This is a genomic window from Rhizobium sp. 01T417 (assembly GCF_056398905.1).
Genome location: NZ_JBFTQH010000017.1, coordinates 1 through 55,688, shown reverse-complemented (window position 1 = coordinate 55,688; position 55,688 = coordinate 1). Strand labels below are relative to the sequence as shown.

Annotated in this window: 55 protein-coding genes, 1 tRNA gene and 2 pseudogenes (1 of these 58 running past the window's edge); 27 read left to right on the top strand and 31 right to left on the bottom strand. The window is 60.7% G+C overall.

What is annotated here, in order from left to right; all coding sequences use genetic code 11:
* The 7 genes from AC1DPR_RS17835 to AC1DPR_RS17805 all read right to left on the bottom strand — a co-directional run.
* Positions 1 to 290: the start of an LLM class flavin-dependent oxidoreductase gene (locus AC1DPR_RS17835; RefSeq protein WP_192305295.1), read on the bottom strand. The gene continues 772 nt to the left of window position 1, outside the view; 290 of the gene's 1,062 nt are visible here — the first part of the coding sequence; the start codon lies at positions 288 to 290; the stop codon falls past the left edge of the window.
* Between the two features lie 153 nt (positions 291 to 443).
* The gene (locus AC1DPR_RS17830; protein ID WP_018857545.1) at positions 444 to 860 is read right to left on the bottom strand and encodes a DoxX family protein; all 417 of its coding nucleotides are present in this window, start codon (positions 858 to 860) and stop codon (positions 444 to 446) included.
* A 29-nt stretch (positions 861 to 889) separates the two neighbouring features.
* Positions 890 to 1,357, bottom strand: coding sequence for an SRPBCC family protein (locus tag AC1DPR_RS17825; RefSeq protein ID WP_018857544.1), 468 nt, complete (start codon positions 1,355 to 1,357; stop codon positions 890 to 892).
* Between the two features lie 102 nt (positions 1,358 to 1,459).
* Positions 1,460 to 2,719, bottom strand: coding sequence for an RNA polymerase sigma factor (locus tag AC1DPR_RS17820; protein WP_192305299.1), 1,260 nt, complete (start codon positions 2,717 to 2,719; stop codon positions 1,460 to 1,462).
* Positions 2,716 to 3,090, bottom strand: a complete 375-nt coding sequence (locus AC1DPR_RS17815) for a YciI family protein (RefSeq protein WP_018857542.1) — start codon at positions 3,088 to 3,090, stop codon at positions 2,716 to 2,718. Before AC1DPR_RS17815 ends, AC1DPR_RS17820 begins: the two co-directional genes overlap by 4 nt.
* Positions 3,091 to 3,297: 207 nt before the next feature.
* A complete protein-coding gene (locus AC1DPR_RS17810) occupies positions 3,298 to 4,224 on the bottom strand; it encodes an MYG1 family protein (RefSeq protein WP_025660439.1) in 927 nt (308 codons plus the stop codon).
* A gap of 125 nt (positions 4,225 to 4,349) precedes the next feature.
* Positions 4,350 to 4,757, bottom strand: coding sequence for an OsmC family protein (locus AC1DPR_RS17805; protein WP_018857540.1), 408 nt, complete (start codon positions 4,755 to 4,757; stop codon positions 4,350 to 4,352).
* A 72-nt stretch (positions 4,758 to 4,829) separates the two neighbouring features.
* Here AC1DPR_RS17805 and AC1DPR_RS17800 point away from each other — a divergent pair, with 72 nt between their 5' ends.
* Positions 4,830 to 5,912 (top strand): hypothetical protein, encoded by a 1,083-nt coding sequence (locus AC1DPR_RS17800; protein WP_018857539.1) that lies wholly within the window; start codon positions 4,830 to 4,832, stop codon positions 5,910 to 5,912.
* A gap of 39 nt (positions 5,913 to 5,951) precedes the next feature.
* On the opposite strand, the gene glpK is transcribed toward AC1DPR_RS17800, so the two are convergent.
* On the bottom strand, positions 5,952 to 7,445 hold the full coding sequence (gene glpK, locus AC1DPR_RS17795; protein WP_113471108.1) for a glycerol kinase GlpK: 1,494 nt from the start codon (positions 7,443 to 7,445) through the stop codon (positions 5,952 to 5,954).
* Between the two features lie 178 nt (positions 7,446 to 7,623).
* On the opposite strand from glpK, the gene AC1DPR_RS17790 reads away from it, so the two are divergent.
* From AC1DPR_RS17790 to xdhB, 3 genes are read left to right on the top strand one after another with little or no spacing between them, the layout of a single operon-like run.
* Positions 7,624 to 8,400: a 3-hydroxybutyrate dehydrogenase gene (locus AC1DPR_RS17790; RefSeq protein WP_192305301.1), complete on the top strand. Its 777-nt coding sequence runs from the start codon at positions 7,624 to 7,626 to the stop codon at positions 8,398 to 8,400.
* Between the two features lie 34 nt (positions 8,401 to 8,434).
* Complete coding sequence (gene xdhA / locus AC1DPR_RS17785) at positions 8,435 to 9,901, top strand: xanthine dehydrogenase small subunit (protein WP_018857536.1); 1,467 nt, start codon at positions 8,435 to 8,437, stop codon at positions 9,899 to 9,901.
* Positions 9,901 to 12,240, top strand: coding sequence for a xanthine dehydrogenase molybdopterin binding subunit (gene xdhB / locus AC1DPR_RS17780; RefSeq protein ID WP_192305303.1), 2,340 nt, complete (start codon positions 9,901 to 9,903; stop codon positions 12,238 to 12,240). Before xdhA ends, xdhB begins: the two co-directional genes overlap by 1 nt.
* Before the next feature lie 48 nt (positions 12,241 to 12,288).
* Here xdhB and AC1DPR_RS17775 read toward each other — a convergent pair whose 3' ends face one another.
* Positions 12,289 to 12,492: a hypothetical protein gene (locus AC1DPR_RS17775; RefSeq protein ID WP_018857534.1), complete on the bottom strand. Its 204-nt coding sequence runs from the start codon at positions 12,490 to 12,492 to the stop codon at positions 12,289 to 12,291.
* Positions 12,493 to 12,593: 101 nt separating this feature from the next.
* On the opposite strand from AC1DPR_RS17775, the gene AC1DPR_RS17770 reads away from it, so the two are divergent.
* Positions 12,594 to 13,499 carry a LysR substrate-binding domain-containing protein gene (locus AC1DPR_RS17770; protein WP_113471110.1) on the top strand — a complete coding sequence of 302 codons (906 nt, stop codon included), beginning with the start codon at positions 12,594 to 12,596 and terminating at the stop codon, positions 13,497 to 13,499.
* Here AC1DPR_RS17770 and AC1DPR_RS17765 read toward each other — a convergent pair.
* Entirely contained in the window at positions 13,496 to 13,828 is a 333-nt protein-coding gene (locus tag AC1DPR_RS17765; RefSeq protein WP_018857532.1) for a hypothetical protein, read from the bottom strand. The two genes, AC1DPR_RS17770 and AC1DPR_RS17765, sit on opposite strands and share 4 nt — an antisense overlap.
* 409 nt (positions 13,829 to 14,237) lie before the next feature.
* Positions 14,238 to 14,408, bottom strand: coding sequence for a hypothetical protein (locus AC1DPR_RS17760; RefSeq protein ID WP_192305305.1), 171 nt, complete (start codon positions 14,406 to 14,408; stop codon positions 14,238 to 14,240).
* 199 nt (positions 14,409 to 14,607) lie between these two features.
* On the opposite strand from AC1DPR_RS17760, the gene AC1DPR_RS17755 reads away from it, so the two are divergent.
* Genes AC1DPR_RS17755 through guaD form a run of 3 tightly spaced genes read left to right on the top strand, consistent with a single transcriptional unit; the run spans position 14,608 to position 17,626 of the window.
* Positions 14,608 to 15,846, top strand: coding sequence for a urate hydroxylase PuuD (locus tag AC1DPR_RS17755; protein ID WP_477816815.1), 1,239 nt, complete (start codon positions 14,608 to 14,610; stop codon positions 15,844 to 15,846).
* Positions 15,843 to 16,274, top strand: coding sequence for a COG3650 family protein (locus tag AC1DPR_RS17750; RefSeq protein WP_192305308.1), 432 nt, complete (start codon positions 15,843 to 15,845; stop codon positions 16,272 to 16,274). The genes AC1DPR_RS17755 and AC1DPR_RS17750 overlap by 4 nt, the downstream gene beginning before the upstream one ends.
* A 44-nt stretch (positions 16,275 to 16,318) precedes the next feature.
* Entirely contained in the window at positions 16,319 to 17,626 is a 1,308-nt protein-coding gene (gene guaD, locus AC1DPR_RS17745; RefSeq protein ID WP_018857527.1) for a guanine deaminase, read from the top strand.
* A gap of 56 nt (positions 17,627 to 17,682) precedes the next feature.
* Here guaD and AC1DPR_RS17740 read toward each other — a convergent pair whose 3' ends face one another.
* A complete protein-coding gene (locus AC1DPR_RS17740; RefSeq protein ID WP_025660448.1) occupies positions 17,683 to 18,576 on the bottom strand; it encodes a LysR family transcriptional regulator in 894 nt (297 codons plus the stop codon).
* A 123-nt stretch (positions 18,577 to 18,699) separates the two neighbouring features.
* On the opposite strand from AC1DPR_RS17740, the gene AC1DPR_RS17735 reads away from it, so the two are divergent.
* From AC1DPR_RS17735 to AC1DPR_RS17725, 3 genes and pseudogenes are all read left to right on the top strand, one after another.
* Entirely contained in the window at positions 18,700 to 19,095 is a 396-nt protein-coding gene (locus tag AC1DPR_RS17735) for a (R)-mandelonitrile lyase (RefSeq protein ID WP_018857525.1), read from the top strand.
* A gap of 14 nt (positions 19,096 to 19,109) precedes the next feature.
* Positions 19,110 to 20,099: an aldo/keto reductase gene (locus tag AC1DPR_RS17730; protein WP_018857524.1), complete on the top strand. Its 990-nt coding sequence runs from the start codon at positions 19,110 to 19,112 to the stop codon at positions 20,097 to 20,099.
* Between the two features lie 24 nt (positions 20,100 to 20,123).
* Positions 20,124 to 20,866, top strand: a pseudogene (locus AC1DPR_RS17725) (SDR family oxidoreductase).
* A gap of 74 nt (positions 20,867 to 20,940) precedes the next feature.
* Here the strand turns inward: AC1DPR_RS17725 and AC1DPR_RS17720 are convergent.
* Positions 20,941 to 21,792, bottom strand: coding sequence for a LysR family transcriptional regulator (locus tag AC1DPR_RS17720; protein ID WP_192305310.1), 852 nt, complete (start codon positions 21,790 to 21,792; stop codon positions 20,941 to 20,943).
* A 97-nt stretch (positions 21,793 to 21,889) separates the two neighbouring features.
* On the opposite strand from AC1DPR_RS17720, the gene AC1DPR_RS17715 reads away from it, so the two are divergent.
* Both AC1DPR_RS17715 and AC1DPR_RS17710 read left to right on the top strand, forming a co-directional pair.
* The gene (locus AC1DPR_RS17715) at positions 21,890 to 22,858 is read left to right on the top strand and encodes a quinone oxidoreductase family protein (protein ID WP_113471113.1); all 969 of its coding nucleotides are present in this window, start codon (positions 21,890 to 21,892) and stop codon (positions 22,856 to 22,858) included.
* Positions 22,859 to 22,934: 76 nt separating this feature from the next.
* Entirely contained in the window at positions 22,935 to 24,077 is a 1,143-nt protein-coding gene (locus AC1DPR_RS17710; protein WP_018857521.1) for an alpha-hydroxy acid oxidase, read from the top strand.
* Positions 24,078 to 24,086: 9 nt separating this feature from the next.
* Here AC1DPR_RS17710 and AC1DPR_RS17705 read toward each other — a convergent pair whose 3' ends face one another.
* From AC1DPR_RS17705 to AC1DPR_RS17665, 9 genes are all read right to left on the bottom strand, one after another.
* Positions 24,087 to 24,827 (bottom strand): metallophosphoesterase family protein, encoded by a 741-nt coding sequence (locus AC1DPR_RS17705; RefSeq protein WP_026371823.1) that lies wholly within the window; start codon positions 24,825 to 24,827, stop codon positions 24,087 to 24,089.
* Between the two features lie 3 nt (positions 24,828 to 24,830).
* On the bottom strand, positions 24,831 to 25,187 hold the full coding sequence (gene uraH / locus AC1DPR_RS17700; RefSeq protein ID WP_018857519.1) for a hydroxyisourate hydrolase: 357 nt from the start codon (positions 25,185 to 25,187) through the stop codon (positions 24,831 to 24,833).
* Positions 25,184 to 25,684 carry an ureidoglycolate lyase gene (locus tag AC1DPR_RS17695; RefSeq protein ID WP_192305312.1) on the bottom strand — a complete coding sequence of 167 codons (501 nt, stop codon included), beginning with the start codon at positions 25,682 to 25,684 and terminating at the stop codon, positions 25,184 to 25,186. The genes uraH and AC1DPR_RS17695 overlap by 4 nt, the downstream gene beginning before the upstream one ends.
* A gap of 4 nt (positions 25,685 to 25,688) precedes the next feature.
* Positions 25,689 to 26,051, bottom strand: a complete 363-nt coding sequence (locus AC1DPR_RS17690; protein ID WP_018857517.1) for a HepT-like ribonuclease domain-containing protein — start codon at positions 26,049 to 26,051, stop codon at positions 25,689 to 25,691.
* Complete coding sequence (locus tag AC1DPR_RS17685; protein ID WP_025660454.1) at positions 26,048 to 26,341, bottom strand: nucleotidyltransferase family protein; 294 nt, start codon at positions 26,339 to 26,341, stop codon at positions 26,048 to 26,050. Before AC1DPR_RS17685 ends, AC1DPR_RS17690 begins: the two co-directional genes overlap by 4 nt.
* A gap of 55 nt (positions 26,342 to 26,396) precedes the next feature.
* Positions 26,397 to 26,894, bottom strand: a complete 498-nt coding sequence (uraD, locus tag AC1DPR_RS17680; RefSeq protein ID WP_477816814.1) for a 2-oxo-4-hydroxy-4-carboxy-5-ureidoimidazoline decarboxylase — start codon at positions 26,892 to 26,894, stop codon at positions 26,397 to 26,399.
* Positions 26,894 to 27,817 (bottom strand): allantoinase PuuE, encoded by a 924-nt coding sequence (puuE, locus tag AC1DPR_RS17675; RefSeq protein ID WP_192305314.1) that lies wholly within the window; start codon positions 27,815 to 27,817, stop codon positions 26,894 to 26,896. Before puuE ends, uraD begins: the two co-directional genes overlap by 1 nt.
* A 99-nt stretch (positions 27,818 to 27,916) precedes the next feature.
* Positions 27,917 to 28,639, bottom strand: coding sequence for a DUF1045 domain-containing protein (locus tag AC1DPR_RS17670; RefSeq protein ID WP_018857513.1), 723 nt, complete (start codon positions 28,637 to 28,639; stop codon positions 27,917 to 27,919).
* 113 nt (positions 28,640 to 28,752) lie between these two features.
* The gene (locus AC1DPR_RS17665; RefSeq protein ID WP_113471115.1) at positions 28,753 to 29,931 is read right to left on the bottom strand and encodes an NAD(P)/FAD-dependent oxidoreductase; all 1,179 of its coding nucleotides are present in this window, start codon (positions 29,929 to 29,931) and stop codon (positions 28,753 to 28,755) included.
* Here AC1DPR_RS17665 and mnmC2 point away from each other — a divergent pair.
* Positions 29,930 to 30,646: a tRNA (5-methylaminomethyl-2-thiouridine)(34)-methyltransferase MnmC2 gene (gene mnmC2, locus AC1DPR_RS17660; protein WP_477816813.1), complete on the top strand. Its 717-nt coding sequence runs from the start codon at positions 29,930 to 29,932 to the stop codon at positions 30,644 to 30,646. The genes AC1DPR_RS17665 and mnmC2 overlap by 2 nt on opposite strands.
* Here mnmC2 and AC1DPR_RS17655 read toward each other — a convergent pair.
* Positions 30,636 to 33,482, bottom strand: a complete 2,847-nt coding sequence (locus AC1DPR_RS17655; protein WP_113471117.1) for a response regulator — start codon at positions 33,480 to 33,482, stop codon at positions 30,636 to 30,638. The genes mnmC2 and AC1DPR_RS17655 overlap by 11 nt on opposite strands.
* A 283-nt stretch (positions 33,483 to 33,765) precedes the next feature.
* Here AC1DPR_RS17655 and AC1DPR_RS17650 point away from each other — a divergent pair, with 283 nt between their 5' ends.
* The 6 genes from AC1DPR_RS17650 (at position 33,766) to AC1DPR_RS17625 (ending at position 40,500) form a co-directional block, all read left to right on the top strand.
* Entirely contained in the window at positions 33,766 to 34,152 is a 387-nt protein-coding gene (locus AC1DPR_RS17650) for a hypothetical protein (RefSeq protein ID WP_082728539.1), read from the top strand.
* A 321-nt stretch (positions 34,153 to 34,473) separates the two neighbouring features.
* Complete coding sequence (locus tag AC1DPR_RS17645) at positions 34,474 to 36,156, top strand: DEAD/DEAH box helicase (protein ID WP_477816812.1); 1,683 nt, start codon at positions 34,474 to 34,476, stop codon at positions 36,154 to 36,156.
* 202 nt (positions 36,157 to 36,358) lie between these two features.
* On the top strand, positions 36,359 to 37,000 hold the full coding sequence (locus AC1DPR_RS17640; RefSeq protein ID WP_018857508.1) for a bleomycin resistance protein: 642 nt from the start codon (positions 36,359 to 36,361) through the stop codon (positions 36,998 to 37,000).
* A 313-nt stretch (positions 37,001 to 37,313) separates the two neighbouring features.
* Entirely contained in the window at positions 37,314 to 38,723 is a 1,410-nt protein-coding gene (locus AC1DPR_RS17635; protein ID WP_018857507.1) for a circularly permuted type 2 ATP-grasp protein, read from the top strand.
* Positions 38,723 to 39,664, top strand: coding sequence for an alpha-E domain-containing protein (locus AC1DPR_RS17630; protein WP_018857506.1), 942 nt, complete (start codon positions 38,723 to 38,725; stop codon positions 39,662 to 39,664). The genes AC1DPR_RS17635 and AC1DPR_RS17630 overlap by 1 nt, the downstream gene beginning before the upstream one ends.
* Positions 39,665 to 39,675: 11 nt before the next feature.
* Positions 39,676 to 40,500 carry a transglutaminase family protein gene (locus tag AC1DPR_RS17625; protein WP_477816811.1) on the top strand — a complete coding sequence of 275 codons (825 nt, stop codon included), beginning with the start codon at positions 39,676 to 39,678 and terminating at the stop codon, positions 40,498 to 40,500.
* 81 nt (positions 40,501 to 40,581) lie between these two features.
* Here AC1DPR_RS17625 and AC1DPR_RS17620 read toward each other — a convergent pair whose 3' ends face one another.
* The 5 genes from AC1DPR_RS17620 to chvE all read right to left on the bottom strand — a co-directional run bounded on the left by AC1DPR_RS17620 (position 40,582) and on the right by chvE (position 47,101).
* The gene (locus tag AC1DPR_RS17620; protein ID WP_113471119.1) at positions 40,582 to 42,015 is read right to left on the bottom strand and encodes an aldehyde dehydrogenase family protein; all 1,434 of its coding nucleotides are present in this window, start codon (positions 42,013 to 42,015) and stop codon (positions 40,582 to 40,584) included.
* Between the two features lie 71 nt (positions 42,016 to 42,086).
* Complete coding sequence (araD1, locus tag AC1DPR_RS17615; RefSeq protein ID WP_026371821.1) at positions 42,087 to 43,082, bottom strand: AraD1 family protein; 996 nt, start codon at positions 43,080 to 43,082, stop codon at positions 42,087 to 42,089.
* A gap of 112 nt (positions 43,083 to 43,194) precedes the next feature.
* Complete coding sequence (gene mmsB, locus AC1DPR_RS17610; RefSeq protein WP_025660465.1) at positions 43,195 to 44,403, bottom strand: multiple monosaccharide ABC transporter permease; 1,209 nt, start codon at positions 44,401 to 44,403, stop codon at positions 43,195 to 43,197.
* Positions 44,400 to 45,938, bottom strand: coding sequence for a multiple monosaccharide ABC transporter ATP-binding protein (mmsA, locus tag AC1DPR_RS17605; protein WP_025660466.1), 1,539 nt, complete (start codon positions 45,936 to 45,938; stop codon positions 44,400 to 44,402). The genes mmsB and mmsA overlap by 4 nt, the downstream gene beginning before the upstream one ends.
* Positions 45,939 to 46,036: 98 nt before the next feature.
* Positions 46,037 to 47,101, bottom strand: a complete 1,065-nt coding sequence (chvE, locus tag AC1DPR_RS17600; RefSeq protein WP_018857500.1) for a multiple monosaccharide ABC transporter substrate-binding protein — start codon at positions 47,099 to 47,101, stop codon at positions 46,037 to 46,039.
* A 272-nt stretch (positions 47,102 to 47,373) separates the two neighbouring features.
* Here chvE and AC1DPR_RS17595 point away from each other — a divergent pair, with 272 nt between their 5' ends.
* Positions 47,374 to 48,381 (top strand): LysR family transcriptional regulator, encoded by a 1,008-nt coding sequence (locus AC1DPR_RS17595; protein ID WP_018857499.1) that lies wholly within the window; start codon positions 47,374 to 47,376, stop codon positions 48,379 to 48,381.
* Between the two features lie 54 nt (positions 48,382 to 48,435).
* Positions 48,436 to 48,921 (top strand): hypothetical protein, encoded by a 486-nt coding sequence (locus tag AC1DPR_RS17590; protein WP_018857498.1) that lies wholly within the window; start codon positions 48,436 to 48,438, stop codon positions 48,919 to 48,921.
* Here the strand turns inward: AC1DPR_RS17590 and AC1DPR_RS17585 are convergent, their stop codons facing one another.
* Positions 48,922 to 49,185: a hypothetical protein gene (locus tag AC1DPR_RS17585; RefSeq protein WP_018857497.1), complete on the bottom strand. Its 264-nt coding sequence runs from the start codon at positions 49,183 to 49,185 to the stop codon at positions 48,922 to 48,924.
* 154 nt (positions 49,186 to 49,339) lie between these two features.
* Between AC1DPR_RS17585 and iolG the strand changes: the two genes are divergently transcribed.
* Entirely contained in the window at positions 49,340 to 50,332 is a 993-nt protein-coding gene (gene iolG, locus AC1DPR_RS17580) for an inositol 2-dehydrogenase (RefSeq protein WP_018857496.1), read from the top strand.
* Between the two features lie 92 nt (positions 50,333 to 50,424).
* On the opposite strand, the gene AC1DPR_RS17575 is transcribed toward iolG, so the two are convergent.
* On the bottom strand, positions 50,425 to 51,648 hold the full coding sequence (locus AC1DPR_RS17575) for an ROK family transcriptional regulator (protein ID WP_018857495.1): 1,224 nt from the start codon (positions 51,646 to 51,648) through the stop codon (positions 50,425 to 50,427).
* Positions 51,649 to 51,873: 225 nt separating this feature from the next.
* Between AC1DPR_RS17575 and xylF the strand changes: the two genes are divergently transcribed.
* The 4 genes from xylF (at position 51,874) to AC1DPR_RS17555 (ending at position 55,481) form a co-directional block, all read left to right on the top strand.
* Complete coding sequence (xylF, locus tag AC1DPR_RS17570; protein WP_018116461.1) at positions 51,874 to 52,914, top strand: D-xylose ABC transporter substrate-binding protein; 1,041 nt, start codon at positions 51,874 to 51,876, stop codon at positions 52,912 to 52,914.
* 252 nt (positions 52,915 to 53,166) lie between these two features.
* The gene (locus tag AC1DPR_RS17565) at positions 53,167 to 54,477 is read left to right on the top strand and encodes a sugar ABC transporter permease (RefSeq protein WP_025662836.1); all 1,311 of its coding nucleotides are present in this window, start codon (positions 53,167 to 53,169) and stop codon (positions 54,475 to 54,477) included.
* 15 nt (positions 54,478 to 54,492) lie between these two features.
* A complete protein-coding gene (locus AC1DPR_RS17560) occupies positions 54,493 to 55,275 on the top strand; it encodes an ATP-binding cassette domain-containing protein (protein WP_018857493.1) in 783 nt (260 codons plus the stop codon).
* Between the two features lie 129 nt (positions 55,276 to 55,404).
* Positions 55,405 to 55,481: transfer RNA gene (locus AC1DPR_RS17555), tRNA-Arg, on the top strand.
* Positions 55,482 to 55,519: 38 nt separating this feature from the next.
* Here AC1DPR_RS17555 and AC1DPR_RS17550 read toward each other — a convergent pair.
* Positions 55,520 to 55,688, bottom strand: a pseudogene (locus tag AC1DPR_RS17550) (IS481 family transposase); the annotation flags it as partial.

Genomic DNA, 55,688 nt, shown 5'->3' with positions numbered 1-55,688 from the left:
GTTGCGAACTGCTGGAAGACCCGAACCGGATCGTCTGAACTCAGCACGGTCACTGCGCTGGTCAGCCTGATGTTCTTCGTTTTCATCGCAGCGGCCGCGAGAGCGACTGCCGGAGCCGAGGCCGCATAATCGGGCCGGTGGTGCTCGCCCAATCCGAATACGTCGAGCCCCACCTGGTCCGCGAGTTCGATTTCATCGATCAGATGCTTCAGCCGCTCGGCCCCTTCCTCACCCTTGCTTCGGCTCGGGTTCGGGTTCACGTCGGCAAAGGTGTAGAGGCCCAGTTCCATCGCTCGCATCCCGTTGTATCTACTGATGGAGATAAGGACTGAGCGGCCTCAGGGCAAACATAAATTCTGGAACCGATCGTTCGAAAAATATCGATAAGCAGTACCGCCGCGACCTGGGATCGCGGCGGAACTTTGATTCTGAAATCAACGGTTTCAGCGCCTGAATGGAATCATTTTCCGAACGGCTTCGTATCTGAGATAAAGGCCACCCCATGCAATGAGCCCGAGATAGCCGCCGAACAGCAGATGGGAAAAGACCGGGCTCCCGACACGCAGATGCGTCGCTATCGCGCCTCCGAGCAGACCGGTGAGTAGGATTGCGCCGAGCACCGACGTCCGCGGAATTGCATAGAGCAGCGCGCACAACAGCGTCAGGGAACCGAGGCCGCGAGCAAGCATCGGGTCGCCCGAATAACCGAGCGCCGTCATAGTCTCCGTGACCGGCACGATCGGCACCAGCTTGATCGCGCCGTCGAACACCAGGAAGGCCACGATCAGCCCGCTCATGACAGTGCCGGTGACGGTCTGCCAGCGCGGAAGCCCGGCAGTTGAATCAACAATTGCAGACATGCCTCTATCCCCCTGTTTCGATTCTAGTCTCAGATCCTGGGCAGCAGCTCGGCGAGCTGGTCGGCGCATTTGCCCCAGCCTTCGTGGAAGCCCATCTGCTCGTGCTGTTCCTTGTCGGCCGCAGTCCAGTGCCGCGCCTTCGCGGTATATTTCGTCCGGCCGTTGCCGAGGTCTTCGAGCAGGATGATGCCGACGAAGAACGGCTTTTCGGATGGCACCCAGGCGCTGGTGAACGCATCGGTGAAGACGATCTTCTCGTTTTCGACGATCTCCAGATAGACACCGCGGTTCGGAAATTCCTGGCCCTCGGGGCTGCGCATGACGATGAGGTTCGAGCCGCCCGGCCGTGCATCGACTTTCACATCAGCAAGGGTCCAGGGACGTGGTACGAACCATTCCTTCATCAGGACAGGATCGGTCCAGGCCTTGAAGATCTTCTCGCGCGGAGCGTCGAATTCCCGGACGAGAACCAGTTCGTGTTGGGCTTCTGCGGTCATCTCGGCATTCCTCCTATTGAGTGAAACCTGTTTTCGATCAAGTTGTTACAAGGACGTGGGAGGTTTTCCGGTTCCGACAACCCGGCGCAATTATTTCTGGAATTATTTGGCGATCGGCTGCGCGGCCCCATGGGCGAGGCTGTCGATCTGCTGGCGGATATGCGCGGCTTCCGCTGCCGAATGAGCAAGTGCTATGGCGCGATCGAAGGCCTCGTGCGCCTCGCGGGCACGACCGATCTGCTTCAGCAGACCGCCACGCAGGCCGTGATAGTAGAAGTAGCCATCGAGCTTCTCGCCAAGCGTTTCGACGAGTGCCAGCGCCACGTCCGGCCCTTTGAGTTTGGAGACGGCGACGGCGCGGTTGAGCGTAATGACCGGCGACGGTTGAACACGCTCCAGCGCCCGATAAAGCAGCTCGATCTCTTCCCAGTCCGTATCCTCGGCGCGCCTGGCCCGCGAATGCAGGGCAGCGATCGCCGCCTGCAGCTGGTAAGGCCCCGGTTGGCGATGGCGGATCGCCTTGTCGAGCAGCGCCAGCGCCTCGTTGATCAGCTCGTGGTTCCACAGCGAACGATCCTGATCCTCGAGCAGCACGATATCGTCATCACCGTTGAAACGGGCCTGGCGCCGCGAGATCTGCAGGAGCATCAATGCGAGCAGACCCATCAGTTCAGGCTCGCCGGGGAAGATGCGCAGCAGGAGCCGCGCGAGCCGGATCGCCTCGTCGCTGAACGCACAGGCGTCGTGCTTCGGATCCGCCTGGCTGTAGCCCTCGTTAAAGATCAGGTAGATCATTGTGCTGACGATCGAGAGCCGCTCGGCCCGCTCCTGCGCGTCCGGCGTCTCGAAGGGTACACCGGCCTTGGCAACGCGAGCCTTGGCCCGCGTGATCCGCTGCTCCATCGCGCTTTCGCCAACAAGAAAGGCACGCGCGATCTGCTGTACTGACAGGCCCGAGACGATGCGCAGCGCCAATGCGATCTGTTGCGTCGCCGGCAGATCCGGGTGGCAGCAGATGAAGAGCAGCCGCAGGATATCGTCGCGATAGTTGGAATCATCAAGCCGTTCGGCAATATCGCTCTCAGCATCGCTGGTATCGGAGATCAGTTCTTCATCAGGAAGTGCCTGCGTCTTCGAACGCTTGCGCACGGCGTCGATGCCACTGTTGCGGCCGACGAAGATTAGCCATGCCGTCGGATCGCGCGGCGGCCCCTTGTCCGGCCAGGTACGGATGGCGCGCAAACAGGCCTCCTGGAAGGCCTCCTCCGCGATATCGAGATCGCGGAAGTATCTGAGCAGCGCACCAAGCGCTTTCGGTCGGGCCGAAGCAAGCGTCACGTCGATCCAGGCAATGTCTGTCATGCCGAAGAAACTCCCGGTCGGAACACGTAGAACGGCCGAATTTCGTAAGAGGTAGAACCCGGGTTGACCGTGGAGAGCTCCTTGGAAAACGCAACGGCTTCCTCCAGAGTGTCGAAATCAACCACGTAAAAACCGAGGAGTGCTTCCTTCGTTTCCGCGAAGGGGCCATCGAGAACGAGCGGTTCCTCCTTGCCCTTTCGCACGGTGGTCGCCGCTGTCGTCGGCATCAGCCGGCCGACAGGACCAAGCTTGCCGCGCTCGGCCAAAGGTGCCTGAACCGCATAAAGCTTCGCCATCACGGCGTCTTCCTCCTCCTTGGTCCAGGAGAACACCGTTTCTTCATTGGCGTAACAAAGGATTGCATAAAGCATGTCTTACTCCTCTTCCTGAATGACGAAGGAGTAGCGTGACATCCGACAGAACGCAGCAAAAAATTGCAGCGCGCAAAAGGAGATGCCGCCGCCCTGACGGCAGGGGCTGGCGTGCCGAATGCGGCAAACGGACGACGTCTGCGGTCGCAGCCTTTCTTGCTAAAACGGTCGGGCCTGACGAGCGCCAGCTATCTCCTCTCCATCTAGTCAGCCTGATCCGACGTTGATGGCCTCCTGCACGGCCAGCTCGGCCATCGCTAACGCGGCCTCGCGTGTCTTGGCTGCAGCGACGAATCGGCCGTTGTGGCAGAAGGTTGCGCCATCGACGCCGCAAACGGCCTCCAGATCGTGATTGGTCAGGCCGGCCCAGGCAGCAGGCAGATCCGCACGAAGTTCGAACCCCTCGTCCCCGCGGCGAATGCCGGTGACGCACCAATCCCTTTCTCGCGGATGAACGACAAAGAGCAGGTGATCGGCGCCCGCCTTGACGATCGCGGGACGGAAAGGCATTCCCATCGGAAGTTCGAGCACGCGCCCCTGCCCCGTACGCTCTATCGCCTGAAGCACAAGCGTCTCTGCCCGCAGTTTGGCGGCGCTTTGAGCGATCTTCGCCTCGACGAAACTGCGGGCGATGGCGACGGCATCCTGAAATCTGCGATCATCGGCATTCGCGTCCGTTTCGTCGAACACCGGCTTCAAGGTTTCCAGCAAGGTCGGTAGCGTCAGCCCGGCCAGCGGTCCGGACGGGCTGAGCGCACCATTGTCAGTCAGATCGACCGGCAGCACGAAGGAGAGGTCGAACGAGGCATGCAAGGCCGCGACGTGAGCCTCTGGAATGCCGGTGACAACAAGATAGTCGTGGCCGTAGTGCTTCCAGACCAGGCCGAACGAACTGTAGGGCTGCCCATCGTCACGCAGCGGTGCGCCACGCTGATGGTGGTCGAAGATACGCTGAGAGGCATCATACGCGCCGCCGACGTCATAGATGATGCGGTCGGCGCCCGGCTTGATCCACTCCGGCGCCCTGCTGCGGATCACTCGAGCCTGCGGGAAGAGCCGGGTGAGGATGACGCTCGACAGCACCTCATCCGCATGGAAGCCACCGGAATGAGTGACGAGGAACTCTGGAGTCATGCAGGATGCGCCCTTGTTGGTTTGCGGAAGCCGCTTGCGGTCGGCAGCTCATAGCCTTTGCTGGCGATCATCTCAACCCGTCACTGCCCGTCGTGCCCGCTTCAGTTCCGGCTATAGGGCCTAGACTAGGCGGCATGCTCAATCGAAACTGCAACCCCACGCCCCAGCGAATTGGCGACCATGCAGACCTCCTTCGCCCGTTCGATCACACGTTCGGCGCCGTCGCCATCCTGCTTTTCGCAGAGAACGGTCATCTTGGCCGATTTGGCGAGCAGCGGGCTCCCCTCGAGCTCCAGGACTACCGAGACTGCAATCCTGCCAAGCAAGACGCCCATCTCTTCGGCGACATAGCGCAGGTCGTTGCAGAAGCACCCGCCGAGCGCCAGCGCCAAAAGCTGTGCGCCGTTGAAGCCGAGCCCCTGCCCACCGGCCTTCCCCTCCGGACGATCGACAATGATGGTGTGCGGACCGGCCCACCCCATCGCCGCTTGCGTACCCTCGACATTCCGCAGCTCCACCGTGACCGCAACCATGCCAACTCCTCCGTGACTGAAACAGGCAAGTCCGAACACGCCGCAGTTTCGCGCGACCTGACGGGAAACTCGGTGCATATTATCCTCATCGATCCGACGGGAGACAAGGACATGACGCCTTCACCGTATTTGAATGACCCCAAGGTCTACATCGATACCGACACCTTCATTGACCTCGTCAGCAAAAAGACACGGTGCCTGATCTGCTGCGAACCCCTCGACAGTAAAGTGGTCAACCGGGAACACGTCCTGCCCAAGTGGATCCTGCGGAAGTACGACCTCTACGACAAGGAGGTCAGCCTGCCGCACGAATACCATGGTCGGCGATACGGTCGCCACACGATCCCCTGCTGCAAGGACTGCAATTCGATGCTCGGAAGAAAGCTTGAACAACCGGTGCGGCGATTAATGGAAGGCGGACACTCGAAACTTCTGCGCCATCTCGACGGTGACACACAACGCCTGCTGTTTGCCTGGCTTTCCTGGATCTTCCTGAAGTTCCTGATCAAGGACGGCGCCATCCCGATCAACCCCGATCACCGCGTGGAAGCGGTGATGCAAGACAAGAACACCGACTGGGCGACGCTGCATCACATTCATTGCCTCGCCAGATCCCCCTACACCGGCGCGCACATCGCGCCAGAGGTGTTGGGCTCGATCGTCATCCTGGCGATTGACGACGATCGCTATCGTGAGGACTTCGACTTCGTCACCGTGCACGAAACGCAAACCATCATGATCCGTCTCGGCGATCTCGCCATCATCGCCAACCTGAGCGACAGTGGCCGCTCGATGGACATCATGCACCGGTTTGTTCTGCCCACAAGACAGGAGAGGTTTACGATCCTGCAGGCGCTTGAAATCTGCGCCGACATGTCGGCAACGACAACGCGGATCAAAGGCAAGCCAGTCTATTCCACGCGCGTCGAACAGGCGACGGGCCGCCCCTCGATCCACGCGGACCTACCCGTCTACGAGGCCAACCCTGTCGATCCGGGCACGCGCGCCGCAATATTCGAACTCGTTTACCGAGAGCATCTGCCACACCTGAAGATAGCGGGCAGCGACATGTCCGCCCTGCAAGCCATCAAGGAGAACCGTTTGACTTTTCTCGAGCATCGCATGAGCCGAGCCGCTGGCGAGATCGAGGAATAGCCGACCTACCTGCACCCTCAGCGAACGGGACCACGCTCGTCAGATGTCGGCAAGCGTGCGTTTGATGGCACTCCGCCATCCCTTCAGCTTCGCCGCACGCGTCTTCTCGTCCAAGCTTGGTTCGAAACGGCGGTCGCGTTTCCAACTCTTGGCAAACCCAACGCGGTCCGGCCAGACACCGGCCTTGCTGCCGGCAAGCCAGGCAGCGCCAAGCGCCGTGGTTTCGAGGATGACCGGCCGATCGACAGGCGCGTCGAGAATGTCCGCAAGCCGCTGCATCGTCCAGTCGGAGGCGACCATGCCGCCATCGACACGAAGGACGGTGCTCTCCACGCCGCCCTTCCAATCCTTGTGCATGGCATCGAGCAGATCGCGGGACTGGTAGCAGACCGCCTCGAGCGCGGCCCGAGCGAATTCCTTCGGCCCACTGTTGCGCGTCAGGCCAAAGATCGCCCCACGGGCGTTGGCATCCCAATGCGGCGCGCCGAGGCCGGTGAAGGCGGGAACCAGGTAGACCTCTTGCGTCGGATCCGCGGCATCGGCCAGCTCGCCGGTGCGCGAGGCGGTATCGATGATGCCAAGCCCGTCGCGAAGCCACTGCACCGCGGCTCCCGCGATGAAGATCGAGCCTTCGAGCGCGTAGGTGGTCTCGCCATTCAGCCGATAGGCGATCGTCGTCAACAGCCGGTTCTTCGAGCGAACCATGTCGCTGCCGGTGTTGAGCAGAGCGAAGCAGCCGGTGCCGTAGGTCGACTTCATCATGCCCGGCTCGAAGCAGGCCTGCCCGATGGTCGCGGCATGCTGATCCCCGGCGACGCCGAGGATCGGGATCTCCGCTCCGATGATTGCTTTCTCGGTCGTGCCGAAATCGTCGGCGCAGTCCTTTACCTCGGGCAGCATGGCTACCGGAACGCGCAGGATGTCGAGGAGATCCCTGTCCCACGTGTTGTCGGTAATGTTGTACATCAGCGTGCGAGAGGCGTTCGTCGCATCGGTCGCGAACACCTTGCCGCCGGTCAACCGCCAGATCAGGAACGTATCGACCGTGCCGAAGCACAATTCGCCCTTGGCGGCGCGTGCCCGTGCGCCCTTGACGTTCGCGAGCAGCCACGAAAGCTTGGTGCCGGAGAAATACGGATCGAGGAGAAGGCCGGTTTTCTTCGTAAAAGTCTTTTCGAGATCCTGTCTCTTCAGCTTGTCGCAATAGCTTGCGGTGCGGCGATCCTGCCAGACGATCGCGTTGTGGATCGGCTTGCCGCTCTCGCGTTCCCAGACCACAACCGTCTCGCGCTGGTTGGTAATGCCAAGCGCCGCAATGTCCTTTGCCGTGATCCTGGCCTCACGGATCGCCATCTTGATCGTCGAGATGACGGAATCCCAGATTTCCTCTGGATCGTGCTCGACCCAACCGGATCGCGGATAGATCTGGCGGAACTCCTTCTGGCCCGCACCGGCGATCTTCATCTCGCCGTCGAAGACGATCGCCCGTGTCGACGTCGTCCCCTGATCGATTGCCAGAACATACCCGCTCATGCCAGCCCTCCCGCTGATCGTGATTGTCGGGAGAAATCAATAGGACAGGAGGGCGATTGAGGAAAGAACCCGCCATCGCTTCGACACAGGAGTTTTGCCTTGACCGCAATTGCCAGCAGAGATGCTTTGCGCATAACCTCAGCTCTATTGCGTCGCAAAACACCCTGAGGAGAAGCGCATGGCCAGAACAGTCGTCGTCACCGGATCCACCAGCGGCATCGGGCTTGCGATCGCGACAGCCTTTGCCGGCAAGGGCGACAACGTCGTCATCAACGGCTTCGGAAAGCCCGAGGAAATCAAGGCGATAGTCGAGAAGCTTGAATCAGTCTCGGAGGCAAAGGCGATCTACCATCCGGCAGACATGACAAAGCCGACCGAAATCGCGGATCTGATCGAAACGGCCGCCAAGACCTTCGGCAGTGTGGATGTGCTGGTCAACAACGCCGGCATTCAGCATGTCGAGAAGATCGAAGACTTCCCGATCGAAAAGTGGGACCAGATCATAGCCATCAATTTGTCCAGCTCGTTTCACACGATGCGGGCGGCGATTCCGTTGATGAAGGCAAAGAAGCTAGGCCGCGTAATCAACGTCGCCTCCGCGCACGGGTTGGTCGCCTCACCCTTCAAATCCGCCTATGTCGCGGCAAAGCATGGTATATTGGGCCTGACGAAGACCGCCGCGCTCGAACTTGCCGAATTCGGCATAACTGTGAACGCGATTTGCCCAGGCTACGTGCTGACGCCCCTCGTCGAGAAGCAGATCCCGGATACGGCCAAGGCGCGCGGCATCACCGAGGAACAGGTCAAGACCGAGGTGATCCTAAAGGCGCAACCAACGCATGAATTCGTCAAGGCCGAAGAGATTGGCGCGCTCGCTCTCTACCTCGCAAGCGACGAGGCTCGGCAAGTGACCGGGACCCACATCTCGATTGACGGAGGCTGGACCGCGGCATAACCATTCAAAACAAAGATAAAAACCAGGGAACAATATGAACGACAGCATCCGCTTCATCCTGAATGGCGAGGACATCACGCTTGGCGATGTCCGGCCGACCGAGACGCTTCTCGATTATCTCCGGTTGAAGCGCCGGCTGACCGGCACGAAGGAAGGATGCGCGGAGGGCGATTGCGGCGCCTGCACCGTCCTTGTCGGACGGCTGATAGACGGCAAGCTACACTATGAGTCCGTCAACGCCTGCATTCGCTTCATGGGGTCGCTGAACGCCACCCATGTCGTCACTGTCGAGCATGTGGCCGCCAAGGACGGCACGCTTCATCCGGTACAGCAGGCGATGGTCGATTGCCATGGGTCGCAATGCGGCTTTTGCACGCCGGGCTTCATCATGTCGATGTATGGCCTCTGGCTTTCCAACGACAAGCCGAGCCGCGCAGACATCGAAAAGGCACTGCAAGGCAATCTCTGTCGTTGCACCGGCTATGAGCCGATCGTGAAGGCGGCCGAGCAGGTGAGCCACACCCGCCCGAGCGCGCTCTTTGATCCGCTGGAGAAAACCCGCTCCGAGATCATCTCGCGCCTCTGGGCGATGCGAAACAGTGAGACCGTCACGATCACCACGGCGGAGGGCCGACTGATTCTGCCCGGATCACTGGACGCGCTGGCCCGTGTGCTGTCCGAAGAGCCGAACGCCACGATCGTCGCCGGATCGACCGACGTGGGCCTCTGGGTAACCAAGCAGATGCGTGCCCTGGACCCCGTCGTCTTCATCAACCATCTGACCGATCTGCAGTCGATCACCGCTGGCGACGGCGGCTTCACGATCGGCGCGGGTGTCACCTACAGCCGCGCCTTCGAGACTATCGCCGGTAAGGTTCCGACGCTTGGCCGCCTCATCAACCGCATCGGCGGCGATCAGGTGCGCAACATGGGTACTATCGGTGGCAATATCGCGAATGGTTCGCCGATCGGCGATATGCCACCACCGTTGATTGCCCTTGGAGCGACGGTGAAGCTGCGCTCCCTGGCCGGAACGCGCATGCTGCGGCTGGAAGATTTCTTCATCGACTACGGCAAGCAGGATCGGCGCCCCGGCGAATTCGTCGAGAGCATTTTCGTGCCCTACCCGGCAGAAGAAACCCAGTTTGCGGTCTACAAGATCACCAAGCGCCGCGATGAAGACATCACGGCGGTTCTCGGCGCCTTCTATCTGACGCTGGACGGCGAAGGCGACGTTAACGACATCCGCATCGCCTTCGGCGGCATGGCCGCAACGCCGAAGCGTGCGCGCAACGTCGAGAATGCGCTTATGGGCCGGCCATGGAACGAACAAACGATCGAAGAAGTGCGTGCAGAGTTCGACGCCGACTTCCAACCGCTGAGCGATTGGCGCGCAACGGCCGAGTATCGTCAGTTGACGACGAAGAACCTGTTGACGCGCTTCTTCCTGGAAACATCCGGCGCACCAGCTGAGCTCCACCGCTTCGAGGAGGTGGCATAATGGACAAGTCGACTTTCGCCGATCCCAAATTCATCATCAACGGCGCGATGCACGATGCCTTGCGCCACGATTCCGCGCACAAGCATGTGACCGGATCGGCCGACTACATCGACGACCTTCCGGAGCCCGCCGGCCTGTTGCACGGCGCACTCGGCCTGTCAGACCGGGCGCACGCCGAAATCGTCAGCATGGATCTCTCGGAGGTCGAAGCGACGCCCGGCGTTGTCTGGGTTCTCACCGGCAAGGACGTTCCCGGCGTCAATGATGTCAGTTCCAACGGTAGCCACGACGAGCCGCTGCTCGCCGAGAAGAAGGTCGAATTCCACAACCAGCCGATCTTCGCCGTCATCGCCGAGACGCGCGAGATTGCCCGGCGGGCCGCCCGCAAGGCGAAGATCGAGTATCGCGACCTGCCGCATTGGAGCGATATTGACGGTGCGCTCGAGAACGGCAGCCCACTCGTCATCACGCCAATGACCCTGCAGCGCGGCGATGCGAAGGCGAAAATGGAAAATGCCCCGCGCCGGCTGAATGGCCAGATGCGGATCGGCGGCCAGGAGCACTTTTATCTGGAAAGCCATATCGCCGTGGCCATCCCCGGCGAGGACGACGACGTTGTCATCTGGTCGTCCACCCAGCATCCGAGCGAAATCCAGCATATCGTCGGTCACGTGCTGAATATTCCGTCGAATGCCATCACCGTCAATGTCCGCCGGATGGGCGGCGGTTTCGGCGGCAAGGAAACCCAGGGCAACCAGTTCGCGGCCCTGGCAGCGATCGCCGCCAAGAAACTGAAGCGTGCCATCAAGTTCCGACCTGATCGCGATGAGGACATGACGGCCACCGGCAAGCGCCATGACTTCCTTGTCGACTACGAACTCGGCTTCGATGATGACGGCCGCATTTACGCGGTCGACGCGACCTATGCGGCGCGCTGCGGCTTTTCTTCCGACCTTTCAGGCCCGGTCACGGACCGCGCTCTTTTTCATGCGGATTCCAGCTACTTCTATCCGCATGTTCATCTAAGCTCGAAACCGCTGAAGACCCATACAGTCTCCAACACTGCCTTTCGCGGCTTCGGCGGACCGCAGGGCATGCTCGGGGCCGAGCGCTTCATCGAAGAGATCGCCTATGCGATCGGAAAGGACCCGCTGGAGATCCGCAAGCTGAATTTCTACGGCCAGCCCGGCTCTGGCCGCACACTGACGCCTTACCACCAGGAGGTCGAAGACAACATCCTCGAACGCATCGTTGGCGAACTGGAAGAAGGCGCTGAGTACCAGGCGCGCCGCAACGCCATCATCGAGTTCAACCGCAATAGCCGCTACATCCGCAAGGGCATTGCCCTGACGCCGGTGAAGTTCGGCATCTCCTTCACCATGACCGCCTTCAACCAGGCGGGCGCGCTCGTGCATGTCTATCAGGATGGCTCGATCCATCTGAACCACGGCGGCACGGAGATGGGCCAGGGTCTTTACACCAAGGTCGCGCAGGTGCTGGCCGACAGTTTCCAGGTCGATATCGAGCATGTGAAGATCACGGCGACGACAACAGGCAAGGTGCCGAACACCTCGGCGACGGCAGCCTCCTCGGGTTCCGACCTGAACGGCATGGCCGCCTACGATGCCGCGCGCCAGATCAAGGAACGGCTAGTCGCCTTTGCCGCCGACAAGTGGGGCGTCCCTCCAACGGACGTCGTCTTCCTGCCAAACCGCGTGCGCGTTGGCGACAAGGAGTTCGCATTTGCGGATTTCGTCAAGCAGGCATACCTCGCCCGCGTCCAGCTTTCGGCTGCCGGTTTCTACAAGACCCCGAAGATCCACTGGGATCGGGCCGCCGGCCGCGGCACGCCCTTCTACTACTATTCCTATGGCGCAGCCTGCTCGGAGGTATCGATTGATACACTGACGGGCGAATACCTCATCGACCGCACCGATATCCTGCACGACGTCGGGCGTTCTCTGAACCCGGCGATCGACATCGGACAAGTCGAGGGCGCCTTCGTGCAGGGCATGGGTTGGTTGACGACGGAAGAATTGTGGTGGGATGAAAAGGGCCGGCTGCGCACGCACGCACCATCAACCTACAAGATTCCGCTCGCCTCTGACCGACCGAAGGTCTTCAACGTACGGCTTGCCGAATGGTCGGAGAATGCCGAGCACACGATCGGCCGCTCCAAGGCAGTCGGCGAACCGCCTTTCATGCTGGCGATTTCGGTGCTCGAGGCCATTTCGATGGCTGTCGCCAGCGTCGCAAATTACAAGGTCTGCCCGAAGCTCGATGCACCGGCAACGCCCGAGCGGGTGCTGATGGCCGTCGAGCGGATGAAGAGGGCCTGACATGACGGGCAGCACGTCGCGGTGCTGCCATCGTTCCCATCCCGGGCCCTACCGCCAGAATTCCCTGTCGTAGCGCGGCTCGCGTCCATCCATGAAACCAAGGTCGCGCTTCACGCGATCCGGCATACCCTCAAGCTCCAACCTGTCCCATTCCGAAAGCCGGCGCAGCAGCCTTCGGCCAAAGCCAGAGAGCCAACTGGAAGTCCCGGCAGCCCTTGCATGGCTCTCTTGTTCGATAACGGCGCAATCCATAACTTCACCTCAATAATCTTATCCGTTGAGTTGCAGATTGCGCCAATAAATGCTGCAATTCCAATCGAACAATCGCCGGACCACATAAAGAGAACTTATCCATGAAGCTGTCGAAGCAGTTTCCGTTGAACGCCCTGCGGGTCTTCGAGGCGGTCGCGCGGCTCGGCAGTTTTACGCGCGCGGGCGAAGAACTCGGCATGACTCAGACTGCCGTGAGCTACCAGATAAAGCTGCTGGAGGAGAATGTCGGCGAGCCGCTGTTCCTGCGTCGTCCACGTCACATCAGTCTGACCGAGACTGGAGAACGGCTGGCTCCACAGGTCACAGAAGCCTTCGAAATGCTGCAACTCGCGATGGCCGAGGCACGCGGCGAAACGGAGGTAACGCTACAGATCACCTGCCTGGCGACATTCGCGTCCCAATGGCTTGCGCGTAAGCTCGGCAATTTTCAGCTCGCCAATCCGAATATCGCCGTACGGCTCAGCACTTCGGATTCGCTGGTCGATTTCGGCCGCGAAGCGGTCGATGTCGGCATACGCTCAGGCAGGGGCGAGTGGCCCGGCCTGCGGGCGGACAAACTGATGGACGTCTACTTCACGCCTATGCTGAGCCCGGCACTCGCGGAAAGCATTGGCGGCATTCATGAGCCCGCCGACCTATTGAAGCTTCGGATTTTCGATCCCACTGATCCTTGGTGGCACCAATGGCTGGACGCAGCTGGTGTACCGATTCCCAGCCTCGAGAAGCGAAGCACAAGCTTCTACGGCGCTCAGGCCTATGAGGCCGCGGCTGCCGTCGCCGGCCAGGGTGTCGCGATCCTGACGCCCGACTTCTATCCGGAAGAGCTTGCAAGCGGGAAGCTGATCCGCCCATTCGAACTGCAATGCACCGATGGCCGAGGCTATTGGCTCGCCTATCCGGAGAACCGTCGCAACGTCCCTAAGATCAAGGCATTCCGAAATTGGATTCTTGCGGAAATGAACGCCGCCCGGATCGACGGCAGCTAATAGCCCATCTGTGGCGCGTAGAAACAGCGCGGCGTATCCTCGTTCGGGAACAGGCAGAGATGGTAGTCGCCATCGCCCGAACGCATCGCCTTGCCCATGGGTAGAAGGAACACATGCGCATGCGTGACAAGCCGGTGATCCCCCGGCAGCAGCGTCACTCGATAGCCGTGCGGCGTGATCGCTACGCTCTTTGGTGGGATCATCTGGCAGTCGCCGGTCTCGCTGTCACCATTGCAACAGAACGGCTCATAGCTCCAGCCCGACGGCGCATCATGCGCGTAAGCACAGGATGCGAATGCAATCATCACACACACAAGAATGCTGCGCATGGGCATCATCTCCGTTGATGAAAGCGCCGCCGGGACGAAGCGGTTTCCACCTCAGCCCGACGGCCTCAAAATGAAATTGTAATCGAAACGTGACATTTCAAGCCACTTTCCATGCTGCACAGCGGCGCTGACAGCCCCCTTTGTTCGGGGGCGCCGTACCATTTCGCGCGCCCACCTCTCGACAGCCGGCAAGCGGTCTCTAGAGTGCCGAGCGTCGCCGGCACAGAGAGCATCCAATGAAAAAACGTCGACATGTTGGCCTAGTATGCTTTGTCTCGATGCCGCTCGCGCTGCATGCCCAGGAGCGCAGGCTTCAGGTAGAGGATCTGATGGCGATCGACGTCGGCGAGGTCCGCAAGGTGAGCAGCCCGGAAAACGGCGTTGATATGGTTTATGTATTGCAGCCTTATCAGGATCGGATTTTCTTCGCGTTCGAGGGCCGGGACAGGTCAACGAGACACTCGACACGATCGGTTACAAGGGCGACGAAGGCAGTTGAGCGGTGCTGTCCATCACCGGCTCCCACGTCGACATGCTCCGGGTAGGTCGCTCCCGCAACCTTGATCTCCTCAACGATCATGAAGGGAACCACCTGGCTCTACCGGCAGGTTTCGAGCCTCGAGCGTGCGCGGACGGATCGCACGCCGCCTTTTCAAAAGTTCGTTACCGTGATCGGCTCTACGTTATTCTCGGCAATAGCTCCGAGTAACCGCAATCCTCTTTCCTCCGGGCGCGTCTTTCTGCAAAGTGACGAGTCGAGGGAAGAACAGGGGAACTCTATGTATGAATATGCCATAGCGTGGGAATGGTTGGCTTTTGCGGCCCGCTGGTTTCACGTCATTACCGCGATTGCGTGGATCGGCTCGTCCTTTTATTTCATTGCGCTCGACCTCGGCCTAGTGAAGCGGCCGCACCTTCCGCCCGGCGCCTATGGCGAGGAATGGCAGGTTCACGGCGGCGGCTTCTATCACATCCAGAAGTATCTGGTGGCGCCCGCGCAGATGCCCGAGCACCTGACCTGGTTCAAATACGAAAGCTATTTTACCTGGCTCTCCGGCTTCCTGATGCTCTGCATCGTCTACTATGGCGGCGCCGATCTCTTCCTCATCGACCGCCATGTGCTCGACATTACCGCTCCGGTCGCGATCCTGATCTCGCTCGCCTCGCTTGCGGTTGGCTGGGTCATCTACGACCTCTTGTGCAAGTCGCCGCTCGGCAAGAACACCTGGGGCTTGATGGCGGTTCTCTACGCCGTGATCGTCTTCATGGGCTGGGGCTACACGCAGCTCTTTAGCGGCCGCGCCGCCTTCCTGCATCTCGGCGCCTTTACGGCAACGATCATGTCGGCCAACGTTTTCATGATCATCATCCCGAACCAGAAGATCGTCGTCGCCGACCTGATCGCCGGGCGCACGCCCGATGCCAAGTACGGCGCGATCGCCAAGCAGCGCTCACTCCACAACAACTACCTGACGCTGCCCGTGATCTTCTTCATGCTGTCGAACCACTATCCGCTGGCCTTCGGCACCGCCTATAACTGGGTAATCGCCGCCCTCGTCTTCCTGATGGGCGTCACCATCCGCCACTGGTTCAACACGACGCATGCGAGGAAGGGCCGCCCGACCTGGACCTGGATCGTCACCGTGATCCTTTTCATCCTGATCATGTGGCTGTCCACGGTGCCGCAGGTGCTAACCGGCGAGAAGGATGCGCAAGCGGTTGCCCCCGCCTTTCAGCAATTCGCCGGCGACCCGCATTTCCCCGCGGTCAAGCAGCTTGTCGGCACGCGCTGTTCCATGTGCCATGCCGCCGAACCGGTTTATGAAGGGCTAGCGCGGCCGCCAAAGGACGTCGTCCTCGAAACCGATGCGGAAATTGCCGCTCATGCGCGCGAGATCTATATACAGGCGGGCCGCAGCCACGCCATGCCGCCCGGCAACGTGACCGATATCACCCCGGATGAGCGCAAGCTGCTCGTCGCCTGGTTCGAAAGCGCAGTCGAAGGCAAACAGGAATGATCTCAGCCGCCCTTCGCGCCCTTCTCCTCGCCGCCACCCTGACCGCCTGCGGGCAGAGCGGAGCGGATGCTTCGGGATCGGAGGGCGGCGCGGCACCAGCCGCTGGCAATTTTTCCGGCGATCTGAACGCCCTTGGCACCGAGCCCTTCTGGGCGATCAAGATCCGCACCGACGGGCTCACGTTCAGCCGTCCAGGTATCGAGGACGTCAAAAGCGCCAACTCCGGTCCGGTCATCGAGAACGATCGCGCCACGTGGACGATCGCCGACGGGCCGGCACCCTTCAAGCTGACGCTGACCAAAGGGGATTGCTCAGACGGCATGTCCGATCGTCACTACACGCTGAACGCGGTTCTGGCATTCAGAGACAAGACCATGTACGGCTGCGCCGACACTCCGGCGGCCATTGCCGCCCAGCCGGCGCCCTGACGCCAACGGCGCAACAAGAAGACAATCGACAGAGACAGAAAGCCATGACACATACCCTCCTCCGCGGCCGCCTGCTTTCCTTCCTGCGCGCACCCCAAGATCTTGGCGATAGTGGAAGCTATCTCTACGAAAGCGACGGCGCCCTCCTGATCAAGGATGGCCTGATCGTTGCCTGCGGCGCGTATGACAAGGTGAGTCCGCACGCCCCCGCCGATGCCGTAACCGTCGACCATCGTCCTCATCTGATCATGCCTGGCTTCATCGACATGCACCTGCATTTCCCGCAGATGCAGGTCATTGCCTCCTATGCGGCAAACCTGCTGGAATGGCTGAACACTTATACTTTCCCCGAGGAATGCCGCTTCGTCGAAAGCGATCACGCCCAGCGCATCGCCACGCATTTCTACGATGAGCTCGTGCGCCACGGCACGACGACGGCCGTCGCCTACTGCTCCGTCCACAAGACCTCCGCCGACGCCTTTTTCGCAGAAGCGCTGAGGCGCAGCATGCGCATGATCGGCGGCAAGGTGATGATGGACCGCAACGCCCCGCAGGGGCTGCTCGACACACCTCAGATGGGCTATGACGAGACCCGCCAGATCATCGCGGACTGGCACGGCAAGGCGCGCTGCCACGTCGCCATCACCCCGCGCTTCGCGATTACCTCGACGCCCGCACAGATGGAGGCCACCCAGGCGCTTGCCCGCGAGTTTCCCGACCTCCACATCCAGACTCACCTCTCCGAGAACCACGACGAGATCAAGTTCACCTGCGAGCTTTATCCCGAGGCGATCGACTACACCGACATCTACGCGCGCTACGGCCTGCTCGGCGACAAGACGCTCTTCGGCCACTGCATCCATCTTTCGGATCGCGAGGCCGATGCGATGAGCGAAGCAGGCTCGGTCGCGGTGCATTGCCCGACGTCGAACCTCTTCCTCGGCTCGGGTCTTTTCCCGCTGAAGGCGCTTGCGCGCCGCGAAAAGCCGGTGCGCATCGGGGTCGCGACCGACATTGGCGGCGGCTCCAGCTATTCGATGCTGCGCACGATGGACGAGGCCTACAAGATCCAGCAGCTGCTCGGCGAACGCCTGAACCCGTTGGAGAGCTACTATCACATAACATTGGGCAACGCCCGGTCACTGTCCCTTGCCGACAGGATCGGTACGCTCGATGTCGGCTCCGACGCCGATATCGTCGTCCTCAACGCCGCCGCAACGCCCGCCATGGCGCTCAAGATGGAGGTCGTGAAGACGCTGCCGGAAGAACTCTTCCTGCTGCAAACCATGGGCGACGACCGCGCGATCGTGGAGACCTATGTGGCAGGCGTCGCCGCCAAGAGTGCGATCTGAGATCTGCCCGTTGAGGTCGGCATCGGTCCGCAGCGAGCAGGCGAATTTCGTATGCCTCACCCCCGGTAGCGAAGCGCATTGACCAGCAGGGCGAAGGCCGGCGACGTCTGCCGGCTGCTCGGATAATAGAGATGATATCCGGGGAACGGCGCACACCAATCCTCAAGGACGCGAACGAGCCGTCCATCGGACAGTGGCTGCCACACCAGCGCCTCCGGCATAAACGCCAGACCGAGGCCAGAAAGCGCTGCGTTCAGCCGTAACTGCGCGTTGTTGAACACCAACTGCCCCTCCACCCGCACCTTTACCTCTCGCCCTTCTTTCTCGAACTCCCAGGCATAGACCCCGCCATAGGTCGGCAGGCGCAGGTTGATGCAGTTGTGGTCGGTGAGTTCGGCAGGCGCCTGCGGCTTGAGCTGCCGGTCGAAATAGGCAGGCGCTCCGACGACAGCCATCCGCATGTCCGGCCCGATGCGCACAGCGATCATGTCCTTCGCCACCTGCTCGCCAAGGCGGACGCCGGCGTCATAGCGCTCGGCGACGATGTCGGTCAGCCCGTAGTCGACGATGATCTCGACATTGATATCGGGATAATCAGGCAACAGCCTCTCCAGCGCGGGCCAGAGTATGGCGTCAGCGGCGTGCTCTCCCGCCGTGATGCGGATCGTACCCGCCGGCTTCTCGCGAAATTCGCTGAGCGCAGCCAACTCGCTCTCGATCTCATCGAAACGCGGCCCGATCGAGCTCAGCAGACGCTCGCCTGCCTCCGTCGGCGACACGCTGCGTGTCGTGCGCGTCAGCAGCCGCAGGCCGAGGCGTGTTTCAAGGCCGCGGACGGTATGGCTGAGCGCCGATTGCGACACGCCGAGCTTGGCTGCGGCCTTCGTGAAGCTTCTCTCCCGCGCCACGGCCAGAAAGGCGATGAGGTCGTTGATCGATTGCCGCGTCATTCATGAATCTCACTCATAAGTTTATGCCGTTTATACCATCTAATCGCAGGAAAGCATCCGCACTAGATCTTCTTCCGAACGTCGGCCGAGCAGCACGCTCCTGAGCTCACGAAAGGACGAAAGATGAAAATCAAGCGAAACGGCTCCGATCCATCCGCCAAGGGACCGGCGGATTATTTCACTGGGACGGTCCGCATCGATGCGCCGTTCAACGGGGCGGCGCCAGCACGCGTCGGCGGTGCAACGGTGACCTTCGAGCCCGGCGCCCGCACCGCCTGGCACACCCATCCGCTCGGTCAGACGCTGATCGTCCTCTCCGGTACCGGCCGCGCACAGCGTGACGGCGGACCTGTGGAAGAAATTCGCGCCGGCGACATCATCTGGTTCGAACCGGGCGAAAAGCACTGGCACGGCGCATCCGCGACAACAGCCATGACCCACATCGCGATCGCCGAAGCCCTCGACGGCAAGGTGGTCGACTGGATGGAAACGGTCACCGACGAACAATACCAGGGCTAGGAAAGGGAAATTCCATGCAGAAGCGCACACTCGGAAAAAGCGGCCTCGAAGTCTCCGCGCTCGGCCTCGGATGCATGGGCTTAAGCTATGGCTACGGCCCGGCAATGGACACCGCGGACGCGATCAAGTTAATCCGCGCCGCCTTCGAACGCGGCGTCACCTTCTTCGACACCGCGGAAGCCTACGGTCCCTACAAGAACGAGACCCTGCTTGGCGAGGCGCTGGCGCCATTCCGCGACAAGGTCGTCATCGCCACCAAGTTCGGCTTCAACTTCGGCCCGGATGGCGGCCAGAGCGGCATGAACAGCCGCCCTGCTCATATCAGAGAGGTTGCCGATGCGGCGCTGAAGCGCCTCAACACCGACGTGATCGACCTCTTCTACCAGCACCGCGTCGATCCTGACGTGCCGATCGAGGATGTCGCCGGCACGGTCAGGGACCTGATCAGCGAAGGCAAGGTCAAGCACTTCGGCCTTTCGGAAGCCGGCGCCAGGACGATCCGCCGCGCGCATGCAGTGCAGCCGGTCGCCGCGCTGCAGAGCGAATATTCGCTGTGGTGGCGCGAGCCAGAACAGGACATCCTGCCGACGCTCGAGGAGCTTGGCATCGGCTTCGTTCCGTTCAGCCCCCTCGGCAAGGGCTTCCTGACCGGCGCGATCAATGAGACGACCACCTTCGACAGCAAGGATTTCCGCAACGTCGTTCCGCGCTTTTCCGCCGAAGCCCGCAAGGCCAATCAAGCGCTCGTCGATCGCCTCGGCGAGATCGCCCGCGACAAGGGCGCGACCCCGGCACAGATCGCGCTTGCCTGGCTGCTGGCCCGCAAGCCCTGGATCGTTCCGATCCCCGGAACGACAAAGATGCACCGTCTGGAAGAGAACATCAGCGCCGCTGCCGCGCAGCTGACGGCGGAAAACCTTGCCGCCATCGAAACCGCGCTCGCCGGCATAAAGGTCGAGGGTGACCGCTATCCGGCACACCTACAGGCAAGGGTCGACCGCTGAGCGGTGACCAAGCGAAGGGAAAGGATCTGTCATGACTACAGTATCAAGGACAAGGTCGTCGTGATCACCGGCGCGAGCAGCGGCCTTGGTGAAGCGGCGGCCAGACACCTGGCGCGAGACGGCGCCAAACTCGTTCTCGGCGCCCGGCGTCTCGACCGGCTGAATGCGATCGCCGACGAACTCGGCCCCGGCAGCGACGCCGTCGTCGAGACCGACGTAACTAAGGTCGATCAGGTCAAACGCCTGGTCGACCACGCCGTTCGGCTGCATGGCCGCGTCGACGTCATCATCAACAATGCCGGCCTGATGCCGCACTCTCCGCTGGAGCGCGGCAAGGTCGAGGGTTGGGACCGCATGATCGACGTCAACCTCAAGGGCGTGCTCTACGGCATTGCCGCAGCGCTGCCCTATATGAAGCAGCAGAAGAGTGGCCATGTCATCAACGTCTCGTCGGTCGCCGGCCACAAGGTCAATCCGGGCGGCGCCGTTTATGCCGCGACCAAGCATGGCGTGCGCATCATTTCCGAAGGGCTGCGGCAGGAGGTAAAGCCCTTCAACATCCGCACGACGATCATCTCGCCGGGCGCCGTTGCGACCGAGCTGCCCGACAGCATCACTGAACCTGACGTCGCCGAGCGCGTCCGCAAGGTCTACGCAATGGCGATCCCGGCCGACTCTTTCGCGAGTATGGTTGCCTTCGCCATGAGCCAGCCGGAGGATGTCGACGTCAACGAGATCCTGTCAGGCCGACCAAGCAAGAATATTGACTAGGGGCGGCCGGCTCAGGCCGCCTCTTAGCCCCAACCACCTGCGCTATTGCCCACGGAAATGCCCGCAGCTGCTAGCCGGACCACGGAATCGACTTCAGTGCCTCCATCACAACCCGGATGATCGGCACGTTGCGGATGTCGGCATGGACGACGAGCCAGAACTCCCGAGTCAGCGGCTGCCGCTGAGGAATAGCCTCGACGAGATCATCACGACCCGCCAGCATGAAATTTGGCAGCATGGCGATGCCGCCGCCAGCGCGCGCCGCCGCCAGCTGGAATTCCAGCGTCGTTGCCCTTAGTGCCACCTTCCTTCCCTCAGTCGCGTCGGCGAGCCGGATCGACTGCGGTGCGCTCGCCATCGTTTCATCGTAGGCGATGAAAGTCCGCTGTTCCTCCAACGTCGCGGCCAGATAGGCAGCCGTGGCATAGAAGCCGAAGCCGACATTCCCAAGCTTGCTGATGACGAAATTGCCCTGTTCCGGCTTCGTCATGCGGACCGCAATATCCGCCTCCCGCCTGTCGAGTGACGCATAGCGGGTCTCGCCGACGATGGTGATACCAATATCTGGGTGGCGGGCTCGCAAGGCGACCAGCGCTGCCGGCAACATTGCAGCCGCGAGCGTCGGTGGCGCGCTGATCCTGACCTCGCCGGCAAGCGTCGCGCCGGCCGCAAGCCCCAAGCGTTCGATGGCCTGCGCCTCCTGCCCCATCCGCTCCGCCATGCCCGCCACCCGCTCGCCCTCCGGCGTCAGCACGATGCGCCGACCGCGCCGGTCGACCAGCTTCACACCCATCTGCTCCTCGAGCCCGGCCACTCGACGGGCAATTGTCGCGTGCTCCACTCCGAGGGCGCGCGCAGCTCCGAGCAACGTTCCGGCACGAGCGAGCGCCGCGAAGTAGCGAAGGTTTTCCCAATCGATCATTGTTCATTTTTTCCCATGCAATGAGAAACGATAGGGAATTTTCGACCATAACGCCATGGGCGATGATGGCTGCAGCAGCAATCGGAGAGCACGTTTCATGGATAAGGCCGTTACGCTTCTCGCACCAGGAGGCATCGAGCAACTACAGGTATCAGAACAGCAGCCGCAGGAGCCTGGCGCAAACGAGATCCGCATCCGTCACGACGCGATCGGTATGAATTTCCTCGATATCTACCACCGTCGCGGGCTCTACGCCCTGCCGGCCTATCCCGCCGTACTCGGGGTCGAGGGAGCAGGCACTGTCGAAGCCGTTGGAAGCGCCGTCACGAGACTGAAACCCGGCGATCGCGTAGCCTATGCCGGCGCGCCTGTCGGCGCCTATGCCGCGACAAGGCTCTTGCCGGCGGCCCGCGCCGTTCTCCTGCCCGATGGCGTACCTTCAAAGGTTGCGGCCGCGTCCATGCTCAAGGGGCTGACAGCGTACATGCTCTTGACGAAGACCTATCGCGTCGAGCCCGGAACGACCGTTCTCATTCATGCCGCCGCCGGCGGGCTTGGAAGTATTCTCGTGCGGTGGGCAAAGTATCTCGGCGCTACAGTCATCGGAACCGTGAGTTCGGAGGAGAAGGCCGATCTCGCCCGCAGCTACGGTGCGGACCATCTGATCATCGGCCGAGACGCAGATGTCGTCGCCGCAGTGAAGCGGTTGACGGACAGCCGCGGCGTCGATGTCGCGTATGACGGCATCGGGGGCGGCATGCTGGCAAAATCCATAGCGGCCGTTCGTCCCTTCGGTGTCGTCGCCACAATCGGACAGGCCGGCGGGCCGATCCCGCCTGTCTCAGTTGATGAGCTTCGCCCCGGAAAATCGCTGACACATCCCAGCGTCATGGCTTACATCACGGACACTGCAGCCTACCTGACGGCAGCTGAAGCCGTGGTCGGAATGCTGGCTTCAGGCATAACGTCGACAATTGCCCGCGAATACCCTCTAGAGGCGGCTGCGGAAGCCCAGCAATTCCTTGAGGAAGGACGGGCGGCAGGCAGCCTGATTCTTGTCCCATAGGCGACGAAAGAGATACACAAAGCCTCGGAAATCATGTTAAGGGCCATGGCGTTATTCAGATGTGAAAGTCTTATCCATGGCCACTCCTCTCACAATCGCCGACCTCAAGAGCCTCGCCCAGCGCCGCGTCCCGAAGATGTTTTTCGACTATGCGGATTCGGGTGCCTGGACGGAGTCGACCTACCAGGCGAACGAGAGCGATTTTGCCAAGATCAAGCTGCGCCAGCGCGTCCTCGTCGACATGACGAACCGGACACTTGAAACGACCATGATCGGCCAGAAAGTGTCGATGCCAGTGGCGCTCGCCCCGACTGGCATGACTGGCATGCAGCACGCAGACGGCGAAATGCTGGCAGCCCGTGCTGCGGAAGAAGCCGGCGTTCCCTTCACGCTGTCGACGATGAGCATCTGCTCGATCGAGGATGTCGCCTCGGTTACCACCAGGCCATTCTGGTTCCAGCTCTACGTGATGCGCGACAAGGATTTCGTGCTCAACCTGATCAACCGCGCCAAGGCGGCGAAGTGCTCGGCTCTCGTATTGACCGCTGACCTGCAGATCCTCGGCCAGCGCCACAAGGACCTGCGCAACGGTCTCTCCGCCCCGCCGAAGTTCACGCCGAAGCACATCTGGCAGATGGCGACACGCCCCTTCTGGTGCCTCGACATGCTGCAGACCAAGCGCCGCAGCTTCGGCAACATCGTCGGCCACGCCAAGAATGTTTCCGATCTCTCGTCGCTCTCCTCCTGGACCGCCGAACAGTTCGACCCGCAGCTCTCCTGGGCCGACGTCGCCTGGATCAAGGAGCAGTGGGGCGGCCCGCTGATCATCAAGGGCATCTGCGACGTCGAGGACGCCAAGGCAGCAGCAGAAACAGGCGCCGACGCCATCATCGTTTCCAACCATGGTGGTCGCCAGCTCGACGGCGCCCCCTCTTCGATCAGCATGCTGGAGCCAATCGTCGATGCGGTCGGCCACAAGATCGAAGTGCATCTCGACGGCGGCATCCGCTCCGGCCAGGACGTGTTGAAGGCAGTCGCCCTCGGCGCCAAGGGCACCTATATCGGCCGCCCCTTCCTTTACGGCCTCGGCGCCATGGGTAAGGACGGCGTTACACTCGCGCTCAGCATCCTCCGCAAGGAGATGGACATCACCATGGCGCTCTGCGGCAAGCGCGACATCAACGACGTCAATTCTTCCATACTGCTCGGTCGGCAGTAAGAAAAGAAGCTACGGCATCCAACCGGTCGCGAGCGCGCCTGCCCAATCCGGGCGGGCGTTTTCATTTGCGAGGCGCGACATGGCCATGTAGTCGTAGGCGACCGTGCGGAAGGCAGGGAGCCAGCCGGTCTCGCCCTTTTCCAGGATACAATAGGACGCCAGCGGGTGGCCGGTCTCGACCTTGTGGTAATGCGGTCGATCGTCGTCATAGGCCGGGCAGCCGACGCTGCCGGGATTGACGATCAGCCTGTCATCGCTGAGGCGAACCAGTCGCGGGATATGGCTATGGCCACAGAGGATCAGCGGGAAATCCGCGCCCGTGGCCAACGCCTCGATCTCTGCAAGCGGCTTCAGGAAGACATGGCCTTCCGTAGACACGGATTCCAGCCAATAGGTGCTGTCGTTCGCAGGCGTCGCGTGGCAAAGGTAGACCTCGCTCCGATAAACGGCGCTCGTCGGCAGGCCGCGCAACCATTGCAGGTCGTCCGCCGTCAGCTGATCAAACGCTGCCGTGTCCGAAAGATGCATGGCCTCGCGCCGCTGTTCGATCAGATAGCGATCGTGATTGCCGCGGACGGTTAGCATGTCTCGCTCCCGCAGAAGCTCCGCAGTTCGCCCTGCCGTCAGCGGGCCGCTGAAACAATCGCCGAGATTGACGATCTCGGTAACGCCCTGCGCCGCGATATCGGCCAGCACCGCCTCGAGCGCCAGATGGTTGCCGTGTACATCCGCGATCGCCGCAAACCGCATCACCTAGCTACCGCGATAGGTCGAATAGCCGTAAGGCGAGATCAACAAGGGCACGTGGTAATGCGCGGTGACGTCGGCAATACCGAAGCGGATCGGCACGAGATCCAGAAAGGCCGGGTGTGGCAGAGCAATACCCTCGGCGCGCAGATAGTCTCCGGCATGAAAGACGAGTTCATAAGTCCCCGCCTTGAAGCTATCGCCGATCAGGATCGGCCCGCCGTCGACGCGGCCGTCGGAATTGGTCTTGACCGTCTTCATATGGCGACGGACCTCTCCTTCAAGGTGAAAGAGATCGATCCGCAATCCCTCGGCCGGCTTGCCGGACGCGGTATCTAGTACGTGGGTGGTCAGTCCGGTCATAGGCTCGGCTCGCTGATGATGAAGGGCCTTTCGAAGAAGTATTCTTCCAGATTGTTGCCGGGTCCCTCGCGGTCGACAACAAGGAAATCGCTTACGGCGCCAAGCGACATCAACGGGTGGTGCCAGGTATTGCGGCGATAGTTCACGCCCTGATCGCCCCGCGCCAGAAACACCCGCGGACGACCGGGCTTGCCGCCCTCGTCCTCGGAGACGACGACGAGATAGGGGCGGCCGGAGATAGGCGAAAAACTCTGGCTGCCGAACGGATGCCGCTCCATCATGCCAACTTCATAGGGAAAGTGGCGCGGCTGGCCGCGAAACAGGTTGATGATGACGCGCGCGCCCTCGCCTGCCGCTTCGGCAGCGGCAAGCGCATGGAAGCGCTCGGTCGTTCCGTTGTTGATATAGCGCATCGTTACCGGATCGGCTTCGATGATATCACCGAAGGGCGCAAAGGCGGATTTGGTCAGCGGAACAATATCGAGGATTTGAGACATGTCTTTATTCGCCTTCGGCACGCCAATTGCGCACGAGGTCAAGTCTGTAGAGCAGGTCGGGAACATCGTCTTTCGCGGTCGCCCAAATCTTGTCGAGATCGATGTCGAAATAGCCATGAGCAATACGATTGCGCATGCCTCGCATCGCGCCCCAAGGGAACTCGGGGTGCTCTACCATAAACTCGGGATGGATCTTTATGAGTTGTGCAGCGATCTCCGAAGCCATCAGGAGGCTCATTCCGACCGCCCGCTGAAGGATGATATCAGCCAGAAAGTGCTCCTTACTGACATCGGTGACCATTTGATGGGCATCGGTAGCGGCTTGCCGCATGCGCTCCAGCAGGTAGGAAATTCGCTCGAGGCTCATATGGGCTTCGCTTCCGAAAGGACACGGATACGCACGGGTTCGGGAAAGTCGCCGGGCGTCAGCAGATGGATGGACGTACCCAGCATCATCTGTTCCAGTGCGTCCTGCAAGCCGCCCAGCGTCAACAATGTGCTGCCCGGCAGCGCATCCACCAGAATATCCAGATCGCTGTCCGGCCGGTCCTCGCCGCGCGCCACGGAGCCGAAGACACGTGGGTTCGCCGCGTTGAAGCGCTTCGTCACTTCGCGGATCGCCTGCCTGTTCTTCTCCAGCACTTCGGATGGCCTCATGGCGCAACTATAAGTCACGGGCGCAAAAGAGAAAAGCACCAAGGAGCTGCCTGTCTCAACGCCCCGGCAGTATCATCTCAAGGCGCAGAAACGCGATACGCTCGACCTGTGCGGTGGCTGTTTCGAACTCTTCATCGCGCGTGTTGTCGATGCGCTTTTCGAAGGCAGCCAGAATGTCATCCTTGTTCAGGCCCTTAACCGCGATGATGAAGGGAAAGCCGAACTCTTCGACATAGGCCGTGTTGAGCTCGGTGAAGCGGCCATGTTCCGCGGCGCTCAGCCGATCGAGCCCGGCGCCTGCCTGCTCTTTCTTGCTGTCTTCGGTAAGCTCACCCGCTATCGCGAGACGTCCGGCAAGATCGGGATGGGCACGCAGCACGCCGAGCCGCTCCTCCGGACTCGCCGCCCGGAAGATGGCAACGAGCGCCGTGTGGACACGATCCACCGTCAGTTCGTCGCCGACGAAACCGTCGTCATAGGCACGCTCGGCAATGAACGGCGAATGTTCAAAGACACCGCCGTAGCGTGACACGAACTCGTCCCGCGAAAGCATCAGATTGTCTCCGGCTTGTGGTGGGCATGCCAATGCTGCGCGATCTCGATTCGCCTGGGTATCCACACCTTGTCGTGCTTCAGCACATATTCGATGAAGCGTTTCAACGCTGCGGCGCGACCGGGACGACCGACGAGACGGCAATGCAGGCCAACCGACATCATCTTCGGGCTGCCGGCCTTCCCCTCTTCATACAGCGTATCGAAGGCATCCTTGAGGTAAGTGAAGAACTGATCGCCGGAATTGAAGCCTTGCGGCGTTGCAAAGCGCATGTCGTTCGTCTCGAGCGTATAGGGTATGATCAGGAACGGGTTGTCATCGACACCCTTCACCCAAAACGGCAGATCGTCGGCATAAGAGTCAGAGGAATAAAGGAAACCGCCCTCTTCCATGACGAGGCGCAGCGTGTTGTCCGAAGGCTTGCCTTGGTACATTCCGTAGGGACGTTCGCCGGTCAGTTCCGTGTGGAGGCGCACGGCTTCCTGGATATGCTTGCGCTCGACGTCTTCCTGGAAGTCCTTGTACTCAAGCCAGCGGTACCCGTGGCTGGCGATCTCCCAACCGGCTTCCTTCATGGCCGCGACCGCCTCCGGGTTGCGCGCCATAGCAAGCGTCACCCCATAAACGGTGGCCTGAACCTTGAGCTCCGTGAACATGCGCCACAAGCGCCAGAACCCGGCGCGCGAGCCATATTCGTAAATCGATTCCATATTGAGGTTTCGCTGACCCGGCCAGGACGCGGCACCGACAATTTCCGACAGAAGGTTTTCGGAGGCAGGATCGCCATCGAGAATGCAGCTTTCGCCGCCTTCTTCGTAATTGATAACGAACTGAACGGCCACGCAGGCATCGCCCTGCCACTTCGGGTCGGGCGTGTTGCGACCGTAACCGATCAGATTGCGCGGATAAGTTTCGGATACCATGAAATCACCTTCCTGAAAGTCGGCGAAACGGTAGCATCCAGAGAAGGAATGTCGAGACGGAAAGTACGCAACAGAGTTTTGCCTTTGCGGCGCAAACTCTTAGGCCAGTGTAGGAACACGATCTCGACGTGCGCTGACCTTGCCCATCGGATGCAGCGAATGCACGCTAAACGGCCCGCCATTCCCCTCTTCGACCATCAGCGCGACATTGGCGACCTTGACGGGATCGGCGAGGACTGGCTCGAAGGCGTTCCGAAGCGCCTGCTCGACCCGTGGCATGTCGCAGTGGCTGACAGGACCGGTCAGCGGCATATGAAAGCGAAACTCGTCCATCACAAAAGGGCTGCCCCAGCGATACAGATTGGCGAACTGCGCCGCCGACAGGCCACCCGGGTCCGTCCGCTCGATTTCTGCCTCGCTCAACGGCGCCCGGAATCGGTCGAACTCTTGAACGACGGCACTGGAAAGATAGTGGACATGTTCGCAAGGCCGCGACGGAACGAGACTGTAGAATACACCGAGCCTCGCCACCTCAAGCTGATGGATGTGAAACGGCGTCAGCGTTCCACAGAAGCGCATCAGATCCCGCAGAAGTTGCGCCTCCGTTACGTCGGCGGCGAGGCGGAAGGGCGCCTTCAGAACACCTTGGAAGCCATAGCGGCGCGGTAGCGCCGTATGGAAGGCAATCTCGTGAATGCTCAGGCCGCGGATCGCTGTCGGCTCGACCATCTCGCCAGAGAACACGTTTCGACCCAACCAGTTTGCAGCCACGTGCGAAAGCGGGTCGCTCGCAGCGGGTGTAAAGCAAATGGCATAGCGCATCCAATTTCCTCCGTCGAACAAACGGCACAGCCCTCCGTCGGCGCCGCGGTTGCGCTAGCAGATAGGTGATTTGCATGACAGAATAACGAAAGGCAGGAGGTGCTAATTCACGTTTAGCGTGAAGCGACGCAGATGTGATTGGCGAGCAAGAAGCTTTCCGGCAGCGCGAAGGGCGGCTGGCGGCCGGCCGCGAGGTGGATCGCTGCCGCAGCCAGACGGTGCGCCAGGCCGAAGCTGACCTTGAAGCCGCCGGTCAATGCGATCAGGCCGGCATGGTCGGGATGGACGCCGATCATCGGATCACGATCGATCGCTTTCGGCCGCAGACCGGCCCACCGCTCAACAACGGGCGCGCCTCGCAACGCCGGCACCAATTGGGCAGATGCCTCAAGCAGCGCGTCGAGCTGCTCGTCCGTCGAGAATGGTTCGTCGAAGCGATTCTCGCTGGTGCTGCCGACGGCGACATGGCCGCCCTCATGCGCAACGATATACAGCCCGTCGCGAAAGATCGTCGGCAAGGACGGGGCTATGTCGACTTTCAGCAGGGCTGCCTGGCCTTTGACGGGCTGGCCCAGCGGCTTCACAAGGCCACCGGTATACCGCTGCAGCAATGGAAAGGATTGGTGGCCGGCAGCGACAATGCACTGTCTGAAAGCAATGTCACCTGCACTGGTAATCGCAACCTTGCGCTCAAGAGCGAGATCATCGACCGAAACGTTTTCGGCAACGCGGACGCTCCGTGCGTCGCGCAGTGATGCCGCTAGGAGCGCGATGAGCGACCGCGGCGCGACTCTGGCGGCAAGCGTGTCGTGCACGAAGCCGCTTTCACCTGCCGCTGCGTCCAGCCAGTTGTCCTGGGGAGGCTTGTCGAGCACGCGCCAGTGGTAGCGCTGCTCGCCGGCGATCCAGCGATGCTTGGCATCCCGGGAATGACCGAGCGCGATCTCGCGCAAATGCGGCTTCGGCAGCGGAATGAGGCGGCCCGAGCGCCTATAGCCGGCGGAAAGACCGGTCTGCCGTTCCAACGCTGCAATCTCCGCCTCCAGAGAAACGAGCGCATCGAACTGAAATTGCTTCTTGGCATTCCACTTGTCCGGCATGTGCGGCATCAGCGCCCCGAGCAGACCGCCGCTCGCGCCGTGACCAAGCCGGCCGGCTTCGATGAGCCATGCATTGATGCCCAGGCGTTCCGCCTGAACCGCTGCCCATAGCCCCATGATACCGCCACCGATGATCAGCAGGGCAGTCGATGATTGACCGGAACGCGCGGTCGGACTATCGGCTTTTGGCATGACAGATACTGATCCCGAAAAGAGTGCTGGCCCCCACCAGCCGCTGGAGTGGCGCGACGGCGATATGCCCTATTCACCGGCCTTTGGCGACCATTTTTATTGCCAGACCGATGGCCGGCTGGAATGCGGACACGTTTTCCTCGCCGGCAACGGCCTGCCGCAGCGCTGGCAGGATAACGGCGACTTCCTGATCGGTGAGCTCGGCTTCGGCACAGGTTTGAATTTCGCCGAAACGTGGCGGCAATGGAAACTCTTTCGGCGCAACGGGCAGCAACTACACTTCATGTCGTTTGAACTTTATCTGATGCGGCGTGGGGAAATCGACCGTGCGCTTTCTCATTGGGCCGAGATCGACATCGAGCGGCAAGCCCTGGCGGCCGCCTGGCCGGAAACGCCGGAAGCAAGCGTCTTCCTGCGGCTCGATGACCAGACGTCGCTCAGCGTTATCCACGGCCATGCTCTCGAAGGCGTCGCGGCCGCGCAAGCCGGCTTCGATGCCTGGTATCTCGACGGCTTCGCCCCATCGCGCAATGCCGACATGTGGTCTGACGAATTGATGCGCCTCGTCTGCGAGAAGACGAAGCCAGGCGGAACCTTCGCGACCTATGCGGCGGCCGGCTTTGTCCGACGAAACCTGATCGCCGCCGGCTTTGCGGTGGAGCGTCGTGCCGGCTTTGCCGGAAAACGCGAGATGCTCTGCGGCATCAAATCCTAGACCCCGCGTGCTGCTCGCTCGCGCGCAGCCACAGCGCAAGCTTCTCTTCGAGCAGTTCCGGGCTAATCGGTTTTGACATGTAATCGTCCATTCCGGCGTCCAGGCAGAGATCGCGGTCGACCTCCAGCGTATGCGCCGTCACTCCGATGATCGGCACGCGATGACCTTGTACGCGTTCGCGATCGCGTATTGCGCGCGTCGCGTCGTGGCCGTTCATGACAGGCATCGAGACATCCATCATGATGATGCGTGGTGCGCAGCGATCCCATGCCTCGACCGCCTCCTCGCCGTTGCCGACGACGAGAAAACTGAGGCCGGTTTCCTGCAATATCTGCGTAAAGACGATCTGGTTGACTTCGTTATCTTCCGCAACCAGCACGTCGATGAACTCCGCCGGCGGCCATTCGGAAGGCTCAGCTTTGGCGAGCGGAGGCGGCGCTGCCTCCGGAACCGTCTTCCCCGCCGCAGCGATCTGTTTCGTGCGACTTGCCCGCACGACGTCAACGATGGTGTTTCGCAGCACGTTGGCCCGCGCCGGCTTCATCAAATAGGCTTGACCGTTAAGCGCGGCGAACTCTTTCTCCGTCCCGGAAATGTCCATTGAGGTCAGGAAGATGATCGGCAGCCGTTCAAAGCGGCTGTCGGCGCGCAGCTTCCGTGCGATGTCGGCGCCGTTCATGCCCGGCATCTGGTAATCCAGCACGACCGCATCGATCTCGATGCCCAACTCGTTCGCTGCGGCGATTATTGCCATGGCCGCCGGTCCGTCCTCGGCGGCGGCCCCATCGAAGCCCCAGAGGTCCAGCTGCTCGGCCAAAATCTGTCGGTTGACCGCGTTGTCGTCGACGATGAGAACGCGCGCACCCGTCACGTTGACCGGCAAGGGCTTTGGAGCAAGGCGCGCCGCTGCCACGGTGAGAGGCAGGTTTACCGTAAAGACCGAGCCCTCCCCCGGTTCGCTGTCCACCTCGAGGTAGCCGCCGAACAAGTCGACCAGCCCTGCCGTGATGGCAAGGCCAAGCCCGGTTCCCTCATGGCGACGCGTGGAGGATGAGTCGATCTGCGAGAACTTGTCGAAAATGGAGTCGAGCTTGTCGCCCGGGATGCCGATGCCGGTATCCTCGACCCGGATGCGCGCCATGATTTCGTCTTCCGCGCCCGGCGTAAAGCCGACGTCCACAAGGACGTGACCGCGCTCGGTGAACTTTATGGCATTGCCGACGAGATTGGCGATGATCTGGCGGAAGCGGCCGGCGTCACCGATCACGGCCGACGGCAAATCGGGTGCCGCGCGCACCAGCAGCTCTATGTTCTTCTCAGCCGCCTGCGAAGACAGGAGCGTTGTAACGTCCTCGATCGCCTCGACCAAATCGAACGTCGTGCGCCTGAGGGTCATCTGGCCGGCGTCGATCTTGGAGAAGTCGAGAATGTCGTTGATAATCGTCACCAAGGCGTTGCCCGACTTGGCGATGATATCGATGAACGTCTTCTGGCGCGTGTCGAGATTGGTCTTCGCCAGCAATTCGGCCATTCCGAGAACGCCGTTCATCGGCGTTCGGATCTCATGGCTCATATTCGCCAGGAACTCCGACTTGACGCGATCGGCGGCTTCCGCCCGGGATAGCAACCGCTCAAGCTCGGCCTCACGCTGCTTCGCTTCGGTGACATCGGTGAACAGCGCAACCCAGTGCTGCCGCTCGCTGATCGTCGCATCCAGGTTAACCCAGCGCGCTCCGGCGACATGGAACGGCGTCGAAATCGGCTTCTTGGCCGCGATGTTATCGCGCCAGCTCTGCAGGATTTCATCTTCCTGCCCGTGAAAGTCGCCACGTTCGGCGCAAAACCGGAACAGATCGATCCACCCCCGTCCAACTGCGAGATATTCAGGTGGTATGGCGAGGATCTCGCTGAGTGGCTCGCTGGCAAGCAGGATGTTGCCGTCCTGAACGATCAAGAGGCCCTGCGACATCGCCCGTGTCGCGTCCTCCATCAAGTCGCCGAGATGCGCGAGAGCCGCCCGCGTTTCGTGAATTTCCTTCTCCCGCTGGCGGACCGCAGTGACATCAGTATAGGAAAGCAGGACGCGACCGTTGGAAAGGCGGCCGCCCTCGAACAGGACCCGCTTGCCGTTAACCCAGCCCAGTTCTATTGGCGGCTGCTGTTCCGCAGCAAAATGCTTCTCGCGCCGGGCAAGGATCTGCTCCGGCGTGAGCCTGTCCCCATAGCGACCGAGTTGGTGATTGCGACGGATGACGTCGATGAAGGCCAAGCCGTCGAAGCGGTCGTCACGTGGTAGATCCCAGACATCGTAGAACTCGTCATTGGCGTAGAGGACGTTGCGCTCTTCGTCGAGGATCATGACACCGACTGGGAGAGCACGAAGAATGCCTTCAAGATCGTCCGTCAGCGCCCGGCTGCGAGCCAAGTCGGATGCCGAAAGCGTCGGCTTGGCCCCTGTCAGCTGATCGCCGCCGTCTTGATGTGGAGCTGTCCTTTCAAAAATACCGAGCACATAGACGCGGTCTTCGGACGGCGAGAAACTCTCGATCCGCACCCGCTCGCGCCCGAAGCCCCTGCTGTCCAAACAAACGGCACTTTCCTCACTCGCGAAGACGAGCGCGCGCCGCTCCTTGTCTTCGCGGGCCTCCTCTTCCGGCGTATCGATAAGTTCTCGGCTCCGGCAGCCGATGAAATCAGGGATCTCCCTTCCGAAGAAGGATGCATAGGCCTCGTTGACGGCCACATAGCGAAGCTCGCTGTTCTTGACATAGGCGGGGCGCTCCAGATCCGCGATCCGGCGGCAGGCCAGCTCGAGAAGGTCCCCGCTCGATGTCAAAGTTGGTCCTCAGTCAGGAAAAGCTTACTCATCGAGCAAGTATAACGGGCGCTCTTTAACAACCCTTTAACCATAATGCAGCGGCACCCTGCAGGACGCAGGTAACCTGTGCTCTAGCGCCGGCGCGGCCGCTGCGATGCAGCAGTTCAAACCGAATAAACCCTGCGGAACTGTGGTATAGTTTCACTCGTTTCTAAAATGAACTCGTTCAGTTGGCCCGTATACCCGAACGGTTTCGCCTGACGGCTTCAGGAACAAGCATCGTCTACGAAAGGAGACGACCATGTCCGTACTTCATAAAAGCATGGCGGCGGGCTTAATGGCATTGACCCTGACGGGTACAACCCTCATCCCGGCAACGCCCGCGAACGCCAATCATGACTTCTGGGGAGGCGTTGCCGTTGGAGCAGTCGGCGGCCTGCTGCTGTCGCAGGTTGGGCGCCCCTACGCCTATTACGGCTATCCGGGCCCATACTATCGACCGTACTATCGGCCGTATTACAGGTCCTACTATAGGCCGTACTACCAACCCTATTATGGGGGCTACTACAGGCCGGCATATCGGAGCTATTACAGGCCTTATTCGCGGTACTACTACGCGCCTCGGTGCCATATCGTATGGCGGCACAACGGTTGGGGCGACGCTTACCGGACACGGGTCTGCTACTGAGAACGGCGCTGGCATAGGGTGTCGCTGCGGTGGGCGTTGAGCCTGTGCTCTTGACTTTTGGCCCCAACTAGACCAAATGCAGGCCAGCTTTCACCTTCCGGCCGCCGCGTGAGCGTGCCCCTGCCAGCAAATAGGAGCAGGAAGAAGGGCAAAAGCGCATTTCGTACAGGCCGCATCCCAAGACGCGGGCAAGAAGCGCTGGAAAGCTTTTTCCAACAAGACAAGTTCCCACTTCACGCGGGGTTCTTGACGCCAGAATGACACCGGGCCGCATTTTGCGATCCGGCCGATTTTTTTGGCGCGCCCTAAAAAGGTTATGACTTGACCAATTTTGAATCGCTTGGCATCTCCAAGCCGATCGTCGCCACACTTTTCCAGCTCGGCATCGAAAAGCCGACCCCCATTCAGGAAAAGGCGATCCCGCTTCTTCTCGAAGGCCGCGACCTTATCGGCCTTGCTCAGACAGGCACCGGCAAGACGGCCGCCTTCGGCCTGCCGATCATCGAAAAGATCATCCCTGAAGAGCGGCGTCCGGACAACCGTACCACCCGTACGCTGATCCTCGCCCCAACCCGCGAACTGGTGAACCAGATCGCCCAGAACCTTAAGAACTTCCTGCGCAAGTCGCACCTGCGCATCAACGTCGTCGTGGGCGGCGTCTCGATCAACAAGCAGCAGCTGCAGCTCGAAAAGGGCACCGACATCCTCGTTGCCACGCCCGGCCGCCTGCTCGACCTCGTCGCCCGCCGCGCCATCGGCCTCACCGCCGTACGCTACCTCGTTCTCGACGAGGCCGACCAGATGCTCGACCTCGGCTTCGTCCACGACCTGCGCAAGATCGCCAAGATGGTGCCGAAGAAGCGCCAGACGATGCTGTTTTCGGCAACCATGCCGAAATCGATCGCCGACCTCGCCGGCGAATACCTGACGGACCCGGTCACCGTCGAAGTGACACCTCCGGGCAAGGCTGCCGACAAGGTCGAGCAGTATGTCCACTTCGTCAACGGCAAGAACGACAAGACGGACCTCCTAAAGAAGTCACTCACCGAGAACCCTGACGGACGCGCGATCGTCTTCCTGCGCACCAAGCACGGCGCCGAGAAGCTGATGAAGCACCTCGACCACGTTGGCTATTCGGTCACTTCCATCCATGGCAACAAGAGCCAGGGCCAGCGCGAGCGCGCCCTCAAGGCCTTCCGTGACGGCGACGTCAAGACGCTGATTGCGACCGACGTTGCCGCCCGCGGCATCGACATCCCGGCCGTCAGCCACGTCTACAACTACGACCTGCCGGAAGTTCCGGATGCCTACGTCCACCGCATCGGCCGTACGGCCCGCGCTGGTCGTGACGGCATCGCGATCGCCTTCTGTGCACCTGACGAAACCCGTCTCCTGCGCGACATCGAACGCCTGATGAACATCAACATCGCTGTAGCCAGTGGTGAAGCGCCTGCCAACATGAACGCCACTCCGCGCCGCGGCAATGGCAGTGGCAACAGCAATGGCAATGGCGGCCACCGCGGCCAGGGTCGTGGTGGTGAAAACCGTGGCGGTGAGCGCCGTGGCGAAGGCCATCGTGCAGGTGGCCGCCCGGAGCGTCGTCCGCGCCCTGAAGCTGGCGACGAAGTCCGCGCCAACAATGAGGAGCGCCGCGAGCGTCGTCCGCGTCCTGAGCGCCAAACCCAGCGCAACGAAGACTTCCGCGGCCAGCGCCGTGGCGAGGCTACGCCGATGACGTCCGGCCCCGACAACGATCTGGCGGCAACGTCGGACTTCCGTCCGGCCCGCAAGCCGCAGCGCCCCCAGCATGGCAACCATGCCAATGGCGAGAACCGTCATCATCCCGGCGGCGGCGCCCGCAATGCGCACGGCCGCCCGGCCCGCAAACACGGTGAAGATCGTGGCGCGCAGGCCCACGGCGGCGAACGTCGCGAAGGCAACGGCGGAAACCGTCGCGGCGGTCCGTCGCGCGGTGGCAACGGTCAGCGCCGTGAACGCGCCTAATTGAAAAAAGAAAGGGCGGGAGAAATCCCGCCCTTTGCAATACGCGTCTCACGACGCCAAATGATCCCGCGGCCTTACAATCTCGCCTTGTGGCAATTGGCCCATTGCATTAGCATGCTGGTGCTGCTGTAGGGCGCGTCGGCTTCGGGCCGGAGGGGCATTGCCCGCCTACGTACGACAAAGTCAAACGTAAGCCGCGCCCATGCCAAATATCGAAAACCTCAGAAAACAAGCCAAGACATACCTGCGATGGCATCGCGAACGGTACTATCCGGTTGCGGCGCAGATCAGGTGGATCCTGCCCAGATATCGAGATCAAAGCGATCGAGAAATATTGGACGCCGACTTCAAGCTCAGCGATGCTCAGGAGCTTGTTGCCCGAAAGCATGGCTTTACGGATTGGCCGGCGCTGGTCAAAGGGATCGAAACCATGACGAAATCGAAAGCGTCGGACAGTAGACGTCCGCTCGTCCTCTCCGCGGAGCCGCAACTCTTCGTCTCCGATATCATTGCCTCGTGCCAGTTCTATGTTCGGAAACTGGGTTTTGAAGTGGCGTTCCAGTACGGAGAGCCGCCATTTTATGCCCAGGTGTTTCGCGACGGCGCGCGCCTGAACCTGCGAAAGGTCGGCGGGCCGGTCTTCGACGCTGGCTTCAGAGCGCGAGAAGTCGACGCCCTCTCCGCAACGTTAACGGCCGACGATCCGAAGCGGCTGTACCTGGAGTATCAGGCCGCCGGCGCATCGTTCCACCAGCCCCTGCGCACCGAGCCATGGGGCGCACGCAGCTTCATCGTGCAGGACCCCGACGGAAACCTGATCGCGTTTTCAGGCGAGGCGACCTAAGCCCGCTGCAGCTCGGTCGTATCTGAAGCATTGATGCTTACCTGAAGTTTCCCTGATGCTCGCGCAACCGTATACCCGGCGCTCAGCCCGAAATTGAATCGGTTTTCGGCTCGAAAATGTTCATCTGCTCACATTTTGAGCGGACGCTGAGGATTGACGGCGGGCGTGTCGACGCCAGCTATCGATAAATGCCCAGTTTTTCGTCTGTTTTGGCCCTCGAGAAGGATTCACGAATCTCGCGTTCAAACTGTGCATGGTTCTTGCATTGCCATTTGCGTTGTATTCAAATGAACAAAAAAGGGGAGCCACACCTTTGGCATTTGATGAAATGATCACCGGGGGCGAAAGTCCGCGACAGCCATATGAAAAATACTTTGAGTGGTACAGTAACCAAGATCGAGCGCATCTGATTGCAAAATCCCGGGACGCGGAGAACATCTTCCGCAAGACTGGCATTACCTTCGCGGTCTACGGACACGCAGACTCTTCCGAAAAGCTCATTCCCTTCGACATCATCCCCCGCATCATCTCAGGTCGCGAATGGCGCAAGCTCGCACAGGGTATCGAGCAGCGGGTAATCGCCCTCAACGCTTTTCTCGATGACATCTACCACAAGCAGGAAATCATCCGCGCCGGTCGCATACCGCGCGAACTGATCGAGAGGAATGACGCCTTCCTGCCCGAGATGATCGGCTTCCGGCCGCCCGGCGGCGTCTACACGCATATCGTCGGCACTGATATCGTGCGCACCGGCGAGGACGAGTTCTACGTGCTGGAGGACAACGCCCGCACACCCTCCGGTGTCAGCTACATGCTGGAAAACCGTGAAACGATGATGCAGATGTTTCCGGACCTGTTTCATGCCAACAAGGTCCGGCCGGTCGAAGACTATCCCTATCTGCTGCGCCAGAGCCTGGCATCGCTCGCGCCTCCGGGCTGCAAGGGCAAGCCACGCGTTGCGGTCCTGACACCCGGCATCTACAACTCGGCTTATTACGAGCACTCGTTCCTGGCTGACACGATGGGCGTCGAGCTTGTCGAAGGCTCGGACCTCCGCGTCATCGACGGCAAGGTGAAGATGCGCACGACCCGCGGCTATGAGGCGATCGACGTGCTCTACCGCCGCGTCGACGACGACTTCCTCGATCCCCTCACCTTCCGGCCGGATTCAGCACTCGGCATCCCCGGCATCATGGATGTCTATCGTTCCGGCAACATCACCATCGCCAATGCGCCGGGCACCGGCATATCGGACGACAAGGCGATCTATTCCTACATGCCCGAGATCGTCGAATTCTATACCGGACGCAAGCCGATCCTCGAAAACGTGCCGACCTGGCGCTGTTCCGAGCCGCAGAGCCTCAAATACGTGCTCGAGCACCTCGAGGAACTCGTGGTCAAGGAGGTACACGGCTCCGGCGGCTACGGCATGCTGGTCGGCCCGACGGCGACCAAGAAGGAGCGCGCCGATTTTGCCGAGAAGTTGAAGGCGAAGCCCGCCAACTACATCGCGCAGCCAACACTTTCGCTGTCGACCGTGCCGATCCTCGTCAACAAAGGCATTGCGCCACGTCACGTGGACTTGCGGCCATATGTTCTCGTCTCCGACAAGGTGCAGATCATTCCCGGCGGATTGACGCGCGTGGCCCTGAAAGAGGGTTCGCTGGTGGTCAATTCCAGCCAGGGCGGCGGCACAAAAGATACCTGGGTATTGGAGGACTGATGCTCGGAAGAACTGCAAACGGACTCTACTGGATGTTCCGTTACATCGAACGCGCAGAAAACATAGCGCGCCTCATCGATGCCGGCCTGCGCATGTCGCTGACCCGAAGCGGAACCGGCGACGACGACTGGGACGGCGTCCTGCAAAGCGCCGGCGTGCGCGAGACCTTTGACGAGGGGCACAGCAAGCTGACGAGCGCCGACGCGATCGACTACCTGCTGCGAGACCGCTCCAATCCCTCAAGCGTCATGTCCTGCGTCGACTACGGGCGAAACAACGCCCGCATGGTGCGCACCGCCCTGACCCGCGAGACCTGGGAAGCGACCAATGAGTTCTGGATCGAGCTAAAATCGCTACTTTCGAAGCGGCTGAAGGCCGCCGAGATGCCGGAGGCAATCGATGCCATCAAGCATCGCGCCGGGCTGATCCGCGGTGCCTTCCACGGCTCGATGCTCAGAAACGAACTCTACAATTTCGCCCGCATCGGAACCTTCATCGAGCGCGCGGACAATACGAGCCGTATTCTCGACGTGAAGTATTATGTGCTCCTGCCCTCGGTCTCGGCCGTCGGCACGTCGATCGACAACATCCAGTGGGAATCGATCCTGCGTTCCGTCTCCGCCCACCGCTCCTACAGCTGGGCGTATGACGGCGAATATCGGTCGATGAATATCGCCGACTTCCTGATCCTGAACGGCCAGATGCCGCGTTCGCTCGCCTATTGCTACGAGAAGATCGTCAGCGAACTCGGCTATCTCGCCAAGGATTACGGTGAGCGGCTGCCGGCGCATGATACGGCCGATTCCATCCGCAAGACACTCCAGACACGTGCCATCAAGGAGATCATGGATCAGGGCCTGCATGAATTTCTGGAAGATTTCGTCACACGCAACAACCAGCTCGGCATGGAAATTTCCGATGGTTACCGGTTCTATGCATAGGCGGGCATGAGATGAAGCTTAAGATAAGCCACGTCACCGAATATCACTACGAAGAACCGGCGGCCTTCTCGCTGCAGCGGCTGCGGCTGACGCCGCTCTCCGTTCCCGGACAGTCAGTCATCAACTGGTCGCTGCAGGTTGAGGGCGCTAGGCCCGAAGTCGAATACGACGATCAGTTTGGCAACCACGTCAACCTCGTCTCGCTGGAAGGCGAGCAGCGGGCGACACGCATCGTGGCCGAAGGCGAGGTCGAAACGGAAGATCGAAATGGGGTACTCGGCCCCCATAGCGGCTTCTGCCCGCTCTGGCTTTTCCTGCGTGAAACGCCGAGGACGAAGTCCGGAAAGCTGATCAAGGAACTCACCAAGGGTGTGAGCGGCGAGAACGAGCTTGCTCGCATGCACGCGCTGATGTCCGGCATACATGTGACCGTGACCTACTTGCCTGGGACCAGCGACACGGAGACCACGGCTGAGCAAGCGCTTGAGAAGAAGAGCGGCGTCTGCCAGGACCATGCCCATATTTTTGTCGCCGCCGCACGCAGCCTCGGCGTGCCGGCCCGCTACGTTTCCGGCTACCTGATGATGGAAGAGAAGATCGAGCAGTCGGCGACCCACGCCTGGGCCGAAGCGCACCTCCCGGGCCTCGGTTGGGTCGGCTTCGATCCGGCCAACAATATCTGCCCCGACGCACGCTATGTGCGTGTCGCCTCCGGCCTCTGCTACCGCGATGCGGCTCCCGTTTCAGGCATGCGCATCGGCACGCCGGGGGAAAAGCTCTCTGTCGTGGTCAAGGTTGAAGATCGGGGGCAGATGCAAAGCCAGAGCCAGAGCTGAAGGGCTGGCTTCCGAAGAACTCATATCGAGATACCGTTGTCCGAGCCGCCGCATAGCGGCTCGGATCGTTTTGGGCCATCGTTAGGCCAGCGTATAGGCCGTCTTGACGCTCGTGTAAAACTCGGCCGCGTATTTGCCCTGCTCGCGCGGACCGTAGGACGATCCCTTGCGGCCACCGAACGGAACGTGGAAATCCACGCCTGCGGTCGGCAGGTTGACCATCACCATGCCCGCTTCGGAGTTTCGCTTGAAATGCGTCGCGTGCTTGAGGCTCGTCGTGGCGATACCGGCAGACAGGCCGAATGGCGTGTCGTTGGCGGTTGCCAGCGCTTCTTCGTAGTCCTTGACGCGGATGACCGAGACAACCGGTCCGAAGATTTCCTCGCGCGAAATGCGCATCTGGTTCGTGGCCTCCGTGAACAGCGTCGGCTGCAGGTAGAAGCCGGGCGTTTCGCGGGTGACGAGTTCGCCGCCGAAGGCGAGCTTGGCGCCCTCCTTCTTGCCGATCTCGATATAGTCGGTGTCGGTCTTCAGCTGCTTTTCATCGACCACGGGGCCGATGTGCGTGCCCAATTTCAACGCATTGTCGACAACAAGCGTCTGCAGCTTTTCCGTTAGCGCCGCGACGAACTTGTCGTGGATGCCTTCGGTAACGATCAGGCGAGAAGACGCCGTGCAACGCTGGCCGGTGGAGAAGAAACCGGAATTGGCGGCTGCTTCGACGGCGACGCCAAGGTCGGCATCGTCGAGGACGACCATCGGGTTCTTGCCACCCATTTCCAGCTGGAACTTGCGGTTATGCTCGATCGAGGCGCTAGCGACGCGGCGGCCGGTACCGGTGGAACCGGTAAAGGTGATGCCCGTAACATCAGGACTGTCGAGCATGGCCTGGCCGACAACCGAACCCCTACCCATGACGAGGTTCAGCACGCCCTTTGGCAGGCCGGCACGGTGCAGGATGTCGACGATCGCCCACGAGCAGCCCGGGACGAGTTCGGCCGGCTTGAAGACGATGGTATTGCCGTAGCAGAGCGCCGGCGCGATCTTCCAGGCGGGGATCGCGATCGGGAAGTTCCAGGGCGTGATGATACCGATGACGCCGAGCGGGTCACGGGTGATCTCGACGCCAATATTCGGGCGAACAGACGGGATGACCTCGCCTGCAAGACGCAGCGCTTCGCCGGCAAAGAATTCAAAGATCTGCGATGCACGAATGGTCTCGCCGATTGCCTCGGGAAGCGTCTTGCCTTCTTCGCGGGCCAGCAGAGCGCCGAGCTCGTCCTTGCGAGCCATGATCTCGTCGCCGGCCGTCTTCAGGATGACATGACGCTCCCAGATGCCGGAGCGCGACCAAGCCGGGAAAGCAGCCTTGGCGGCGGCGATCGCATTCTTCGTGTCTTCGGCCGAACCATCCGCATAGAGGCCAACGACCTCGTTGGTATCCGACGGATTGATGTTCTTCGTAGCGTCCGTGCCGACCCATTCGCCGGCAATGAGGTTCTTATAAATGGTCATGGGCCGACTGGGCCTCCTTCACCGTTCCATTAAAAACGGTCCGGCCGCCGAAGCGGCCGGGCCTTGCGAAATCAGAGCTGCTTGACGGCAATCTCTTCTTCGGCGGCAATCTTCAGAGGGTTGCGCAGCGGCAAGCCGAATTCGGCGACTTCGATTTCGAAGACGTCACCCTCTTCAGCCTTGATGCCTTCCGCGAAGGAGAGCGTCGCGGTGCCGAACATGTGGACGTGGACGTCGCCGGGCACACGAAACAGGCCGTACTTGAAGTGATGGTATTCGAGGTTGGCGAACGTGTGCGACATGTTCGCTTCGCCCGACAGAAACGGCTTTTCGAAGATCACCTTGTCGCCGCGCTTGATGCGCGAGGTGCCGCGGATATCCTCAGGCGCAACGCCAATGCGGATTTCCGGGCCAAAGCTTGCCGGGCGCAGCTTGGAGTGCGCGAGGTAGAGATAGTTGATCCGCTCGGTCACGTGGTCGGAAAACTCGTTCGACAGCGCAAAGCCGATGCGGAAGGGTGTGCCGTCTTCCGCAACGACGTAGATCCCCGCCATTTCAGGCTCTTCGCCGCCATCGAGCGCGAAGGAGGGAGAAACGAGCGGCGCGCCCGGAGCAGCCGAACCGTAGCCGTTGCCCTTGTAGAACCACTCGGGCTGAACGCCCTTCTCGCCGGCCTTCGGCTTGCCGTTCTCGAGACCCATCTTGAACATCTTCATCGAGTCGGTGAGGGTTTCTTCAGCCGCCTCGGAGGTCTTCTTGTGCATGGAATCGCGCGTTGCAGCCGAGCCTAGATGCGTCAGCCCCGTGCCCGTCAGATGCAGGTGCGCAGCGTCGGGATGCGTCATCGGCGGCAGAAACTTGCCTTCGGCATAAGCCTTTTCGAGGTCGACTGCATCGCCGAGGCCGTGTGCTTCAATCACCTGCAACAGCGACTTGCCGCCGTTTGCGGCTTCCATGGCCAGCGCATAGACGCTGCCTGCGTTCTTGACGGCCTTCGCGGTACCGCCCGGCTCGCGCACGGCGACAATGATCTCTCCGTTCGAACCCTTGATCTGCGAAATCAGCACGGTCTTCATCCTTTTTTCGATAACGCGGAAAATGCTTCGCCAATCCGGCTCCCAGAATGAGCCGGATTGGCAAGTTCACATGACTGCGAATGCCTGGGCAGCGCCGGAGCGCTTAGCCCTTGTTCTTGTTGTAGACATCGAAGAAGACGGCGGCGAGAAGCACCAGTCCCTTGACCATCTGCTGGAAGTCGATGCCGAGACCGACGATCGACATGCCGTTGTTCATGACGCCCATGATGAACGCGCCGATGACGGCACCGGTAATCTTGCCAACGCCGCCGGATGCCGAAGCTCCGCCGATGAAGCAGGCCGCGATAACGTCAAGCTCGAAGCCAACGCCTGCCTTCGGGGTCGCCGAATTCAGGCGAGCCGCGATGATCATGCCGGCGAGACCAGCCAGGACACCCATGTTGACGAAGGTGTAGAAGCTCAGGCGCTCGGTGTTGATACCGGACAGCTTGGTTGCCTTCTCGTTGCCGCCCATTGCGTAGATGCGGCGACCGATCGTGGTACGGCGCGTCACGAAGGTGTAGGCCGCGATCAGCACGAGCATGACGACGAGAACGTTCGGCAGGCCCTTGTAGGTGGAAAGCTGGAAGCCAAGGAACAGGATCGCCAACGAAATGATTACGTTTTGGGCGATGAAGAAGCCATAAGGCTCGACATCGATGCCATGGCTCTCGTTGACCTTGCGGCGACGCCAGGCGAGATAGAAGAGCACGACAGTTCCCAGCACGGTCAGCACCAGCGACGTGGAATGCAGCGGAATTCCGGCGATATCGATCATTTCGCCTGGCAGGAAGCCCGTCGAGATAACCTGGAAGTCCTTCGGGAACGGGCCGATGTTCTTGCCGCCCAGAACGAACAGCGTCAGGCCGCGGAAGACGAGCATGCCGGCGAGCGTGACGATGAAGGCCGGAATGCGGTGATACGCGATCCAGTAGCCTTGCGCAGCACCGATGGCGCCACCGATGACCAGGCAGAGAATGCCCGCAAGTACGAAGTTCATCTGCCAGTTGACGGTCATGATAGCCGCCACCGCGCCGACGAAGGCAACGATGGATCCGACCGAAAGGTCAATGTGGCCGGCCACGATGACGAGCAGCATGCCGAGCGCCATGATGACGATGAACGAGTTCTGCAGAACGAGGTTCGTTAGGTTGACCGGCTTGAACAGAATGCCGCCCGTGTAGAACTGGAAGAACACCATGATCGCGACGAGCGCGATAAGCATGCCGTATTCGCGAATGTTGGCGCGGATATAGTCCGCAACGGAAACGACGTTGCTTTCCTCGGTGGCTGAAGGGTTGACCGGAGTCATTGTTTCTTCTCCCCTGAGCGCATGATAGCGCGCATGATGGTTTCTTGGCTCGCCTCTCCCTTTGGCAGTTCCGCAACGATACGTCCTTCATTCATGACGTAGATGCGGTCGCACGTACCAAGCAGTTCCGGCATTTCCGATGAGATCATCAGAACACCCTTACCATCGGCTGCGAGCTGGTTGATGATAGTATAGATTTCGTATTTTGCACCGACATCGATACCGCGGGTGGGTTCGTCCAGGATCAGGACGTCGGGGTCGGAGAACAGCCACTTCGACAGCACAACCTTTTGCTGGTTGCCGCCGGAGAGATTGACCGTTTCCTGGAAGATGCTGGAGCTACGGATGCGCAGCTTCGAGCGGTATTCCGATGCGATCTTCGATTCCTTGATGGTGTCGATGACCGTGGCTTTCGAGACCCCGGCCAGATTGGCGAGCGTCGTGTTGTGAACGATGTTCTCGCCGAGTACGAGACCAAGATGCTTGCGGTCTTCGGTCACATAGGCAAGACCCGCGTCGATGGCCTTGCGAACGGTGCTGACATCGACCGGCTTGCCGTGCATCGACACGTCACCATGGATCTTGTGTCCATAGGATTTGCCGAACAGGCTCATTGCGAATTCGGTACGGCCGGCGCCCATCAGGCCCGCGATGCCAACCACTTCGCCCTTGCGGACGGTGACGTTGATGTCGTGCAGAACCTGGCGGTCACGGTGATGCTGGTGGAAAGCGTTCCAATTCTTCACCTCGAGGATCGTTTCGCCGATCGGCACGGAGCGCGGCGGATAACGATCGGCGAGTTCGCGGCCCACCATGTTCTTGATGATGATGTCTTCGCTGATCTCTTCGGTCTGACAGTCGAGCGACTTGACGGTCATGCCGTCGCGCAGAACCGTGATCTGGTCAGCGACCTTGCGAACTTCGTTGAGCTTGTGCGTGATGATGATCGACGTCAGGCCCTGGTTGCGGAACTCGATCAGGAGGTCCAGCAGTGCATCGGAATCCTTTTCGTTGAGTGACGCCGTCGGCTCATCGAGGATCAGCAGCTTCACGCTCTTAGACAGCGCCTTGGCGATTTCGACCAGCTGCTGCTTGCCAACGCCGATGTCGGTGACGAGCGTTTCCGGCGACTCCTTGAGGCCAACCTTGCTCAGCAGCTCTTTCGTACGCTTAAAGGCTTCTTGCCACTTAATGATGCCATTCTGAGCAACTTCGTTGCCGAGGAAGATGTTTTCGGCGATCGACAGGAGCGGCACCAGTGCCAGTTCCTGGTGAATGATGACGATGCCGATTTCTTCGGAATCCTTGAGCGCCTTGAAATGACGGACGTCGCCTTCGTAGACAATATCGCCGTCGTAGGTTCCGGCTGGGTAGACGCCGGAGAGAACTTTCATAAGGGTCGACTTGCCGGCCCCATTTTCACCCACCAATGCGTGGATCTCACCCTGTCGAACCTTTAGGTTCACATTCTCAAGCGCCTTTACGCCTGGGAACGTCTTGGTGATGTTCCGCATTTCGAGGATTGTGTTGTCCATGGTCATAATCCAACGCCAGCAGCCAAAGGGACGCGGCGATCATAAAATTGAAGACCGGAACCCGCAAGCAGGGGGTTCCGGCCAACTTGGTACAATTATTACTTCAGCTGGTCAGCCTTGTAGTAACCGCCTTCTACGAGGATCTTCTCGTAGTTGGTCTTGTCAACTGCGACCGGGGTCAGCAGGTAGGACGGAACGACCTTGACGCCGTTGTCGTAGGTCTTGGTGTCGTTGACTTCAGGCTCCTTGCCTTCCATCAGAGCGTTGACCATGCCGACGGTAACCTTTGCGAGGTCACGGGTGTCCTTGAAGATCGTGGAGTGCTGCTCGCCAGCGATGATCGACTTGACCGACGGGACTTCAGCGTCCTGGCCGGAAACGACCGGGAGCGGCTGATCGCCGGAACCGTAACCAACGCCCTTCAGCGACGAGATGATGCCGATGGACAGACCGTCGTAAGGCGACAGAACTGCATTGACCTTCGCGTCGGTGTAGTTAGCCGAGAGCAGGTTGTCCATACGAGCCTGGGCCGTTGCCGGGTCCCAACGCAGCGTCCCAACCTTGTCCATGCCGGTCTGGCCGGACTTTACGACCAGCTTGCCGCTATCGATGTAAGGCTGCAGAACAGACATTGCGCCGTCATAGAAGAAGAAGGCGTTGTTGTCGTCCGGCGAACCGCCGAAGAGCTCGATGTTGAACGGGCCCTTGCCATCCTTGAGGCCGAGGGCGTCAACGATGGAGGTTGCCTGCAGAACGCCAACCTTGAAGTTGTCAAACGTTGCGTAATAGTCGACGTTGCCCGAGTCGCGGATCAGACGGTCATAAGCAATGACCTTGATGCCTGCGTCGTGAGCCTTCTGGAGAACGTCGGAAAGCGTCGTGCCGTCGATAGCGGCGATGACGAGAACCTTAACGCCCTTCGTGACCATGTTCTCAATCTGAGACAGCTGGTTCGGAATGTCGTCGTCAGCGTACTGCAGGTCGGTGGCATAGCCAGCGTCCTGGAGCTGCTTGACGATGTTGTTGCCGTCGTCGATCCAGCGAGCGGACGACTTCGTGGGCATCGCAATGCCGACAGTGCCCTTGTCGGCTGCCAAAGCCGGCATAACGAACGAAGCGACGCCAAAGGCCGCCGCTGCCATCAACGAGATAATGGATTTCATATCTCTCTCTCCCTTAGTTAATAAACGCGCGTGCGAAAAATCGCCCGCCCCGAAACTGTGGCAGGTTCCGTCTTGGATAATTACTTCAGATGGTGAGAAACGAAGTAGGTCTCCTCCACGCTCTCACGTGTTGAATGCCAACCAGCACACGGCGGCAAACTGGTATGGAATCCCATAACTGTCAAATAGAATAACTGGTAAAGTGCATAACAATTTTGGTATATCGTTAAAAAGTATTACTTTTAATGGAACGCGGATGGGAGGCCGCAACCATGGCGATCATTTCGGACCCGCAGACGCATGGTCACGTCGACATTCATACGGATATCTTTGCCGATGACGCCTTTTTGCGATTGGGCCTCAAGCTGAATCATCTGCGAATGATCGTCGCAATCGAAGATAGCGGGCAGATTTCCGCGGCGGCCGAAGCGCTGAACATTTCACAGCCGGCAGCCTCGCGAATCCTGTCCGAAATGGAATCGATCGTTAAGACGCCACTTTACGAACGCGTGGCACGCGGCGTCGTGCTGACGACCTTCGGACAGGCGCTTGCCAGACGCGCGCGCAAGATCATGCTCGAGCTGCGCGAGGCGGGCCGGGAAATCGCCGAACTCAAAACGGGCAAGGGAGGTACCGTCTTTATCGGCGCCGTCACTGCCCCAGCCATGAGCCTGGTCGTGCCGGCGATAAAGCGCGTTAGAAGCGCCCTACCCGGCATAGAGGTCACCATACAGGTTGAAACGAGCAACGTGCTTGCCCGCGAGTTGCTCGCCGCCCAGCATGACTTCATCATCAGCCGCATTCCCGATGATCTCAACCCGCGCCTCTTCCAGGTCCAGGAAATCGGCGTGGAGAAGGCCTGTCTGATCGTACGGGGCGGCCATCCGCTCTTGAAGAAGAAGGTCGCCTCCCTCGAGGACCTTCCACAATATGATTGGGTTTTCCAACCAGCGGGAACGCTCCTGCGCCGGACGATCGAGGACCTCTTCCTTTCTCGCGGCGTGCTGCTCCCGGAAAATATCGTCAACACCTCTTCGCTGCTGCTCACCTGTGCGACGGTTTGCCAGACGGATGCGATCGCGCCGATCGCGCTCGATGTGGCGCAGTTCCTGGCGACCCATCGGTCGAAGGCTTCGGATGTGCGGGTGTTGCCGATCGATTTCGAGATCAACGTCAGGCCCTACAGCCTGATAACGGTCAAGGAACGTGCGCTGCCCCCGAGCGCACGGCTGCTTTATGACCTGGTACTGGCCGAAAGCAAGAAGGCGGGAGTGCTCTGACAAGCCTTGCACCACCTTGTTCGGATCTAATGCGCCCCTCCAAGGGAGGCAATCATGCTGTTCGGCCAATCCGTGTTCCAGTCCGTGCTCGACCGCCTGAAGGCGGAGGACGATGAAACCGTCGAACAGGATGCACCCGCCGCCGCCCGCGTAAGCGGTCTCAATACCGGCCTCGCGTTCGACGTCATGGAAGGCGTCTCGGCGTCGTCAGCGCGACCCAACCAGGCATATTTCGAGACAATGGAATTCGCCGCATCGGAGACCGTGGCCGAGCGGTCGCCTGAGCCCTTGCCGCCTCCTGAACCAGAGCCCGAGCCGGTGATGCCCGATCACCTCGAGCGCATCGCGCCTGAAGATATCGCGGCCGAACTGGACATTTCTGCGCGTGATACAGCCCAGAGCCTCAGCGAAAAGCGCCGCGCCTTTGCCAAGCAGAACCATCCCGATCGCGTCAACCCGCTGTTCCGCGAGAACGCCACCAAGCGGATGACGATAGCGAACCTGCTGATCGACCAGGCGCTGCGCCACCTTGCCCGCTGACTAGTCAGCGTCCTTCTTGGCTTCTGTATCTTCTGCCTCTTCCGCGTCATCGGGAGATGGCGCCGTGTCCGCCTCCGGCGACTGCGGCTTGTAGTTCCAGAACAGCATATAGGCCGCATAGACGCCTGCGCCGCCCGACAGGACCGCCCAGAATGGATCGCCGGTGATCATTTCGACCAGCGCCCAGCCAAAGCAAACGGCCACAATCAGGATGCGAGCCCACAGCGGGCGATAGGCCGGATGGTTCGGATCGATGAGTTGCATATTTATCCCGCGCGGTATTTCGATGACATGTCTTTAGGATGGATTCCGTAAATGTGAAAGAGCGCCGGGCTTGACGCGGCAACCATTAAATGGAATGAAAATTCCACAAGCATCACAGTTCGGTTCATTTGTTCCGAATTCAAGGGAGGTTCTCATGACAGTCAGATTTGGTCTTCTCGGCGCCGGCCGTATCGGCAAGGTTCATGCGAAGGCCGTCAGCGGCGATGCCAATGCCAAGCTCGTTGCCGTCGCCGACGCCTTTCCGCAGGCCGCCGAAGCGATCGCATCGGCTTACGGCTGCGAGGTCCGCACGATCGACGCGATCGAAGCCGCCAAGGATATCGACGCCGTCGTCATCTGCACCCCGACCGACACCCACGCCGAACTGATCGAGCGATTCGCGCGCGCTGGAAAGGCGATCTTCTGCGAAAAGCCAATCGATCTCGACGTTGCCCGCGTCAAGGCCTGCATCAAGGTCGTCGACGAGACCAAGGCGAAGCTGATGGTCGGCTTTAACCGACGCTTCGACCCGCACTTCATGGCTGTTCGCAAGACGATCGATGATGGCCGAATCGGCGATGTCGAAATGGTAACGATCACCTCGCGCGATCCTGGCGCCCCGCCAGTCGATTACATCAAGCGTTCGGGCGGCATCTTCCGCGACATGACGATCCATGACTTCGACATGGCCCGCTTCCTGCTCGGCGAAGAGCCGGTTGCCGTCAGCGCGACCGCCGCCGTCCTCGTCGACAAGGCGATCGGCGAAGCCGGCGACTACGACAGCGTTTCCGTGATCCTGCGGACCAAATCCGGCAAGCAGGCAATCATCTCCAATTCCCGCCGTGCCACCTACGGCTACGATCAGCGCATCGAAGTGCATGGCTCGAAGGGCATGGTCGCTGCCGAGAACCAGCGTCCGGTCTCGATCGAGGTCGCCAACGGCGACGGCTATACCCGTCCGCCGCTGCATGACTTTTTTATGACTCGCTATACCGAAGCTTACGCCAACGAGATCGCGAGCTTCATCGCCGCAATCGAAAAGGGCGCGACCATCTCGCCGTCGGGCGCCGATGGCCTGGCTGCCCTCGCGCTTGCCGATGCCGCCGTGCAGTCCGTCAAGGAAGGCAAGCTCATCAAGATTGGCTGACGGCCCTCTCCCGACCGAAAGCCACCTGTGAAATGGCCGGGTCCCTGCCCGGCCATTTCTCGTTCCATCTGCACGATCCGCTAGGCGCACCGCTAATCCGATCCCTGGATACCGGACAAGACCAGCTCCTGATCGATCACCGACAATGCCCGGTCGAGATGACCCTCGAACACGAGGATCGATTCGTCGGGAACGACTCGGATCTCCGGCATTCCCTCCATCCGCACGACATGCGTCTGGCCAAGCCCTTCCTCGATCCCCGGTCGCAACAGATCATAGTAACGCGTTCCCGGCCCGGTGATGGCGATCGGCATGCGTTCTGTCAGACTTAGCAGACGCGAAAGCCCATTTCCGAGTGCAATACCGGCCTGCCTGAATGCCAAGGCAGACATGCGGTGCCCCTGTCGCGCTTGGGCGGCGATCTTGTCGAGCCCGGCGACCGGCACGAACTTGGCTGGGATCGTGTCGAGCGGCACTTCGAAGGCCATGCGCAAAATGGCGTAGAAGCCAGCATAAGCCTCGATGCATCCCCTGCTGCCGCAGCGACAAAGGCCGCCGTTTGCCATATGCAACATATGTCCAAAATTTGGGGCCGACACTTCACGCTCGCCCGGCCCCGTGCTCCGGACGATGCCGAGCCCGACACTATGTCCGAGCGACAAGGCGGCGAGCGACCGAAAATCAACCGGCCTCGCATTCGCTTCATGTGCGCCGAGTGCGGCTGCGACGAGCTGGGTCTCGTTCCCCAGAAAAATCCTGGCCTGCCAATCCGGCCGCAAGGCCGATTCGAAGTCGATCTGATTGCTGCCGAAAATCGGCGACCACACCAGTACAGGGTCGGTCGGATGCACCAGACCTTTGCTGCTGATCGATATCAGCAGCACCCTTTCCTGGGGCAGCTTCGAGCGTGAAAGAATGCGCGCAAGCCCCTGTTTAATAGAGGCAATAAACCGCTCGGCACCGGCGGGATCATGCGACCTTTCCTCGCTGAACCGGTCGATGAGTTTGCCTGCGTAGTCGACCAGCGAATATTGCACGCCGTCCGATGAAATGATCACGACGACAAGGTAGCCGCAGTCGCGCCGCTGTCGAAACAGCACGCGCGGACGCCCTCTTCCGCTACTTGGCTGCTGCTCGGATTTTTCAATGATTTGCGCTTTTTCGAGGTCAGCCGTGATTGCTGAAATCGTCGCGGAGGAAAGCTTCGTAAAGTCGGCAATCTCTGTATGCGCCAGCGCCCCATGTCGTCGAAGCGCAGCTAATACAAGGACGCTGTTTCTCTGCCGGACCAACTCCGTGCTCGACTTGGTCAGCATATATGCCGGCCTCTCCCCCTCGCATTCCGCCCTCGCTCACACCCCATCTCCAGCAATTTTTTCGCGACGCAACGAAGCCGGTAGTGCGGTGTTGACAGTTGAAAAAATCTCTGACACTTAATTTCTCGACTGTCGAGAAAATAATTCAAATTTCTCGCCAGCGAACCGCGGCGGCCGGAGGAACCACTGGCTGGGGCTGGCCGCTATTCACTCGGGAGGATATTTATGAAGTCTGTTTTGAAGCTGATGGCCGGGGCGGCCATCCTCGTGTCGGTGCACACCGCCGCAATGGCAGCTGATCTCGTCGTCGGCGTTTCCTGGTCGAACTTCCAGGAAGAGCGTTGGAAGACCGACGAAGCCGCCATCAAGAAGGCCCTCGAAGCCAAGGGCGCAAAGTACATTTCCGCTGATGCGCAGTCGTCTGCCGCAAAGCAGCTGACCGATGTTGAATCGCTGATTTCGCAGGGCGCGAATGCACTCATCGTTCTCGCCCAGGATAGCGATGCTATCGGCCCTGCCATCGAAAAGGCTGCTGCTGAAGGCATTCCGGTTGTCGGCTACGACCGCCTGATTGAAAATCCGGCTGCTTTCTACATCACCTTCGACAACAAGGAAGTCGGTCGCCTGCAGGCCGAAGGCGTATTCAAGGCCAAGCCGGAAGGCAATTACGTCTTCATCAAGGGTTCTTCGTCCGACCCGAACGCGGACTTCCTGTTCTCGGGCCAGATGGAAGTGTTGAAGGCTGCTGTCGATGCCGGCAAGATCAAGAACGTCGGCGAAGCCTACACCGACGGCTGGCTGCCGCAGAACGCCCAGCGTAACATGGAGCAGTTCCTGACCGCCAACAACAACAAGGTTGACGCCGTTGTTGCTTCGAACGACGGCACCGCCGGTGGCGCTGTTGCCGCGCTCGACGCACAGGGCATGGCAGGCACCGTTCCGGTTTCGGGGCAGGACGCCGACAAGGCTGCTCTGAACCGCATCGCGCTTGGTACTCAGACGGTTTCCGTCTGGAAGGACTCGCGCGAACTCGGCAAGCGCGCTGCTGAAATCGCGCTCGACCTCGCTGGTGGCAAGACGATGGACAAGATCGACGGTGTCACCACTTTCGAGGGCGGCCCGAAGAAGGTGAAGATGCAGTCGATCTTCCTGAAGCCGGAGGCCATCACCAAGGACAACCTGAACGTCGTCATCGACGCCGGCTGGATTTCCAAGGCTGAAGCTTGCCAGGGCGTAAAGGCCGGCAGCGTCAAGGCCTGCGATTAATCTTCGCCAGGTCAATCAACACGCCGGCGCCGCAGCGGTCTCGTTGCGGCGCCGGATGCGGATGGTGCCTCCTCCACGGACACTCCCGCCTCGTAACGCACCGAACGCTTTGATTCCCTGCCAGAATAGTGCCGCGCCTTGAGCGGCCATTTCGGAAGTCTCTCGGTGGTCAATTCAAGAACAGGGCAACCTCGGTTCGGGCTTTTCGGGCACCCGCGCCACGGCCCAAACAATGGGGGAAACGGCAAACCCATGGCAAACATCACGCAATCCTCATCGAGCCATCCGCGCTCGGCGGAGGGCAACGCTTTTACGCGCTTCCTGCGCGCAACCGAGATCGACACGCGCCTGCTTGGCATGGTCGCCGCGCTGCTCGTCATCTGGATCGGCTTTCATCTCTACACCGGCGGGCTCTTCCTGACGCCGCGCAACCTCTGGAACCTCTCGGTCCAGACGACCGAAATCGCGGTTCTCGCGACCGGCATGGTGCTTGTCATCGTCACCCGCAACATCGACCTGTCGATCGGCTCCATGCTTGGCCTTGTCGCCATGATCATGGGCGTCGTCCAGGCGAAATTCCTGCCGCAGTACCTCGGCTTCGACAACTCCTGGACCTGGCTGATCACGTTGGTCTGCGGTCTGGTTGCCGGAACGCTGATCGGTCTTTTCCAGGGCGTCATCATCGCCTTCCTGGGTGTCCCCTCCTTCATCGTCACGCTCGGCGGCTTCCTCGCCTGGCGCGGTCTTGCCTGGTACGTGACATCGGGCCAGACGGTCGCACCTCTCGACACGACGTTCCGCATTATGGGCGGCGGCGCTGAAGGGGCTGTCGGAGCCACGTGGAGCTGGATCATCGGGCTTGTCGCCTGTGTGCTGATCGTCGTCGGCATCATCGGCTCGCGCCACCAGCGCAAGCGTTTCAACTTCCCACGCCGTCCGCTCTGGGCAGAGTATTTCTTGGCAGTTCTCGGCTGCACCCTAGTCCTTGGCGCCATCTGGGTGTCCACCATCTATTACTGGCCGGTGGCGATCGCCAAGAAGTACGCCGAAGCCAACAACATCGCCTGGCCGGAAACGGGGCTCTTCATCTCCTACGGCATCGCCGTGCCGGTGCTGATCGCCATTCTCGTCGGCATCGTCATGACCTTCATCGCCACCCGCTTGCGCTTCGGCCGCTACGTCTTCGCGATCGGTGGCAACCCTGAAGCAGCCGAGCTCGCCGGCATCAAGACCCGCTGGGTCGCCGTCCGGATCTTCGCGCTTATGGGCTTTCTCGCGGCTGTCGCCGCGGCGATCTCGACCGCCCGCCTCAACGCCGCCGCCAACTCGCAAGGCACGACCTACGAGCTCTATACGATCGCCGCAGCCGTCATCGGCGGCACCTCGCTCGCCGGCGGCACCGGTACGATCGCCGGCGCAATGCTCGGCGCGCTGGTCATGCAGTCGCTGCAATCGGGGATGGGCCTCGCCAACGTCGACACGCCCATACAAAATGTTGTCGTGGGCGCCGTGCTTGTCGTTGCCGTCTGGCTCGACACCGTCTATCGCTCGCGGTCGAAGTAAAGAGGAGTCCTAGATATGACTGATCAACGCACTCCCCTTGTGGAAATGAAAAACATCTCGATCTCCTTCGGCGGCATCCACGCTGTGGACAATGCTTCGGTCGATCTCTACCCCGGCGAAGTCGTCGCCCTTCTCGGCCACAACGGCGCCGGCAAGTCGACGCTCATCAAGATCCTCTCCGGCGCCTACAAGCGCGACAGCGGCGAGATCCTGATTAATGGCGAGCCGGCAGACATCCGCAATCCGCGCGATGCGAAGAAGTACGGCATCGAGACGATCTACCAGACGCTCGCCGTCGCCGATAACGTCGATGCCGCCGCCAACCTCTATCTCGGCCGCGAGATCCGCACGAAGTGGGGCACGCTCGATGACGTCGCCATGGAAGCCTCCGCGCGTGAGGTGATGGGCCGCCTCAACCCCAACTTCCGCCGCTTCAAGGAGCCGGTGAAAGCACTTTCCGGCGGCCAGCGGCAGTCTGTGGCGATCGCCCGCGCGATCCTCTTCGATGCCCGCATCCTGATCATGGACGAGCCAACGGCGGCTCTCGGGCCCCAGGAAACGGCGCAGGTCGGCGAGCTGATCAAGCAGCTGAAGAAGGAAGGCATCGGCATCTTCCTGATCAGCCACGACATCCACGACGTCTTCGACCTCGCCGATCGTGTCTCGGTGATGAAGAACGGCCAGGTCGTCGGCCATGCCCGCACCGAAGATGTCACCAAGGACGAAGTGCTCGGCATGATCATCCTCGGCAAGGTGCCGCCAAAGGCCATCCCCGGCCCCGGCGCCATGCAGGCCTGACCCGCAGACGTGAGACATAAAAGTCCGCCGCCCGCAAGAACGGCGGACTTTTCATTTTGTAGATTGAAGCCAGCGAGAAGCTAGGCTAAGAACCTCGCATCGGACAAGGCGATTCAAGCGCCTCGGCATGCACCCGTAGCTCAGCTGGATAGAGTGTTGGATTCCGATTCCAAAGGTCACAGGTTCGAATCCTGTCGGGTGCGCCACTAACTCTCGGGTCCGTTCTGGACACATAGGTTACGTTTTATTCCTGAGACATAGGTAACACTTTTGGACCGAAAGGGTTCGGCAAAGGTTCAAGCCTGCATGTCTCATCATCGAAGTATCCCAGATCGTAGTCCATAAAGCTTGTCAGCCAGATATTGTCTTCGACCTGTTTGATGCCGACGGCCTGACCGGCGAAGACCAGACTG

Excerpts from the sequence above, each read along its gene's own strand:
- AC1DPR_RS17830 (WP_018857545.1), bottom strand. The coding sequence starts at position 860 with ATGTCTGCAATTGTTGATTCAACTGCCGGGCTTCCGCGCTGGCAGACC.
- AC1DPR_RS17825 (WP_018857544.1), bottom strand. The coding sequence starts at position 1,357 with ATGACCGCAGAAGCCCAACACGAACTGGTTCTCGTCCGGGAATTCGAC.
- AC1DPR_RS17820 (WP_192305299.1), bottom strand. The coding sequence starts at position 2,719 with ATGACAGACATTGCCTGGATCGACGTGACGCTTGCTTCGGCCCGACCG.
- AC1DPR_RS17815 (WP_018857542.1), bottom strand. The coding sequence starts at position 3,090 with ATGCTTTATGCAATCCTTTGTTACGCCAATGAAGAAACGGTGTTCTCC.
- AC1DPR_RS17810 (WP_025660439.1), bottom strand. The coding sequence starts at position 4,224 with ATGACTCCAGAGTTCCTCGTCACTCATTCCGGTGGCTTCCATGCGGAT.
- AC1DPR_RS17805 (WP_018857540.1), bottom strand. The coding sequence starts at position 4,757 with ATGGTTGCGGTCACGGTGGAGCTGCGGAATGTCGAGGGTACGCAAGCG.
- glpK (WP_113471108.1), bottom strand. The coding sequence starts at position 7,445 with ATGAGCGGGTATGTTCTGGCAATCGATCAGGGGACGACGTCGACACGG.
- AC1DPR_RS17790 (WP_192305301.1), top strand. The coding sequence starts at position 7,624 with ATGGCCAGAACAGTCGTCGTCACCGGATCCACCAGCGGCATCGGGCTT.
- xdhA (WP_018857536.1), top strand. The coding sequence starts at position 8,435 with ATGAACGACAGCATCCGCTTCATCCTGAATGGCGAGGACATCACGCTT.
- xdhB (WP_192305303.1), top strand. The coding sequence starts at position 9,901 with ATGGACAAGTCGACTTTCGCCGATCCCAAATTCATCATCAACGGCGCG.
- AC1DPR_RS17775 (WP_018857534.1), bottom strand. The coding sequence starts at position 12,492 with ATGGATTGCGCCGTTATCGAACAAGAGAGCCATGCAAGGGCTGCCGGG.
- AC1DPR_RS17770 (WP_113471110.1), top strand. The coding sequence starts at position 12,594 with ATGAAGCTGTCGAAGCAGTTTCCGTTGAACGCCCTGCGGGTCTTCGAG.
- AC1DPR_RS17765 (WP_018857532.1), bottom strand. The coding sequence starts at position 13,828 with ATGCGCAGCATTCTTGTGTGTGTGATGATTGCATTCGCATCCTGTGCT.
- AC1DPR_RS17760 (WP_192305305.1), bottom strand. The coding sequence starts at position 14,408 with ATGATCGTTGAGGAGATCAAGGTTGCGGGAGCGACCTACCCGGAGCAT.
- AC1DPR_RS17755 (WP_477816815.1), top strand. The coding sequence starts at position 14,608 with ATGTATGAATATGCCATAGCGTGGGAATGGTTGGCTTTTGCGGCCCGC.
- AC1DPR_RS17750 (WP_192305308.1), top strand. The coding sequence starts at position 15,843 with ATGATCTCAGCCGCCCTTCGCGCCCTTCTCCTCGCCGCCACCCTGACC.
- guaD (WP_018857527.1), top strand. The coding sequence starts at position 16,319 with ATGACACATACCCTCCTCCGCGGCCGCCTGCTTTCCTTCCTGCGCGCA.
- AC1DPR_RS17740 (WP_025660448.1), bottom strand. The coding sequence starts at position 18,576 with ATGACGCGGCAATCGATCAACGACCTCATCGCCTTTCTGGCCGTGGCG.
- AC1DPR_RS17735 (WP_018857525.1), top strand. The coding sequence starts at position 18,700 with ATGAAAATCAAGCGAAACGGCTCCGATCCATCCGCCAAGGGACCGGCG.
- AC1DPR_RS17730 (WP_018857524.1), top strand. The coding sequence starts at position 19,110 with ATGCAGAAGCGCACACTCGGAAAAAGCGGCCTCGAAGTCTCCGCGCTC.
- AC1DPR_RS17720 (WP_192305310.1), bottom strand. The coding sequence starts at position 21,792 with ATGATCGATTGGGAAAACCTTCGCTACTTCGCGGCGCTCGCTCGTGCC.
- AC1DPR_RS17715 (WP_113471113.1), top strand. The coding sequence starts at position 21,890 with ATGGATAAGGCCGTTACGCTTCTCGCACCAGGAGGCATCGAGCAACTA.
- AC1DPR_RS17710 (WP_018857521.1), top strand. The coding sequence starts at position 22,935 with ATGGCCACTCCTCTCACAATCGCCGACCTCAAGAGCCTCGCCCAGCGC.
- AC1DPR_RS17705 (WP_026371823.1), bottom strand. The coding sequence starts at position 24,827 with ATGCGGTTTGCGGCGATCGCGGATGTACACGGCAACCATCTGGCGCTC.
- uraH (WP_018857519.1), bottom strand. The coding sequence starts at position 25,187 with ATGACCGGACTGACCACCCACGTACTAGATACCGCGTCCGGCAAGCCG.
- AC1DPR_RS17695 (WP_192305312.1), bottom strand. The coding sequence starts at position 25,684 with ATGTCTCAAATCCTCGATATTGTTCCGCTGACCAAATCCGCCTTTGCG.
- AC1DPR_RS17690 (WP_018857517.1), bottom strand. The coding sequence starts at position 26,051 with ATGAGCCTCGAGCGAATTTCCTACCTGCTGGAGCGCATGCGGCAAGCC.
- AC1DPR_RS17685 (WP_025660454.1), bottom strand. The coding sequence starts at position 26,341 with ATGAGGCCATCCGAAGTGCTGGAGAAGAACAGGCAGGCGATCCGCGAA.
- uraD (WP_477816814.1), bottom strand. The coding sequence starts at position 26,894 with ATGCTTTCGCGGGACGAGTTCGTGTCACGCTACGGCGGTGTCTTTGAA.
- puuE (WP_192305314.1), bottom strand. The coding sequence starts at position 27,817 with ATGGTATCCGAAACTTATCCGCGCAATCTGATCGGTTACGGTCGCAAC.
- AC1DPR_RS17670 (WP_018857513.1), bottom strand. The coding sequence starts at position 28,639 with ATGCGCTATGCCATTTGCTTTACACCCGCTGCGAGCGACCCGCTTTCG.
- mnmC2 (WP_477816813.1), top strand. The coding sequence starts at position 29,930 with ATGACAGATACTGATCCCGAAAAGAGTGCTGGCCCCCACCAGCCGCTG.
- AC1DPR_RS17665 (WP_113471115.1), bottom strand. The coding sequence starts at position 29,931 with ATGCCAAAAGCCGATAGTCCGACCGCGCGTTCCGGTCAATCATCGACT.
- AC1DPR_RS17650 (WP_082728539.1), top strand. The coding sequence starts at position 33,766 with ATGTCCGTACTTCATAAAAGCATGGCGGCGGGCTTAATGGCATTGACC.
- AC1DPR_RS17640 (WP_018857508.1), top strand. The coding sequence starts at position 36,359 with ATGCCAAATATCGAAAACCTCAGAAAACAAGCCAAGACATACCTGCGA.
- AC1DPR_RS17630 (WP_018857506.1), top strand. The coding sequence starts at position 38,723 with ATGCTCGGAAGAACTGCAAACGGACTCTACTGGATGTTCCGTTACATC.
- AC1DPR_RS17625 (WP_477816811.1), top strand. The coding sequence starts at position 39,676 with ATGAAGCTTAAGATAAGCCACGTCACCGAATATCACTACGAAGAACCG.
- AC1DPR_RS17620 (WP_113471119.1), bottom strand. The coding sequence starts at position 42,015 with ATGACCATTTATAAGAACCTCATTGCCGGCGAATGGGTCGGCACGGAC.
- mmsB (WP_025660465.1), bottom strand. The coding sequence starts at position 44,403 with ATGACTCCGGTCAACCCTTCAGCCACCGAGGAAAGCAACGTCGTTTCC.
- mmsA (WP_025660466.1), bottom strand. The coding sequence starts at position 45,938 with ATGGACAACACAATCCTCGAAATGCGGAACATCACCAAGACGTTCCCA.
- chvE (WP_018857500.1), bottom strand. The coding sequence starts at position 47,101 with ATGAAATCCATTATCTCGTTGATGGCAGCGGCGGCCTTTGGCGTCGCT.
- AC1DPR_RS17595 (WP_018857499.1), top strand. The coding sequence starts at position 47,374 with ATGGCGATCATTTCGGACCCGCAGACGCATGGTCACGTCGACATTCAT.
- AC1DPR_RS17590 (WP_018857498.1), top strand. The coding sequence starts at position 48,436 with ATGCTGTTCGGCCAATCCGTGTTCCAGTCCGTGCTCGACCGCCTGAAG.
- AC1DPR_RS17585 (WP_018857497.1), bottom strand. The coding sequence starts at position 49,185 with ATGCAACTCATCGATCCGAACCATCCGGCCTATCGCCCGCTGTGGGCT.
- iolG (WP_018857496.1), top strand. The coding sequence starts at position 49,340 with ATGACAGTCAGATTTGGTCTTCTCGGCGCCGGCCGTATCGGCAAGGTT.
- AC1DPR_RS17575 (WP_018857495.1), bottom strand. The coding sequence starts at position 51,648 with ATGCTGACCAAGTCGAGCACGGAGTTGGTCCGGCAGAGAAACAGCGTC.
- xylF (WP_018116461.1), top strand. The coding sequence starts at position 51,874 with ATGAAGTCTGTTTTGAAGCTGATGGCCGGGGCGGCCATCCTCGTGTCG.
- AC1DPR_RS17565 (WP_025662836.1), top strand. The coding sequence starts at position 53,167 with ATGGCAAACATCACGCAATCCTCATCGAGCCATCCGCGCTCGGCGGAG.
- AC1DPR_RS17560 (WP_018857493.1), top strand. The coding sequence starts at position 54,493 with ATGACTGATCAACGCACTCCCCTTGTGGAAATGAAAAACATCTCGATC.